At 66.7% G+C, this 57,671-nt stretch carries 49 protein-coding genes (2 of these 49 only partly in view); 13 read left to right on the top strand and 36 right to left on the bottom strand.

What is annotated here, in order from left to right:
* The 7 genes in view from ISN75_RS11040 to ISN75_RS11010 are tightly spaced (at most 59 nt apart) and all read right to left on the bottom strand, a layout consistent with a single transcriptional unit that may run on beyond the window.
* Positions 1-629 carry the 5' portion of an inositol monophosphatase family protein gene (locus ISN75_RS11040; RefSeq protein WP_343821499.1) on the bottom strand. It extends 193 nt beyond the left edge of the window, so 629 of the gene's 822 nt are visible here — the first part of the coding sequence; it begins with the start codon at positions 627-629; its stop codon lies off the left edge, out of view.
* Entirely contained in the window at positions 626-1,708 is a 1,083-nt protein-coding gene (locus ISN75_RS11035; protein WP_343821500.1) for an ABC transporter ATP-binding protein, read from the bottom strand. Before ISN75_RS11035 ends, ISN75_RS11040 begins: the two co-directional genes overlap by 4 nt.
* A complete protein-coding gene (locus ISN75_RS11030) occupies positions 1,705-2,595 on the bottom strand; it encodes an ABC transporter permease subunit (protein ID WP_167257331.1) in 891 nt (296 codons plus the stop codon). The genes ISN75_RS11035 and ISN75_RS11030 overlap by 4 nt, the downstream gene beginning before the upstream one ends.
* A complete protein-coding gene (locus ISN75_RS11025; RefSeq protein ID WP_343821501.1) occupies positions 2,592-3,485 on the bottom strand; it encodes an ABC transporter permease subunit in 894 nt (297 codons plus the stop codon). The genes ISN75_RS11030 and ISN75_RS11025 overlap by 4 nt, the downstream gene beginning before the upstream one ends.
* Positions 3,482-4,810, bottom strand: a complete 1,329-nt coding sequence (locus ISN75_RS11020; protein ID WP_343821502.1) for an extracellular solute-binding protein — start codon at positions 4,808-4,810, stop codon at positions 3,482-3,484. The genes ISN75_RS11025 and ISN75_RS11020 overlap by 4 nt, the downstream gene beginning before the upstream one ends.
* The gene (locus tag ISN75_RS11015; RefSeq protein ID WP_343821503.1) at positions 4,807-5,517 is read right to left on the bottom strand and encodes a DUF1868 domain-containing protein; all 711 of its coding nucleotides are present in this window, start codon (positions 5,515-5,517) and stop codon (positions 4,807-4,809) included. Before ISN75_RS11015 ends, ISN75_RS11020 begins: the two co-directional genes overlap by 4 nt.
* 59 nt (positions 5,518-5,576) lie before the next feature.
* Positions 5,577-8,342: a TonB-dependent receptor gene (locus ISN75_RS11010; RefSeq protein WP_343821505.1), complete on the bottom strand. Its 2,766-nt coding sequence runs from the start codon at positions 8,340-8,342 to the stop codon at positions 5,577-5,579.
* Between the two features lie 299 nt (positions 8,343-8,641).
* Here ISN75_RS11010 and ISN75_RS11005 point away from each other — a divergent pair, with 299 nt between their 5' ends.
* Together ISN75_RS11005 and ISN75_RS11000 are read left to right on the top strand one after the other, a co-directional pair.
* Complete coding sequence (locus ISN75_RS11005; protein WP_343821507.1) at positions 8,642-9,664, top strand: hypothetical protein; 1,023 nt, start codon at positions 8,642-8,644, stop codon at positions 9,662-9,664.
* 51 nt (positions 9,665-9,715) lie between these two features.
* Positions 9,716-10,936: an SGNH/GDSL hydrolase family protein gene (locus ISN75_RS11000; protein WP_343821509.1), complete on the top strand. Its 1,221-nt coding sequence runs from the start codon at positions 9,716-9,718 to the stop codon at positions 10,934-10,936.
* Between the two features lie 22 nt (positions 10,937-10,958).
* Here ISN75_RS11000 and ISN75_RS10995 read toward each other — a convergent pair whose 3' ends face one another.
* The 5 genes from ISN75_RS10995 to ISN75_RS10975 form a co-directional block, all read right to left on the bottom strand.
* On the bottom strand, positions 10,959-11,453 hold the full coding sequence (locus ISN75_RS10995) for a RidA family protein (protein ID WP_167257324.1): 495 nt from the start codon (positions 11,451-11,453) through the stop codon (positions 10,959-10,961).
* Positions 11,454-11,476: 23 nt separating this feature from the next.
* On the bottom strand, positions 11,477-11,923 hold the full coding sequence (locus tag ISN75_RS10990) for a cytochrome c (protein ID WP_343821511.1): 447 nt from the start codon (positions 11,921-11,923) through the stop codon (positions 11,477-11,479).
* Positions 11,920-13,497, bottom strand: a complete 1,578-nt coding sequence (locus ISN75_RS10985; protein ID WP_343821612.1) for a flavin monoamine oxidase family protein — start codon at positions 13,495-13,497, stop codon at positions 11,920-11,922. The genes ISN75_RS10990 and ISN75_RS10985 overlap by 4 nt, the downstream gene beginning before the upstream one ends.
* Before the next feature lie 129 nt (positions 13,498-13,626).
* Positions 13,627-16,002, bottom strand: a complete 2,376-nt coding sequence (locus tag ISN75_RS10980; RefSeq protein WP_423385170.1) for a TonB-dependent receptor plug domain-containing protein — start codon at positions 16,000-16,002, stop codon at positions 13,627-13,629.
* Between the two features lie 318 nt (positions 16,003-16,320).
* A complete protein-coding gene (locus ISN75_RS10975; RefSeq protein WP_343821515.1) occupies positions 16,321-17,190 on the bottom strand; it encodes an NmrA/HSCARG family protein in 870 nt (289 codons plus the stop codon).
* A 104-nt stretch (positions 17,191-17,294) separates the two neighbouring features.
* On the opposite strand from ISN75_RS10975, the gene ISN75_RS10970 reads away from it, so the two are divergent.
* From ISN75_RS10970 to ISN75_RS10950, 5 genes are all read left to right on the top strand, one after another.
* Complete coding sequence (locus ISN75_RS10970) at positions 17,295-18,188, top strand: LysR family transcriptional regulator (protein ID WP_343821517.1); 894 nt, start codon at positions 17,295-17,297, stop codon at positions 18,186-18,188.
* A 194-nt stretch (positions 18,189-18,382) separates the two neighbouring features.
* A complete protein-coding gene (locus ISN75_RS10965) occupies positions 18,383-18,850 on the top strand; it encodes an Hsp20 family protein (protein ID WP_168647386.1) in 468 nt (155 codons plus the stop codon).
* A gap of 497 nt (positions 18,851-19,347) precedes the next feature.
* Positions 19,348-22,749, top strand: a complete 3,402-nt coding sequence (locus tag ISN75_RS10960; protein WP_343821520.1) for an autotransporter outer membrane beta-barrel domain-containing protein — start codon at positions 19,348-19,350, stop codon at positions 22,747-22,749.
* Between the two features lie 168 nt (positions 22,750-22,917).
* Entirely contained in the window at positions 22,918-25,260 is a 2,343-nt protein-coding gene (locus tag ISN75_RS10955) for a glycoside hydrolase family 31 protein (RefSeq protein ID WP_343821522.1), read from the top strand.
* A 118-nt stretch (positions 25,261-25,378) separates the two neighbouring features.
* A complete protein-coding gene (locus tag ISN75_RS10950; protein WP_343821523.1) occupies positions 25,379-25,699 on the top strand; it encodes a hypothetical protein in 321 nt (106 codons plus the stop codon).
* Between the two features lie 10 nt (positions 25,700-25,709).
* Here the strand turns inward: ISN75_RS10950 and ISN75_RS10945 are convergent, their stop codons facing one another.
* From ISN75_RS10945 to ISN75_RS10890, 12 genes are all read right to left on the bottom strand, one after another.
* Positions 25,710-26,369: a ChrR family anti-sigma-E factor gene (locus tag ISN75_RS10945; protein WP_168647390.1), complete on the bottom strand. Its 660-nt coding sequence runs from the start codon at positions 26,367-26,369 to the stop codon at positions 25,710-25,712.
* Complete coding sequence (locus tag ISN75_RS10940) at positions 26,366-26,998, bottom strand: sigma-70 family RNA polymerase sigma factor (RefSeq protein WP_167257362.1); 633 nt, start codon at positions 26,996-26,998, stop codon at positions 26,366-26,368. Before ISN75_RS10940 ends, ISN75_RS10945 begins: the two co-directional genes overlap by 4 nt.
* 126 nt (positions 26,999-27,124) lie before the next feature.
* Positions 27,125-27,664, bottom strand: coding sequence for a lipocalin family protein (locus ISN75_RS10935; RefSeq protein WP_168647391.1), 540 nt, complete (start codon positions 27,662-27,664; stop codon positions 27,125-27,127).
* A gap of 17 nt (positions 27,665-27,681) precedes the next feature.
* Positions 27,682-28,767 (bottom strand): SAM-dependent methyltransferase, encoded by a 1,086-nt coding sequence (locus ISN75_RS10930; protein WP_168647392.1) that lies wholly within the window; start codon positions 28,765-28,767, stop codon positions 27,682-27,684.
* On the bottom strand, positions 28,764-29,576 hold the full coding sequence (locus ISN75_RS10925; protein ID WP_343821527.1) for a DUF1295 domain-containing protein: 813 nt from the start codon (positions 29,574-29,576) through the stop codon (positions 28,764-28,766). The genes ISN75_RS10930 and ISN75_RS10925 overlap by 4 nt, the downstream gene beginning before the upstream one ends.
* A complete protein-coding gene (locus tag ISN75_RS10920; protein WP_343821529.1) occupies positions 29,573-30,103 on the bottom strand; it encodes a DUF2878 domain-containing protein in 531 nt (176 codons plus the stop codon). Before ISN75_RS10920 ends, ISN75_RS10925 begins: the two co-directional genes overlap by 4 nt.
* A complete protein-coding gene (locus ISN75_RS10915) occupies positions 30,100-31,395 on the bottom strand; it encodes a cyclopropane-fatty-acyl-phospholipid synthase family protein (RefSeq protein WP_343821530.1) in 1,296 nt (431 codons plus the stop codon). The genes ISN75_RS10920 and ISN75_RS10915 overlap by 4 nt, the downstream gene beginning before the upstream one ends.
* On the bottom strand, positions 31,392-32,192 hold the full coding sequence (locus ISN75_RS10910; protein ID WP_343821531.1) for a DUF1365 domain-containing protein: 801 nt from the start codon (positions 32,190-32,192) through the stop codon (positions 31,392-31,394). Before ISN75_RS10910 ends, ISN75_RS10915 begins: the two co-directional genes overlap by 4 nt.
* Before the next feature lies 1 nt (position 32,193).
* Positions 32,194-33,465 (bottom strand): NAD(P)/FAD-dependent oxidoreductase, encoded by a 1,272-nt coding sequence (locus ISN75_RS10905; protein WP_343821533.1) that lies wholly within the window; start codon positions 33,463-33,465, stop codon positions 32,194-32,196.
* Positions 33,466-33,467: 2 nt separating this feature from the next.
* Positions 33,468-34,478 carry an acyl-CoA desaturase gene (locus tag ISN75_RS10900; protein WP_423385156.1) on the bottom strand — a complete coding sequence of 337 codons (1,011 nt, stop codon included), beginning with the start codon at positions 34,476-34,478 and terminating at the stop codon, positions 33,468-33,470.
* Positions 34,479-34,481: 3 nt separating this feature from the next.
* Positions 34,482-35,297: a hypothetical protein gene (locus ISN75_RS10895; RefSeq protein WP_343821535.1), complete on the bottom strand. Its 816-nt coding sequence runs from the start codon at positions 35,295-35,297 to the stop codon at positions 34,482-34,484.
* Between the two features lie 71 nt (positions 35,298-35,368).
* Complete coding sequence (locus ISN75_RS10890; protein WP_167257308.1) at positions 35,369-37,015, bottom strand: alpha-L-fucosidase; 1,647 nt, start codon at positions 37,013-37,015, stop codon at positions 35,369-35,371.
* A 296-nt stretch (positions 37,016-37,311) separates the two neighbouring features.
* On the opposite strand from ISN75_RS10890, the gene ISN75_RS10885 reads away from it, so the two are divergent.
* Positions 37,312-39,756: a TIM-barrel domain-containing protein gene (locus tag ISN75_RS10885; protein ID WP_343821536.1), complete on the top strand. Its 2,445-nt coding sequence runs from the start codon at positions 37,312-37,314 to the stop codon at positions 39,754-39,756.
* 68 nt (positions 39,757-39,824) lie between these two features.
* Entirely contained in the window at positions 39,825-40,598 is a 774-nt protein-coding gene (locus ISN75_RS10880) for a polysaccharide deacetylase family protein (protein ID WP_343821537.1), read from the top strand.
* A 134-nt stretch (positions 40,599-40,732) separates the two neighbouring features.
* Here the strand turns inward: ISN75_RS10880 and ISN75_RS10875 are convergent, their stop codons facing one another.
* A complete protein-coding gene (locus ISN75_RS10875) occupies positions 40,733-41,326 on the bottom strand; it encodes a hypothetical protein (protein WP_343821539.1) in 594 nt (197 codons plus the stop codon).
* A 476-nt stretch (positions 41,327-41,802) separates the two neighbouring features.
* Positions 41,803-42,483 carry a hypothetical protein gene (locus ISN75_RS10870; protein ID WP_343821541.1) on the bottom strand — a complete coding sequence of 227 codons (681 nt, stop codon included), beginning with the start codon at positions 42,481-42,483 and terminating at the stop codon, positions 41,803-41,805.
* 995 nt (positions 42,484-43,478) lie between these two features.
* Between ISN75_RS10870 and ISN75_RS10865 the strand changes: the two genes are divergently transcribed.
* Complete coding sequence (locus tag ISN75_RS10865; protein WP_343821542.1) at positions 43,479-43,955, top strand: hypothetical protein; 477 nt, start codon at positions 43,479-43,481, stop codon at positions 43,953-43,955.
* A 119-nt stretch (positions 43,956-44,074) separates the two neighbouring features.
* Here ISN75_RS10865 and ISN75_RS10860 read toward each other — a convergent pair whose 3' ends face one another.
* The 6 genes from ISN75_RS10860 to ISN75_RS10835 form a co-directional block, all read right to left on the bottom strand.
* Positions 44,075-44,728: a DUF2238 domain-containing protein gene (locus ISN75_RS10860; RefSeq protein ID WP_343821544.1), complete on the bottom strand. Its 654-nt coding sequence runs from the start codon at positions 44,726-44,728 to the stop codon at positions 44,075-44,077.
* 3 nt (positions 44,729-44,731) lie between these two features.
* Positions 44,732-45,169 (bottom strand): universal stress protein, encoded by a 438-nt coding sequence (locus ISN75_RS10855; RefSeq protein WP_343821545.1) that lies wholly within the window; start codon positions 45,167-45,169, stop codon positions 44,732-44,734.
* 8 nt (positions 45,170-45,177) lie between these two features.
* Positions 45,178-45,591, bottom strand: coding sequence for a universal stress protein (locus tag ISN75_RS10850; protein WP_343821547.1), 414 nt, complete (start codon positions 45,589-45,591; stop codon positions 45,178-45,180).
* 87 nt (positions 45,592-45,678) lie between these two features.
* A complete protein-coding gene (locus tag ISN75_RS10845; RefSeq protein WP_343821549.1) occupies positions 45,679-48,198 on the bottom strand; it encodes a cation-translocating P-type ATPase in 2,520 nt (839 codons plus the stop codon).
* On the bottom strand, positions 48,195-49,001 hold the full coding sequence (locus ISN75_RS10840; RefSeq protein ID WP_343821550.1) for a universal stress protein: 807 nt from the start codon (positions 48,999-49,001) through the stop codon (positions 48,195-48,197). The genes ISN75_RS10845 and ISN75_RS10840 overlap by 4 nt, the downstream gene beginning before the upstream one ends.
* A 16-nt stretch (positions 49,002-49,017) precedes the next feature.
* Positions 49,018-49,659: a cytochrome b/b6 domain-containing protein gene (locus ISN75_RS10835; RefSeq protein WP_343821551.1), complete on the bottom strand. Its 642-nt coding sequence runs from the start codon at positions 49,657-49,659 to the stop codon at positions 49,018-49,020.
* A 168-nt stretch (positions 49,660-49,827) separates the two neighbouring features.
* Between ISN75_RS10835 and ISN75_RS10830 the strand changes: the two genes are divergently transcribed.
* From ISN75_RS10830 to ISN75_RS10820, 3 genes are all read left to right on the top strand, one after another.
* Positions 49,828-50,823, top strand: coding sequence for a zinc-dependent alcohol dehydrogenase family protein (locus tag ISN75_RS10830; protein ID WP_343821553.1), 996 nt, complete (start codon positions 49,828-49,830; stop codon positions 50,821-50,823).
* A complete protein-coding gene (locus ISN75_RS10825; RefSeq protein ID WP_343821554.1) occupies positions 50,820-51,911 on the top strand; it encodes a hypothetical protein in 1,092 nt (363 codons plus the stop codon). The genes ISN75_RS10830 and ISN75_RS10825 overlap by 4 nt, the downstream gene beginning before the upstream one ends.
* 187 nt (positions 51,912-52,098) lie before the next feature.
* Positions 52,099-53,304 (top strand): acetate/propionate family kinase, encoded by a 1,206-nt coding sequence (locus tag ISN75_RS10820; RefSeq protein ID WP_343821555.1) that lies wholly within the window; start codon positions 52,099-52,101, stop codon positions 53,302-53,304.
* 56 nt (positions 53,305-53,360) lie between these two features.
* On the opposite strand, the gene ISN75_RS10815 is transcribed toward ISN75_RS10820, so the two are convergent.
* The 4 genes from ISN75_RS10815 to ISN75_RS10800 form a co-directional block, all read right to left on the bottom strand.
* Complete coding sequence (locus ISN75_RS10815) at positions 53,361-55,724, bottom strand: phosphoketolase family protein (protein ID WP_343821557.1); 2,364 nt, start codon at positions 55,722-55,724, stop codon at positions 53,361-53,363.
* Positions 55,725-55,740: 16 nt separating this feature from the next.
* A complete protein-coding gene (locus ISN75_RS10810; RefSeq protein WP_343821558.1) occupies positions 55,741-56,283 on the bottom strand; it encodes a host attachment protein in 543 nt (180 codons plus the stop codon).
* Between the two features lie 108 nt (positions 56,284-56,391).
* Positions 56,392-57,087, bottom strand: a complete 696-nt coding sequence (locus tag ISN75_RS10805) for a VIT family protein (protein WP_343821560.1) — start codon at positions 57,085-57,087, stop codon at positions 56,392-56,394.
* A 140-nt stretch (positions 57,088-57,227) separates the two neighbouring features.
* Positions 57,228-57,671, bottom strand: the 3' portion of a protein-coding gene (locus ISN75_RS10800) for a hypothetical protein (RefSeq protein ID WP_343821561.1). Its footprint extends 129 nt past the window's final position; the window shows 444 of its 573 coding nt (coding positions 130-573); its start codon lies off the right edge, out of view — the gene reads right to left on this strand; it ends in the stop codon at positions 57,228-57,230.

Raw genomic sequence — 57,671 nt, 5'->3', positions numbered from 1 at the left:
ATGTCCCAGGTGTGGGTGCGATCCTCGAAGTAGCCATCGATATAGCCGAGCGCCGCGAAGCCCAGGCCCACGCTGGCGCAGCGATAGCGGGCGCAGGTCCACTGGTGCTGCCGCAGATGCGCCTCGAGCGCCGCCGTCTGCGCGACATCCCAGCGCGCATTGCCGCCGATCGCCGCCACGCGCACCTCGGGAAACGGCACCGAGCGCCTGGCCGGCTTGCCGCCGACGAACAGGCCCAGGCCCGCGGCGGCGGCCAGGCTCATGCCCAGCGCGGGATAGCAGATGGCGCCGACGACGGGCTCGCCATCGCGCACATATGCCACGGCCACGCCCCACAGCGGCGAGCCGCGCAGGAAATGGCTGGTGCCGTCGATGGGGTCCAGCACCCAGCCGCAGGCAGCCGCCTCGCCGCCAAGCTCCTCGCCGACGATGGCTTCGCCGGGGACGTGCAGGGCCAGCTCGTCGCGCAACCGGCGCTCCACCGCGGTGTCCGCCTCGCTGGCGAAATCCATGCGTCCCTTACTGCTGGCGGCCAGCTGTTCGCGCGCGCCGAAATAGCGGCGGGCGAGCTGGCCGCCGCTTTCGGCCACGCGCATGGCGAGGGTCAGGCGCGCCGGCAGGCCGATCATGCGGCGGTCTCCGCGCCATCGCCGGGTAGGCGTTCGCCGGTAGCCGGATCGAAGCGGCGGATCGCGGCCGGCGGGAAGCCCAGGCACAGCATCTCGCCGGGTCGATACGGGCGCCGGCTGCCGTCGATGGCGAGGGCGCGCTGGCCGCCGATGCGCGCATAGACCACCCGATGGCTGCCGAGATCTTCCACCGCTTCCAGCGTGGCGGCGATGCCGCCCGGCACGTCCAGCACGATCGCCTCCGGGCGGATGCCGAGCACCACCGGCATCGCCTGGCTGGCGTGCTGGCGCATGCGCAGCCGGCCGCCGTGCTCGATGACGGCGTGATCGCCTTCGTGCCACGCGTCCAGCATGTTCATCGGCGGCGTGCCGATAAAGCCGGCGACGTACGCCGTGCGCGGCTGGTGATAGAGCGCCATCGGCGTATCGGCCTGCTCGACGCGCCCCTGGTTCAGCAGTACCACGCGGTCGGCCAGGGTCATCGCTTCCACCTGATCGTGCGTGACGAAGATCGTGGTAGCGCCGATCTCGTCGTGCAGCCGGCGCAGCTCCACGCGCATGTCGTGGCGCAGCTTGGCATCGAGATTGGACAGCGGCTCGTCGAACAGCAGCACGCGCTGGCGGCGCGCGATGGCGCGGCCGATGGCGACGCGCTGGCGCTGGCCGCCGGACAGCTGCGCCGGCTTGCGCTCAAGCAGGTCGCGCAGGCCCAGCAGCTGCGCCGCCTCGCCGATGCGCCGCTCCCGCTCGGCGCGTTCGAGGCCGGCCAGCTTGAGCGCGTAGCCGATGTTGTCGCGCACGCTCATATGCGGATAGAGCGCGTAATTCTGGAAAACCATGGCGCAACCGCGGTCCTGCGGCGCCATCCGCGTCACGTCGGCGCCGCCGATGCTCACCGTGCCGTGCTCGGCTTCTTCCAGGCCGGCAATCACCCGCAGCAGGGTCGACTTGCCGCAGCCGGACGCACCGAGCACCACGGTGAACGCCCCTGCGGCAAATTCGAGATCGAGCCGGTCGATGACCGCGCGCTGGCCGTAGCGCTTGCACAGGCCGCGCACCTGGATGGCCGCGCCGCTCACTTGCCCGCTCCGGTCACGCCGCGCACGAACCAGCGCTGGGTCAGGCCGATCACCAGCAGCGGCGGCGCCAGCGCGATCAGCGCGGCCGCCATCACCAGGTTCCATTCCGGCGGCTGGCCCGTTTCGGTGGGCAGGAAGCTGGCGATGCCAAGCGCGATGGTGCGCATCTCAGGGCGGCTGGTGGCGACGAGAGGCCACATGTAGTCCTTCCAGGTAGTGAGAAACACGATGGTGCCGAGCGCGGCGAAATTCGCCTTCGACAGGGGCAGCAGGATGTCGACGAAGAAGCGCCATGCGCCGGCGCCATCCATGCGCGCCGCCTCGGCGAGCTCCGCCGGCACGGTGAGGTAGAACTGGCGGAACAGAAAGGTGCCGGTGGCCGAGGCCATCAGTGGCAGCGACAGGCCGGCATAGCTGTCGAGCAGGTTCAGCGACACGCGCAGGTGCAGTCCGGTGCAGGCCGCGAGCACCGCGCGCAGCGGTTCGAGCAGATCGGAGGCCACGGCGTAAGTGGGCACGATGCGCACTTCCAGCGGCAGCAGCAGCGTGGCGAAGATGCCCCAGAACACCACGTGGCGCATGCGCGAGCGGAAGTACACCACCGCGAATGCGCTGGTCGAAGCCAGCGCCAGTTTGCCGGCCACCACGATCAGCGCCACCACCAGGCTGTTCAGCAGCATGTGCCCGATATCGGCGCGATGCAGCACCGCGGCGAGGTTCTCCAGCAGATGCCCGCCCGGCGCCAGCGCCAGGCCGTGCAGCAGGATCTGCCGGCTGGTCACCGAGGCCGAGCACAGCGCCAGGTAGAGCGGCCCCAGCGCAAACACCAGACTGAGCATCAGCAGCAGCAAGGTGAGCAGCTTCAGTACGGGATGGCGTTCGATCACCGGAAGCCCTCCTGCCGCGCGCGGCGTTCCATGGCCGCGAACTGCGCCGCGATGGCGGCAAGCAGCAGGAGCATCAACAGCATCGACAGCGCCGAGGAGCCGGACAGGTCCAGCCCGACGAAGCCGTCGCGATAGGCGCGGTAGGCCAGGATGCCGGTGGCGCCGCCCGGGCCGCCCTGCGTCATGGTGTCGACGATGGCGAAACTGTTGGTGATGGAATCGACCAGGTTCATGGTCGCGACGAAGAACAGCTGCGGGCGGATCATCGGGATCTGGATATCGAGCAGCCGGCGCAGCGGCCCGGCGCCGTCGATCGCCGCCGCGGCCAGATAGTCGGCGGGAATCGAACGCAGCGCCGCCACCAGCACGATGAAGTCGAACGGAATCTGCGTCCAGGCAAAGGCGGCCACCACCAGGGCCATGGCCTGCGCGCCATCCAGATGCGGCTGCCAGACATGCGGCCACAGCCGGTTGAGGTAAGCCATCGGCCCGATGCCCGGGCTGGCGGCGGCACGCAGGATCACGCCCAGCACGGAGCCGGCGACGGCGTACGGCCAGATCAGCAGGTAGCGGAACAGCTTGCCGCTGCGGCGATGGAATTCCACCATCCATGCCAGCGCCAGCGCCGCCGCCACCGACAAGGCGACACCGCACAGGGAAAACACGGCGGTGCTGAGCAGCGATGCGTAGAGACTGGCGTCGCCCAGTTCACGCCGGTAGTTGTCCAGGCCGACGAAGCGCGTGCAATGGCCGAACGGGCACTCCAGGTGCAAGGACCACCAAAGCCCCTTCCAGCTCGGCCAATAGAAGAACCACGCGATCAGCACCAGCTGGGGCAGGCCGAGCGCCAAGGGCATCCAGCGGCCGTGAAAGCGCGCGCTGGCCTTCATGGCTGGCTCCGTGCCGTGCCGGCATAGGTGGCCTGGAAGCGCGCGAGCAGCAGATTGCCGCGCGCCTGCGCATGCGCAAGGGCGTCGTCCATGCTTTGCCGCCCGGCCAGGGCGCGCTGCACTTCCTCCTGCCAGATCAGCCGGAACAGCGACATGAAGCCCAGCCGCGCGCTGGCGCTGTAGGCATTGCCGGGCAGGGCCATCGAGGCCAGGCCGACGCGGATGGCGGCCGGCTCGCCCAGCGGCGAGGCTTCCAGCTGCCGCTGCGCCTCGCGCGTGAGCGGCAGATAGCCGGTGCGCGCGGAGAACAGCCGTTGCTGCCGCGGCTCGCGCAGATACGCCAGAAACCGCGCCGCCGCCGGATAGACAGCGGCAGGCTTGCCCTTGAATACCCATAGCGACGAGCCGCCGATGGTATTGCCGTAGCGGGCGGCGCCGGCATACGCCGGCAACGGCCCGACCTCGGCGTCGACGATGCCGGCCTTGAGCACGATGGCATACGAGCCGGTGGAGTCGAGCGACAGCGCGCATTCGCCATCGGCAAAGGCCAGGGGCTGATCGCCGGCATGCGTCAGCACGGCGGGCAGCAGCAGCCCTTGCGCATGCCAGCGCGCCACGTCGCGCATGTAGCGGCGGTGGATGCCGTCGGCAAACGCATAGCGCGCGGCAAGACCGTCGCGCCCATTGCCGGCGCTGGCGATCGGCGCACCGGCCGCGGCGTTGACCTGGTCCAGCATCTTCCATGGCGTGAAGTCGGCGACGGCGGGGCAGCTTTCGCCATGCGCCTTGAGCGCCCGCAGGGCCTGCTCGAACGCTTCCCAGGTCCGCGGCAGCCCGGGAATGCCGGCTGCCGCGAGCTTGCCGCGGTTGCCGTACAGCACCAGGGTGGAGGTGCCGAACGGCTGCGAGAACAGGCGGCCGTCCGCGGCGGCATAGTAGCGGCGGATGCCGTCCAGGTAATCGGCGTCGTCGACGGCCTGGCCGTTGTCCTTCATCAGCGCATCCACCGGGTAGATGGCTTCGCTGTGCAGCATGTCGGCGGTGCCGATGTCGTAGATCTCCACCAGCGCGGGGGGCTGGCCGGCGCGATAGGCCGCCACTGCCTTGCGCAGGGTCTGCTCGTAGGTGCCTTGCGACAGGCAATGCACGTGGTCCTGCGGGTGGGTCGCGTTGAAACCGTCGCAGAGCTCGTCGATGGCCTGCGCGTACAGGCCGCCATGCGCATACCAGAATTCGACCTCCGCGGCCCGGCCGGCCAGCGGCGCCGCGGCGGCGAGCGCCCACAGCGCGCAGGCAAGCCGGCGTGCGGCCGCGCGGCCGATCATGCGCCGTGCTCCTGCCGCCGCAGCAGGAAACGATTGTCGAAAGCCAGCATGTCGTTGAACGTGCAGAACTCCGGGGCGCCAAGCGCGATGACGCCGAGCGGCGCCACCAGCTCGCTGTACAGCTGGCTATGCACGGCCAGGGCCTGCTTCACCGCATCCAGGCTCAGCAGCTTGATGAGATAGGAGTGCGTGATGTGGAACGCATAGCTGTCGTGCCACGGCGTGCGCATGCCCAGGTGCTGCGCCAGGCGATCGCGCAACCCGCGCAGCTTGTGCGCTTCCGCGGCATCGGCCGGCACCAGGCGCATCGCGCCGATCATCAGCTGCTGGCCGGGTTCGTCGAGCTTCATGCGCAGGGGCAGCTCGCAGCCCAGGTCGAACGCGCGCAGCTTGCCGTCCATATGGCGCGTGCATTGGGCCATCGTCGCATTGAGCGGCAGCGCCGCCGGCCAGCGCTCGCGCGTGCGGGCAAGATCGTTGACTCCCTCGAATACCGTCATGTGGTAGCTCTCCGGCGGCAGCATCGCCAGGGCGTCGGCATGGGGAGCGGCGCCGATCCGGTCGCGCACGGCGGTCAGCGCATCCGACAGCGGCGTGAACAGCGGCACGTGGCAGAGCAGCGTGTTGCCCGGAAAGCGCAGCACATGGCCGTGCGCATCGAACTTCTGGTCCAGGTGGGTAAGCGGCTGGTGGTACTTGCTGAGCATGATGAGTGTCTGCAGGGGTGGCTGGAGAAGCCGATGGCTTCAGGCGGCGCGGAGCGCGTTCACAGCGAATGCGGGGTGTACTTCACGCCCACCCAGTAGGTACGGCCGATCGAGAAGCTGTCCTTCAGCAGGTCGTGCGCCGGCCCGGTGACGCTGGTCACCGGCGAGCGGGTGAGGTTGGCGATCTCGAAGAAGGTCTGCACATCGCTGCCGACGTTGCGGTACAGGCGCAGGTCGATCTCCTTGCGCGCCTTCCAGTACACGTCCTGGCTGGGCAGGGCGCTGTCGACCAGGCGCAGGCTGCGCGAGGTCCAGTGATAGCCCAGGTCCACGCCGGTGCCGCCGCGGTGGTAGAACACGCTGAAGTTGCGGATCTGGCCGGGCTGGTTCACCAGGCCGTCGATGACGCGCGTGGCGCCCGACGAGGTGACGGCGTCCAGGCGTCCGCGCAGGAAGGTCGCGTTGCCGCTGTAGCCGGCGCCGGCCAGCCAGGGCGCAAGCCACTCCAGGCTGCCGTTGGCGAAGTTGAGTTCCGCGCCATTGAGCTGCGAGCGCGAGGCATTCATCGGCTGCGCAATGGCGGCGATGCGGTCGGCGCCGCCGAAGAACACGCTGCCGACGCTGTTGAGGGTGTAGATCTCGTCGCTGATCCGCTTGTGGAACAGCGCCGCCGACAACAGGCTGTCGTGCGGCAGGAACCATTCCGCCGAGCTGTCCAGGTTGAGCGACTGGCGCGGCTTGATCGCCGGATTGCCGCGCGTCACGCCGATGCTGCCGTCGGTGTTCTGGCTATAGGTGGTGTTGGGCGCGTAGGCGTCGTAGGTCGGCCGGCCGATGGTCTTGCTGGCGGCAAGCTTCAGGCGCACGGCGTCGGTGGCGTTGAAGACCAGCGAGGCGGCGGGCAGGGTGAAGCGGTACTGCGAGCGCAGGGTCTGCGGCTGCCATTGCGTCGCGCCGCCCACGATCTGCCGCACGTTGCCGGTGGTCGACAGCCAGGTGTCGTCCTGGCGCAGTCCGGCCAGCACGCTCAGGCGTTCGGTCTTGTAGCTGCCCATGAGGTACGCGGCGGCGGTGTCCTCGGCATGGGAGTAATTGCCCTGCAGGCTGTTGGCGGCGTTGCTGGCGTAAGCGGCGGCGTGCGTGCTGGCCGCCAGCTGCGCCCAGGACTGGCGCGGGTCGATCTGCAGGAAGGGCAGGTTGCTGCCGGGCAGCGTCCCGCCGATGCTGCCGGCGCCGGCCAGCGTGTCGCCGGGCGACGTGGCGACGAACTGCTGGTAGAACTCGTTGTAGCGATGTTGCAGCCGGCGCGCATCGACGCCGGCGGCGTAACCGAAGCCGCGGGCGTCGCCGTCCAGGTTCTGGCGGAAATCCAGCTTCAGGTCGCCGACGCTGTCGTCGATGCTGATGGTGTCGTGGCGCCAGTACACCGCATTGAAGTTGTTGAGGTCGGCGAAGCCGGCCGGATTGGCCAGGCTGACGCCGGGCAGGAAACCCGAGGTGTCGTAGCTCATGGCCAGGCCGGGCGTGCCGGTGATCGCCACGCCGCCGGCGCCGTTGTACTTGAATGCGCCGTAGGCGTACTTGCTCAGGGCGACGGGATTGCGGTCGCTCGCGGAGGAATACGAGGCGCGCGCGGACAGCAGCTTGTCTTCGCCGATATGCCAGTCGAAACCGCTCTGGGCGAAGCGGTCCTCGCGCTTGAGCGTGCCCTGCATCCGGCCGACCTCCGCCTCGCCGCGCGCGAAGGCGCCGGTGCTGGCGGTCTGGCCGAGCACGGGATTGGGGCCGGTGGAGCGGCTGTCGTCCAGGAACACTTCGTTGCGAGAGGAATGGACTGCCTCGGCGTTGGCGCCGAACGACAGGAAGCCATACAGGTCCGGCGCGAACTGCGCCTCCAGCTTGCCGTCCAGGCCCTTGCGCTGCAGGTTCTCCGGAAAGCGCCAGTACTTGAACTGCTGCGGCACCGGGATCCCGTTGCCGAAGGCGGGGCCGCCGGTGGCCGGATTGTTGGCGTTGGCGCCGTTGGCGCCGTAGTAGTTGTAGAAGATGTTGTCGCTGGTCATGCGGCCCAGCGAATACAGATTGCGGTTCTCGACGTTGGCCGCGAGCACCAGGCCCAGCCAGTGGTCCGGGCCGAACGTGGCGCTGAATACCGCATCGCCTTTCCGCCCCAGGCCCTGGTTCGCCGACAAGGCCTTGCCGGTGCCGGTCGCGTGGCCGAGTGCCGCCGTCACGCTGGCATAGGTGCGCCCCTGATGGTCGAACGCGCTGCGCGTGACGATATTGATCGAGCCGCCGACGGCGTTCGGGTCCTGGTCCGGCTGCCAGGTCTTGTACACGTCCACTTCCTGCACCAGCGAGGCCGGCAGCAGATCGGTACGCACGCCGCGGCTGACCCGGTCGGTGGTCGCCATGGGCGCGCCATCGAAGCTGATGTTGTTGTAGCTGGCGTCGAGGCCGCGGATGGCGATCTGCTGCGCCTCGTCGCGGCCGTTGACGTTGTCGGAGTTGAAGCTGGCCGATACGCCCGCCACGCGCTGCACGGCCTGCGGGATATTCAGGCTGGGCAGCGCCTGGATCTGTTCGCTGGTGGCCGCGTCCATGACGCGGTCCTGGGTCTGCTTGGCGGCGATGGCGATGCCGATCGGCGCCAGTTCGCCGCTGACCCGCACATCGGCGAGCGTCTTGGCCTTCGACGGTTCGGGCGCGGTGCCGGGTGCGGCGCCGGTTTCGCCCGCCAGGTTCACGCCCGGCAGGGCCGCCAGAATCGCCATGGCCAGCAGGGACAGCCGGCGGCCATGCGGTCGTTCGGTGCGCTTGAGCATAAGGTTCCCGTGCTTCGGATGAGGGGCGCGGCGGTGAGGTCGCCAGCGCGGACCGGGGAACAATATCACTCACCATGTGTCATATTATTTACAATCCTGGCGGACAAGGAAAAGTCCCGCTTCGCCCGCGTCGAGGCCTGAAAAGACCTTGAAAAATAGCCGTGTCGATGGTGTGCGCAGAACCGCCTCAGAGCGGAGTGTCGCCATCGGGCGACCGATCGCATCGCGGCCGGGGTAATTAAGTAACTTTATGAGTAATATTGCGCCGCGCAATGTCGCGCACTTCCGGGCAGGCAAGCATGGCGTTTCGCCTCGACGATCGTTGGGTATGGGATTTCTGGTTTGCGCAGGACGGCGGGCGCACGCACCTGTTCTTCCTGCAGGCGCCCAAGTCGCTTGGCGATGCGAACAAGCGCCACTGGCATGTGTCGATCGGGCACGCCGTCTCGGACGACCTGGTGAACTGGGCGGAGCAGGAAACCGCGCTGCGGCCGGCGGCATCCGCCGCGTGGGACGACTACACCACCTGGACCGGCACCGTGCTGCGGGCGCCGCAAGGGCACTGGCTGATGTTCTACACGGGGACCTCCCGCGCAGAACAAGGCCTGATCCAGCGCATCGGCCTGGCCACCTCGCCGGATCTGCGGCGCTGGGAGCGCTCGCCGCGCAACCCCGTCCTGCAATTGCCCGACAACCGGCTTTACGAAACGCTGGACCGGGACGCCTGGTACGAACAGGCCTGCCGCGACCCGTGGATCTTCCCCGACCCGGACGGCCGCGGCTGGCACATGGTCTTCACCGCGCGCGAGCCGGACGGCCCGAGCATCGGCCGCGGCGTCATCGGCCACGCCACCTCCGACGACCTGGAACAATGGACGCTGCAGCCGCCGCTGTTCCGTTCGCGCGTGTTCGCGCATATGGAAGTGCCGCAGATCTTCTGCTGGCAGGGGCGCTGGTATTGCCTGTTCTGCACGGCCGCGAACCTGATCGACAGCGATTACGCCCGCGGCGCGATGTCCCGGCCGATGACCGGCACGCACTACCTGATGGCGGAGCATCCGCTCGGCGAGTGGCGCCTGGTGCCGGGAGATTTCCTGGTGGGCGATCCGGCCGGCAGCCTGTATGCGGGACGGGTGCTGCCGGCGCCCGATGGCGGCCTGCGTTTCATGGCCTTTCGCAAGAACGGCGCAAACGGTGCGTTCATTGGGGAGCTGTGCGATCCCATGCCGGTGACGGTCCGAGCGGACGGAACCTTGCAGGTGGATACGGCGGCCGTTCCCGCCGCTGATAGATTTTGTAATGCCGATCCGCAAATAAGTTAATCGGCTCCTTTGCTATATATCGCCGCTTTCCGGACTGGCGGGAGAGGCGGCATGCGTCATCGGTTTCTGACATGGGCTTTGGGCGCTTCGCTATGCGCGTGCACGGCCGGTGCGCTGGCCGCGGGTTCGAACCATCGCGGCTGGGTGGACGCCTGGTCCGCCGTCCCCGACACCGCCGGCCCCGCGCTGAACGACCAGACCGTGCGCCAGATCGTGCGGATCAGCGCCGGCGGCTCGGAGTTGCGCATCCGGCTGTCCAATCTGCTCGGCAATGCACCCGTTACGCTGGGCCCGGCGCACGTCGCGCTGCATGCAAGCGGCGCGGATACCGTGCCCGGCAGCGATCGCCCGCTGCTGTTTCAAGGCCAGCCCACGGTGACGATCGCCAAGGGCGAAAGCGTCTTGAGCGATCCGGTCAAGCTGGATATGCGGGCCCTGCAGGAACTGGCGGTAAGCCTCTATGTGCCGGCCGCCGAGCAATATCGCGCCTCGACCGCGCACAATGCCGGCCAGGCCACCGCCTACATCACCGAAAGCGGCGACGCCGGTGCGGCAGCGGCATACCCAAGAGAAGAGGTGAGCGGCATGCGCTTCTTCCTCACCGACGTGGAGGTGTCCGGGCCTGCCGCCAAGTCCACGATCGTCACCTTCGGCGACTCGATCACCGACGGCGCCGGCTCCACCCAGGACGCCAACACGCGCTGGCCGGATGCCCTGGCCGAGCGCCTGCAGGCCGAGCCCAGGCTTGCATCCATCGCCGTGGCGAATGCCGGCATCGGCGGCAACCGCATCCTGCATGACGGCTACGGACCCAGCGCGCCGTCGCGCTTCGATCGCGATGCGCTGGACAAGCCGGGCGTGCGCTGGATCATCCTGCTGGAAGGCATCAACGATATCGGCGGCTCCGGCTATGCATGGGACGCCAAGGACAAGGTTTCGCCGCAGCAGCTGATCGACGGCATGCAAGCCCTGATCGACCGCGCGCACGCCCGGCACGTGAAGATCTATGGCGCCACCCTCACGCCGTATGGCGGCAACGGCTGGCCTTACCACAGCGTTGCCGGCGAGAAGACCCGCCAGGCGGTGAACGAGTGGATCCGCCACGCCGGCGCCTTCGACGGCGTGGTGGATTTCGACCAGGCCATTCGCGATCCGGCGGCTCCGGAAAAAATGCTGCCCGCCTATGACAGCGGCGATCACCTGCATCCCAGCAGCGCGGGCTACAAGGCGATGGCGCAGGCGGTGGACCTGCGCTGGTTCGGCACGCCCTAGAGGCCAGGGCGTTCGCCGCGGCTCAAGGCCGCACGGCAATCACCTCGATCTCGACCCGGTAGCCCGGATTGCCCAGCGCCGCGATCTGGAACGCCGAGCGCGCCGGCAGCTTCGGCTGCTGCGGCGTGCCGAAGAACTGGCGGTAGCCGGCCATGAAGCCGGCGAAATCCATGTGTCCGCCATGGGCTTCGTCGCCCACCAGGAACACCTGCATCTTCACCACGTCGCCCAGCCCCAGGCCCATGCCCTTGAGCTGCTTCTCGATCGCGGTGAGCACGCCCACGGTCTGGGTCTTGGTGTCGCCATAGGCGGCCGCCGCATCCTTGGGCGCTTTCGGATCGACCACCGGCGGCACGTTGCCGCTCACGTACACGGTGGCCTTGCCGGCGGGCACTTCGACCGCGGCCGAAATGGGGAAGTCGCTGTCGGGAATCTTGTAGCGCTTCACTTCCTGCGCGGACGCCGCCGTGGCGGCGAGCAGGAGGAGGGGCAGGGTGCAGCGGATGATCTGACGCATGGGGTGCTCCTTGGGGAATGGGGTCAGCGATGCAGCGCGGCGACATCGTCGGCGCTGATGCTGTCGGTGTACCGGTTGCCGAAATGGGTGCGGATGTAATTGATCACGCCGGCGATCTGCGCATCACTCAAGCCCGCGCCGCGCAGGAAACGCTCCTCGCCTTCCGGCGGCGGCTTGAACGAGGGCATGTCGCGCCGGCCATGCAGGATCACCGCGGCCATGTATTGCGGCGACACCAGCCGCGGATTGCCGGTAAGCGCCGGATAGCTGCCGGCACCCCGCGCGCCCTTGGCGTCGGGCATGTGGCAGCCCTGGCAGATGCCGCGGAACACGGCCTCGCCGTCGGCGGCGGCGAGACGTCCGTCCACATGTCCGGCGTTATCGGAAGACTGTCCGCGCGCCGCGCCCGCGGCGAGCAGCACGGCGGCGCCGGCCAGCGCCATCAATCGATGCCTGGTATGCCGCTTCATGCGCTGGCTCCCGTTGCGCGCGCATGGATGCGTCCGATGGCATCCAGCGCGGAAGTGACCGCCCCCTCCTGCCACGCCGGCAGGTACGAGGCATGTTCGCCGGCCAGCACGATGCGCCCGTCCAGCTGGCACAGGTTGTCGTAGTGGCGTTCGCGCGCCTCGTCGGACCACACGCCGAAGCAGCCCAGGGTGAACGGCGAGCGATGCCAGCCCACGGCGACGCCGTGCTCGAATTCATCGCGGTATTGCGGATGGATCCGGCTGCCGTAATCGACCGCCTTGCGCACCCGTTCTTCGGGCGGCATCGCGGTGAACTGATAGGCGTCCACGCCCCACATGTACGCCCCCAGCAGCACGCCCTTGCCGCCGCTGTGAAAGCCGGTGCTCGGATAGCTGATGTTGGCGATCGGCAGGTCGGTGTAGGTGATGCCGCCGTAAATCTGCTCGTCTTCTTCCCAGAAGCGCCGCTTGAACTGCAGGCCCACTTTCACCGAGGCCGCATAGGGCACCGCGGCGATCGCCTCGGCCATGGCGGCGCCGACCTTGAGCGGCAACTGGCCCAGGATCGACAGCGGGATGGTGCACACGCACCAGTCCGCGCTTGCCGTATGCGTGGCGCCGGGGGCTTCGGCGTCTTCGTAAGCCACGGTGACGCCGCGTTCGTCCTGCTCGATGGCGGTGACCTTGGCGCCGTAGCGGATCACGCTTTTCAGTTCGCGGCCGAACGCCTCGCCGATGCTGCCCATGCCGCCGACCGGCTGGAACAAGGTGGTCTGGAATTCGTAGATCTCGCCGGCCACCAGGTGCTGCCACAGGCGCGAGCCGAGCACGTCCTTCAGTTGCAGTGGCGTGGACGGCTGCGGCCTGGCGGACAGGCCGCCGCCGGCATCGCGGTCGTAGCCGCGCCGGTTGCTGCTGGCTTCGCCGCGAGCGTAGGCGAACTGCTTGTCCAGCGCGCCCCATGCGCGCAGCGATTCCAGCAGGCGTTCCTGGTCTTCCTTGCTCACGCGCTGGTCCAGCTGTCCCTGCTGCGTGCTCTTGGCCAGCAGTTCGGCCACGTGGCCGCGGTAGTCGGCGTTGATCTCGCGATAGCGCCGCGGCTTGCCGCCGAACGCATCCGCGCCGTGCAGATAGGCGTTGTGATTGACCTGGACGAACGGCTCCAATGCCACGCCGAGTTTTTTGCAATACGAGAGGATGCCGTGGTGGTGATAAGGCAGGCGCCATGGCCCGGGATTGATATACAGGCCGTCCTCGAACTGGCAGTGCTGGGTAAAGCCGCCCAGTTCGGTGAAGCGGTCGCCGCCGCGCAGCGACCAGTTGCGGCCACCGGGACGGCGGTTGTACTCCAGCACCTGCACGCGGTAGCCGGCCTGGCGCAGCTCGTAGGCCGCCACCATGCCGGCGATGCCGGCGCCGAGCACCAGCACGGATGCGCCGCGCGGGGCGCCTTCCAACCGCGGCGGGCCGCGGTAGGGCGATTCGGCCGCGAGGCCGAGGCTGCTCATCGCCTGGTACATCGCCGCACCGCCGGCGGCGGCGCCGATCATGCGCAGCAGGTCGCGCCGCCTCATCGAGCGCGGGCGCTCGCCGGCGGCGGAAAGATCATCTTGCATGGATCACCTCTGACGTGGATGGGGGCATGCCGCGCGCACGCGGTGCGTCTCGCCCCTCCGCGCCGGCCGGGCGCGGAGGGGGTGCCGTCAGAAGCGATAGGCGACCTTGCCGTACCAGTAGCGGCCGTTGAAGCCGAACGGCGACAGCGACGAGTACTGCAGGCCGTCGGCGCGGTCCTCGTACACGTTGGCCAGCGAGGCCTTGGTCGGATACTGGTTGGTGAGGTTGTCCACGCCGGCGGTGAAGGTCCACGCGTCCCACGCATAGCTGGCGGAAAGATCCAGCAGCCAGCGCGCGGCGAACTTCTGGTCCTGGCTGCCGTCGTCGGCATCGCCGCGGCGGATCACCGATCCATAGCGCGTGAGGTTGGCATGCAGCCCGAAGCCCTGCAGCTGCCAGTCGCCGCTGAACACGTACTTGGTGCGTGGCGTGGACGCGGTGAGCAGGCCTTCGCTGGCGCGGCCGAACGCGGGCGTGGAGACTTCCAGCACCTTGGTCTTGTTGTAGTTGCCGCTGGCGGTGAGGTTCAGCTTGCCCCAGCCGTCCAGGTCCATGCGGTAGTTGGTGATCAGGTCCGCGCCGCGCGTGCGCGTGGTGGCGCCGTTGACGAAGAACTGCGCGCCGGTGACCTGGCTGTTGGGGATGCTCACCGCGATCTGGTCCGAATACAGGATCGCGTCCGCCACGCGGATCTGATACAGGTCCAGGGTCGCGCTGAAATCGCTCCACGGCTGCCACACCGCGCCAAGGCCGTAGTTGGTGGACTTCTCCGGCTTCAGCGCCTTGGCGCCCAGCGCGATCGCCACCGGGTCCGACGTGCGGTAGGTGCCGATCTGCGCCAGCGTGCCGTTCTGGATCAGCGTCACCACCGACTCGTAGTTCTGCTGCGCCAGCGACGGCGCGCGGAAGCCGTTGGAGGCGGTGCCGCGCAAAGCGAACGTATCGGTGAACTGGTAGCGTGCCGACAGCTTGCCCGAGCGCGTGGAACCGGCGTCGCTGTAATGCTCGTAGCGGCCGGCCAGGCCCATGGAAAGCTTGCTGGTCACGTCCGTCTCCAGATCCACGTACGCCGCCTGGCTATGCCGGCCGAACGTGCCGGCGACCTGCGGCGTCAGGCCCGGAAACACCTGCGAGCCGCCCGCGTATGGCGTGGTGGTGCCGGGAATCAGCGTGTTGGGGTCGAAGAAATAGGAATCCGGATCGCCCGCGTCGATGACATAGGTTTCCTTGCGGTATTCCGCGCCGAACGCCAGCGTGACCGGATTGGGCAGGAAGCCGACATGGATGTCCTTGCTCAGATCCAGATTCGCCACGCTCTGCTTGTTGCGGAAAGTGCCTGCGTTGAAATACGTCGGCGAATAGCCGTTGGTGTAGTACAGGTTGGTATTGACGCTGTTGGCGATGTCGAAGGCCAGGTTGTTCTCGCCGTGATCGGCGGAGAAGTCCCAGTGCCAGCCGCCCGCCGTGGTGCCGCGCAGGCCCAGTACCGCGGCGATGTCGTTGCTGTGGTTGACGATCTGCGGCAGGAAGCCGTTCGGGTAGATCGCCGGCACGTTGCGTGCCGAGTTGTAGGCGCGGTAATAGCCGTTGGAGGTGACGTCGCGCTTGCTGCCGTTGATGTAGCCGTAGAGCTCGACGCCCGAGGTGATGTCGTAGCCGAAGTTCAGCAGCAGCTGATAGGTCTTTACCGCGGGGTCGCCGTAGCGCTCGTACGGAATGCCGCTGGGATTGGCGGCGCCCGCCAGCGTGGTGGTCTTGTCGCGGTTCTCCGCGCGGTTGGTGTTCATGGCGTTCTGGTAATTCCACGCCACGCGCATCCAGCCCGGCGCCTTGCTGTCGGTACCGCCCAGCGGAATGCCCATGCTGCCCTGCACGCCGTTCTGCGCGCCGTCGCCCTTGTCCATCACGCCGCCGCTGGCGGTGACGCTGTTGCCGCCCGCCGCGCCGCCGCGCTTGAGCACCACGTTGATCACGCCGGCGATGGCGTCGGAGCCGTACTGCGCCGCGGCGCCGTCGCGCAGCACTTCGATGTGATCGATGGCGGCGATGGGAATCGAGTTGAGGTCCACCGGCGCCGAGCCGCGCCCGATCGCCGAGTTGTAATTGACCAGGCTGGTGGTGTGGTACCGCTTGCCGTCCACCAGCACGAGCACCTGGTCCGGCGACATGCCGCGCAGGCTGGCCGGCCGGATCGCGTCGTTGCCGTCGTTGATGGCGGGGCGGGGAAAGTCCAGCGAAGGGAGCAGGGTGCTCAGGGCGCTGGCCAGATCGGTACTGCCGGTGGCGTTGAGATCCGCGGGGGTCAGTACGTCGATCGGTGCGAGGGATTCGGAAGCGGTGCGGTCGGTGCTGCGCGTTCCGGTGACTACGACTTGCTGGAGCTGTTTGGCTTTTTCGGGCGATGCCGCGTCGGCGGCGGGCGTTTCGTCGGCCCAGGCCACCGAGGCGGCGAGGGCATTCATACAGCAAAGAGGTAGCAGCGCGGCCGCCGGCAGGCGCCGCTTAAGTCGTTTGGTCATCAGTGGTTTCCCCGGTCAGGCAGTCAGTAGACAGGCTCCTTGCCTGGATCTTGCGTCGCAGCAATCCTCCCCAGGGCTGCGACGATTCGAGGCTAAGCGCGATTGCTGCGGCGCGTCAATATCTGGTCATTCGCGCGTCATTGCGCTGTAATCGTCGGCCCGGTGTGTTTTTGCAACGCGACAAAATCTTGCGGCCACCGGATCGACAGAGGCCACGGGCGAGAGTTCGCCCATGGCCTCGTTGCCGTCAAGAGATCGGCCTCAGCCCGCAGCCGTGATCTCGGCGACGAACTCGCGATAAGAACGCAGCGGGCGCCCCAGCATCCGGGTCAGCCGCTCGGCGTCGCCCGCCTCCGGCAGCATGCCGTCGCTGACGAAGCGTTCGGCCATCAGGCGCATTTCGTAGGCCATCCACTTCGGCAGGAAGCCGGCGGCGTTCTGCTCGAAGCCGGCCGGATCGTCGCCGCCGTACACCACGGGGCGTCCCAGCGCTTCCGACCAGATCGCCGCTGCATCCGCGCCGGTCAGCGCGTCGGGGCCGACCAGGTTGATCGTTTCGGTCGGCAGCGTGGCAGGCGCCTGGTCGCGGCGGATCAGTTCGATCGCGGCGAGCTCGGCGATGTCGCGCGTATCGATCATGGCCAGGCCCTTGCCGCCGATCGGCATCGGATAGACGCCGTGCTGAAGCACCACGTCCTTGATCGTGTGGTCGTTGTCGATGAAGTAGGTCGGACGCAGGACGGTGGCGCTGAAACCCATCTGCTGCAGCATCCGTTCGGCGCCGTACTTCACCGCGAAATGCGGCACGTTGACGAAGCGGTCGGCATGGATCACCGACAGGTACACGACGCGCTCGACGCCCGCCTCGCGGGCCAGGTTGAGGGTAAGGATCGCCTGGGTGAATTCATCGCCGGTGACGGCGTTGAGCAGGAACAGCGTGCGCACGCCGGCGAAGGCGGCGCGCATGGCGTCGAGGTCGAGCAGGTCGCCCTGAACCACCTCCACGCCGGCGGGGAAGCTGGTTTTGGAAGGATCGCGGGTCAACACGCGCACGGCTGCGCCGCGCTGGACGAGCTGGTCGACGACCTGGCGGCCGACGCGGCCGGTGGCACCAGTAACGAGGATAGTCATGGCAGTACTCCGAGTGGGTTGGGAACGTGCCGGCCATGTTATTGATCCAAATTCTGGCGAATAGCCGCTAAAATTAGACGCACTGTCCCACTGACGAGACACTCATGGACCTTCTCGCACTGGCCGATTTCAACCTGGTGGCCCGCCACGGCGGCTTCGGCAAAGCCGCCCGCGAAGCCGGCCGGCCGAAGGCGACCCTGTCGCGGCGCGTGGCCGAGCTGGAGGCCAGCCTGGAGCTGCGCCTGTTCGAGCGCGGGGCGCGATCGCTCAAGCTCACGGAAGAGGGCCGCGCCCTGTTCGAGCGGACCGCGCTGCTGCTGACCGAGCTCGACGAGACGGCGACCGCCATCGCCTCCGGCGGCCATGCCGCGCGCGGCCGCCTGCGCATCAGCGCGCCGCTGCTTTTTTCGCAGACCGCGATGGGCCGGCTCGCCGCGGGCTTCGCGCTGCGCTACCCGCAGGTGCGGCTGGAAGTCACCGCGGAAGACCGCGCCGTGGACATGATCGAAGAGGCTTATGACCTGGTGATCCGGGTCAACCCGGAACCCGACGCCACCCTGGTCGGGCGCATCTTCCTGCGCGACCGCATGGTCGTCGTGGCCAGCCCGGCGTTGCCGCGGCCCGAGGGCGCCGCGCCGGTCCCGGCGGTGACCCGCGGCCCCGTCAAGCAGGCCGAGACCTGGACCATGAAGACAGCGTCCGGGACGTCGGCCATGCTCGCCCATCCCGTGCTCGGCCTGTCATCGCTGGTGATGGTCCGCGACGCGGTGCGCATGGGCGCGGGCGCGGCGCGCCTGCCGTTGTCGCTGGTGAGTCCGGACCTGGCCGACGGAACCTTGGCGCACTGGGGCGACGTGGAAGGACCGGAAACCGCGCTCTGGGCGCTCTATCCGACCCGCCGCCTGCTGAGTGCCCGCGTGTCGGCGTTTCTGGACTATCTCAGGGAAGCTTTTCCACGAGGAACGCCGGACGAACTGGCCGCCTATGTCCACGGCTGAGCTTGCCGCCGGGCAAGCGATTCGCGCACCCGGCGCATGGCCGAACCAAAATTAAATCGCCTCGAAAAACCCCGCTTGCCAAACGCCTTCCGCTGATTATCTTTACGCCCCGCCGATCGCTGCGGGATCGGCCTGACCACACCGCAAAGGTGTGGCGAGTGTTCACTCCCATGTTGCTTAAAGAGGATATGGCTATGCGCACTGTGCTCGATTTTTCTTCTCTTCATCGTTCCAGCATCGGCTTCGACCGGATGTTCGAACTGCTGGAAACGGCGGCCAGCACCACGCCGGCGGATAACTGGCCGCCATTCGATTCGATCAAGGTCGCGGACGATCAGTACCGCATCACCATGGCGGTCGCCGGCTTCGGCCGCGACGACCTGCAGATCACGCTGCAGAACAACGTGCTCACCGTCAGCGGCGAGCGCAAGGCCGACCACGTCGGCGAAATCCTGCATCGCGGCATCGCCAACCGGCCGTTCACCCGCCGCTTCGAGCTGGCCGAGCATATGCAGATCGATGGGGCCAGCCTCAAGGACGGCCTGCTGGTGATCGACTTGAAGCGCGAGCTGCCCGAGGCGCTCAAGCCGCGCCGGATTCCCATCGGAAATCCGGATCAGCCCGCCATCGAACCGCGCCGGCTGCAGAACCAGGCGGCGTGATTCGCCCGCAAGAGGCGATGGCGGTTTGAATCCTGAAGTGGTTACTGGCGGCGGCAGACTTGCCGCCGCTTTTTTTTCATACGTGGGAATGGGCCTGGTAAAAGCGGCATTTTGGCCCCTCAATCCCTTGACTTATCCGTACTGGCGAAAGACGCGCGGGCGACGCGCAAGTCGAGTCCGCTTTTTAAGATTTTCACCAGATGGACTTAATGTTTTTGCGCGAATGTGCCTTTCATCACCATTGCCGGCGCCGCGAAAAAAAGCCAGGAAAATCAGCTGTGATTGCAGTCACGCGATGGCCAAGTCGCCGTCAACTATCGGCGCGCCTTGTGTTACTTAGCATGCACTGAGTGCGCATCAGGAACGCGCACTCGCAACAGGGGCGTCAGTCGTGCTTGCGGCGGCGCGAGTTATCCGCCGGACATCAACACATGCTTTTTGCGTCCGGTCTGCGCGGCCGGCGACGGCGGCGCTTGATCTGCGACAGGGGTACGACAGTGAACAAGCAAGACGAAGCGAGCATCGCGCTCTGGCTGCATTACCGGCGCGAGCCGGAGCTTTTCGCGCAGCTGCCCGAAGCGTGGCGGCACTCCATCGCCGAGCACTACGCGCATGCGCGGCAACGGCAGCAGCTCCGGCAGCGCCGCTCGGTACTGCCGCTCTCCGTGCTGGCGGGGCTGGCCGCGCTGAGCGCCGCGAAGGCGCGCGCGGCCACCAACTACACCACCGTGCTCACCGGCACCAACGCGGACACCGCGTACTCGAGCAGCACCGACGCCAACGGCAACCTGGTCTATCGCCTGGCCGGCGGCGACAGCATCCGTACGAACGCGAGCGGCGCGGAAAGCGTCAACAGCATCTACTTGCAAAGCGGCACGCCCAAGGTGGTCCTGCAAGTGGGCGCCGACGGCAAGGGTGCGTTGACAGTGTCCGCCACCCGTTCGACCACGACCGGTGCGCACGGCCTGGCTCACGCCATCGACATGGGAACAGGCGAATACCTGACGGTGAATGGCAACACGACGCTCACTGCGCAGGCCGCTGAGCCCGGTCGGCAGGTCAACGGACAGTGGGTGGATGGATCCGAAGCGCGCGGCCTGCACCTTGATCATGCAACGGCCATCTTCAACGGGAACCTGGACGTCACCACGCAGAACGTGGACATAAGCCAGGGCCTGTGGATCAACCGCGGCTTCCTGACGGTCAATGGGAACACGAACATCGTCACCCATGGAAAAAGCACCAATACCACGGCCATCTACAACTCCGGCGGAGGCACCGGCAACGTGGTGTTCAATGGCAACCTGGGCATCGTCAGCGTCGGCGACTGGCCCAATGACACCGTCCAAGGCATCTACAACGACAACTCCAATACCCGTCTCACGGTCAACGGCGATCTAAATATCGCTGCCACGTCATACGGCTCGACGGTCATAGGCCTGCGCAACCAGGGCACCGTCTATGTAGCGGGCAATGCCACGGTCACCGCTGACGGCCCGCGTTCGGCCCTCGGCGTCGCGAATATGCACCCGTCGGCGCGCGTCCATATCGGCGGCGACCTGAAAGTGACCGTCAACAGTCAAACAGGCTACACCCCCTACGGCGCGCCGACGGCATTGGGCAACGCGTATGGCCACACCTACGGCTTCATGACCCTGGACGGTGCCGTTGACGGCCGCGTCAGCGGATTAAGCACCAGTTTTGCGGTCAACAACGACAGCGTGATGACCTTCACCAATGCCACAAAGACGGCGTTTTTGCGCACGAGTGTGAATTGCACGGCGTGCGACGCCTACGGCGTGGCAAACAACGGTGGCACGCTGACGCTGGCCGGTGGCTTGGACGTGGCTGTAAGCAACACCGGCAGCGGCGCACGCTATGCGATCTGGAACGTGCCGGACGGCCTGTGGCAGGCCCAGAGCACACTGAACGTCAATCAGGCGGGCGGGCAGTCCGTCAAGGTGGACGGCGACGTGCTGACGCAGAACCTGGTCGATGCCGCCGGCGCCCATTTCACCGCCACCACCCAGGTGAACTTCAACGACGATGCGTCCTTCCTCAAGGGCATGGTGCTGGGCGGCAGCGGCACCTCAGGCACCAATGGGACGTCCACCCGCAGCGCGGGCGTGCCCATCCTCAGCTTCGCCAACGGCGCGCGCTGGCTGCCCACCGGCACCGGCACGCTCGCCAGCGATTTCGGCGCCGGCAGCCTCTCGCTCGGCAACGGTGGCGCGATCGACCTGGCGGCGAGCTGGGGGGCGTTCGCGCCGGGCAGCGTGCCCGCGCACAGCCTGCGCAGCCTTAGCGTCGACAGCTCCACCGGCGGCGCCACGGTGAATCTCGCGGACGGCGCCACCTTCACGCTGCTGAGCGACATCCGCAACGCGCAGGCGGACAAGGTGAGCTTCGGCGCCGGCATCACGACATTCAACGCCACGGGCACCCAGAAGCTGCGCATCGCCTACGACCCGGTGCTGGACGACGCCTCCTGGGTGAGCGCCGCGGCATTGCAGAACGGCACCACCATCGCGGCGGCGCAGCCCATCGTCGTCGTCGACGCCAGCGCCGCGGCCGGCGGCAAGGCGGCGTTCCAATCGGTCGCCGGCGTGGCGGGGCAGTGGAGCGCCACTTACGAGAACGCGCTGGCGCGTTTTACCTACGTGCCGCGCGTACAGCTCAGCGCGGACGGCAAGCAGCTGCTGCTCACCGGTATCGATATCGCGGGCACGGGTGGCTCCACTCCCGGCGGCTCGACTCCGGGTGGATCGACACCGGGTGGATCGACACCGGGCGGATCGACACCGGGCGGATCGACACCAGGCGGATCGACACCAGGCGGATCGACCGGCGGCGGCACCGGTAATTCTGGAACTGGAAGCGGAACCGGCAGCGGCACGCCGCCCGCCTCCGGCAATCCCGCCGGCACACCCGTGCCGCCCACCGGGGCGGGCGCGCCTCCGGCGATCACAGCTTCGACCGGAGTCCTGGTCGCTGCCGACGCCGCACTGGCCATGGCCAATCTGTGGCAGCCCGACGAGCGCGCCATCGCACGCCGCAGCGAGGCCTTGCGCACCGATGGGGCGGCAACGGACGCGACCTTCTGGGCCGATGCCGACGGCGGCGAGCTGAGAGGCGACGACAACCAAGGAAGCACCTATCGGCAGAACGCCAGCAGCGCCTCGGCAGGCGTCGAATGGGGCGTGCCGTTCGACGGCGGGCACGGCGCGGTGGGCCTGCTCTACACGCATGCGCAATCGCGCGCCACCTTCCAGAGCGGCAACGCCGACCTGCGCGGCAACGCCGTGGGCGCCTATGGCACCTGGAACACGCGTGACGGCTGGTTTGCCGATGCGGCGGCGCGCGTCGGCCGGCTGCGCGACAGCTACGTATCGAGAGACAGCTTCGGCACCGCCTCCGGCCGCTACGACACGCACGCCGCGAGCGTCAGCGTCCGCGCGGGCCGCCGTTTTCAGTTGGGCGGCGGCGCCTATATCGAGCCGCAGGTCCAGGCCGCATACGGCACGCTCGGCCCCAGCAGCTATACCGCCAGCGATCGCGTGCGCTTCGAGGTGGGACACAACCGCACCTTCCAGTCGCGCGCCGGCGTGCTGGCCGGACAGGCCTTCACCTGGACGGGCGGCGTCGGCGGCGAGGCCTATGTGCGCCTGGGCGTGGTCCACACCGTCGGCAGCCGGCCCGACTTCACCGCATCGCTGGACGGCGGCTCGCTGCCGGTGGCGCTGCCGACACGGCACGACACGGCCGGCGAAGCCACCGCGGGCGTGCGGCTGGCGTTCGGCCAGGCATGGAGTGCCTTTGCCGAAGCGGGGCGCTCGTCGCGTACCGACGTGGTCGCCGGCGGATGGCGTGCCGCCGCGGGATTGCGCTGGCGGTTCTGATGTCAGCGCCGCCCCCTTCGCGCCTTTGCTAAATCTCGCAACAGGCGTAACGAATTTACCCAGCCGGCCGGGGCGGGGCGGCTGGACCACCGCCCCGGCATGTTAGAAACCCGCATTCGGCCGCACGCCAGGCGATGCGGATGCCGGTGCTGACGCTGAGGGAACTTCGTGCGGAACTGCCAACTTGCCGTGCTCGGCCTGTCCTTGTCTTTCGCCGCGGCGTTCACCGCCGCGCACGCGGCGCCCGTCGCCACGCTCGACCGGCACGGCGCCTGGGTCAGCGTCGAAGCGTATGGCCCCAACGCGGTCCACATCACGATCGCCGCCGACAAGGCGCAGGCGCTGCAGCCCCCGGGCTACGGGATTCTTGCCGGCCATGCCGACGCATCGGCGTTCCGGCACATGCAGGATCGAAGCGGCGATACGTTTGCCTCTTCCGCGCTCAGCCTGCACGTGGATGCGGCGCCGCCGCCGCACACCCCCGGCACCATGGAGCGCTACTTCGCGCCCGAGTTGGCGCCGGTGCGCCTGCAGGTAAGGAACGCCAGCGGCGCCACCGTCGTCGACATGACCGGTTGGGAAATGTCCCCGCACGAAGTGGCAGGCGAGGCGACCTACCAGGTGGGCGCGACCTTCGCGGCGCCGGCCGGCGAACACTATTACGGCATGGGCCAGAACCAGGACAGCCTCGGCCCGCTCGACCTGCGCGGCCGCGTCATCGACTGCCGGCACTGGTACGACGCGCCCGCGGGCGAAACCGTCTGCGTGCCGTTCATGGTGTCGTCGAAGGGCTACGGCATCATCTGGGACAATCCTTCGGATACGCGCTTCGTGGCGGGCATCCGCGGCCGCACCAGTTTCCAGTCGAAGGTGGGCGAGCGCGTCAGCTTCTTCGTGGTGACGGGCGACACGCCCGAGGCCATCTACTCCGCCTACGCCCGGGTCACGGGCAAGACGCCGATTCCGCCGAAGGCGGCCTTCGGCCTGATCCAGTCCAAGGCGCGCTACGACAGCCAGGCCGAGATCCTGCGCGTGGCGCGGACGTATCGCGAAAAGAACTATCCGCTCGACGTGATGGTGCTCGACTGGTTCTACTGGACGCGCATGGGCCAGCTGGACATCAATCCGGCGGAGTTCCCCGACCCGGACGCCATGAACCGGCAGCTGCACGACGCGGGGCTGAAATCGATCATCTCGATCTGGCCGCGCTTCGAGCGCTCCAGCCGCTACTTCGGCGAGCTCGATGCCAAGGGCTACCTGCTGAAGGACCGGAACGGCAGGACGGTCGACGGCCTGGCGTTCCGCTCGGATCGCGCCGGCGCGCTGCTCGATGCCACCCATCCGGCGGCGCGGCAGTGGTTCTGGGAGCATGCGCGCGACAACATCCTCGCGCATGGCTTCGACTATCCATGGCTCGACGAGACCGAGCCGGACCTGGTGCCGGACGGTTACTTCTATTCGATCGGCTCGGGCGATCGCTATCACAACCTGTTCCCGCTGGTGCACGTCGAAGGCGTGGCGCAGGGCATGCGCGCGTGGAAGCCGGACGAGCGCGTGCTGATTCTTTCGCGCGCCGCCTATCTCGGCTCGCAGCGTACCGGCGCGCTGTTCTGGTCGTCGGATATCGATCCCAGCTGGGAAGCCTTGCAGCGCCAGATTCCCACCGGCCTCAACATGACCGCGTCCGGCATCGCCTACTGGGGCAACGATATCGGCGGCTGGCAGTCGCTGCCGCAGACCACCCGCGCCAGCAAGGCGCCGCTGCTCGATCCTTCCGACGCGCGCGACACGGTGGGCCGGAACGACGACTACCCCGAGCTGCTTACGCGCTGGTTCGAGTACGGCACCTTCCTGCCGACGCTGCGCCTGCACGGCGACCGCAAGCACACGGAAATCTGGGCCTTCGGCCGCCAGGCCGAAGCGATCATGGCGAAGTACGACCAGCTCCGTTATCGGCTGATCCCCTACATCTACAGCCAGGCCAGGAATACCTACGACACCGGCGCGCCGTTCATGCGTCCGTTGTGGATGGATTTCCCGCACGATGCGCAAGTCGCCGACCTGGGCACGGAATACATGTTCGGCCCCGCCTTCCTGGTGGCGCCGGTCACCGAGCAGGGCCAGACGGAGAAGGATGTATACCTGCCCGCCGGCAGCGACTGGTACAACTTCTGGACCGGCGAAAAGCTGGCCGGCGGGCGCTGGGTCAAGGTGGCCGCTCCCATCGATCAGATCCCGGTTTTCGTCCGCGCCGGCTCCATCGTGCCGCTGGGTTCGGACATCGCGTCGACCGCGACGAAGCAATCGATTGCCGAGATCCGCATCTATCCGGGCAAGGACGCCGGCTTCGCGCTTTACGACGACGACGGCGGTACGTACGGCTACGAGCGGGGCGCAAGCACCATGACGCAGCTGCATTGGAACCAGGCGTCAGGCACTTTGAGCGCGACCGGCGGCGATGCCGCCTTCAACCGGAAAGTGGCGGGACTGGCCAAGGTCGTCGGGCGGTAAAAGCGCGGCGGCGCGGCATCCGTTTTCCGCCGGGCGCCGTAAGCAAGGGCAGGGCGCGACGGGCCGCGGCGAGCCGGCGCCTTTCCCGCCTGCGCCGCGCTACGCCATGGACCGCGCCATGCCACTCGACGCCGCTCCGACCGGACTGACCCAAGCAGAAGTGGAACTGCTGCTCCAAATCGAGCGCGGCCAAATCGAGCACGGCCAGATCGAGCAGGACTCGCCGCTGATCCTGGCGAGCGCGCCAGCAGCGAGCCTGCTCATGCGCGGCTACCTGATGCCCGTGCCGCCGGGCCATACGAGTTATTTTTCATACCGCATGGTGCTGGCGGGGCGCCCGCTGGCCATCCAGCTGAGCTACCGCGCGCACAAGCTCCTGCAGTCCATTCGCGATGGAGAAACCAGCCGCTGGCCATGCCGGGTTCCGCCGCGCCGCTGAGCGGGCGCCGCTAGAGTTTGAACAAGGGCTGCAGCGTGCGGGCCAGCCAGCCGGAAAAACGCAGCGGAGCATCGGTCGCCGCCACGCAGATGCACGGCACGCCGGGCGAGGTGACGGGCTGGTGCTCGGTGTCGCCATCGAGGTCGGCGGCATCGCCCGGCGCGAAATGCCCAAGCAGGTCGTCGTAGGCGCCGCGCAGCACCACCGTCAGCTCGTTCGCGCCATGGCTGTGCAGCGGCACGCTGCGGCCAGGGGCGATGCGCAACAGCATCAGGTCGCCGCCCTCCATGCGCGGGCCGCGGATGTGGTGCACGCCGGGACCGATGGTGCGCCAGCGCAGCCCGCTGAAGGTTTCGCCGAAATAAGGCCGCAGGGGCAAGGGCAGGCGGTCGTGATCGGACGCAGCGGCAGCCGCGGGCGGGACCGGCGGCTGCGCCGGCGGCAACTGCGCCAGCCGCGCGCGCATGGCCTCGCGCGCACCCGCGGAAAGCGGCGCCGGCTCCTGCTGCTGCATCAGCGCTCCGCCGATGCGGTCGGCCTGGCGCAGGCGCTCGCGGCAGACCTGGCAAAGGCTCAGGTGGGTGGCGGCCACCGCCATGAAAGCCGCCGGCAGGGCGCCGGCCGAATAGCCCAGCAGCGTGGCGGCATCGAGGTGATGATTCGGCCTCACGGCACGCCTCCCAGGCCGGCCTGCAGCTTGGCGAACGCGCGCCGCAGCGAGGACTTTACCGAACCCAGCGGCATGCCAAGCTCGTGCGCGATCTCGCTGTGACTCTTGGCTTCGAAATACGACATGCGGATAAGCCTGGCCTGCACCGGCGGCAGGCTGTCGATGGCACGCTTCAGGCCGGCGTGATCGGCGAATGCCTCGGCGCTGGAGCCGGCATCGGCGGGCGCCTGCTCGTCCAGCCAGTCGAGGCCTTCCTGCATCGGCAGCCAGTGCGGTTCGCCGCGCAGGCTGTCGATGTACAGATTGCGCGCCACGCGGAACAGCCAGGTCGCCAGGCCGGCCCGCGCTGGATCGAACGATTCGGCGCGCCGCCACAGGCGCAGCAGCGCCTCCTGCACCAGTTCCTCGGCGCGCGCCGCGCTCACGCCCATGCCCAGCAGGTAGCGCTGCAGGCGCGGCGCGAAGTGGTCGTAGATACGCATGAAGCAATCCATATCCCGGCGCAGGGCCACTGCCGCCATCTGTTCGGCCCAGTACTGCGCATCGGCATTGGCTTGGCTGGCTGGCGTGGACAAGGATCGTTGCGCCCTGAGAGGCGTCACCTTCGTGGTTGCCGGATCGCTGCTCATCTTAACCATGGGGCTGGCTGCCTGGAGGCGGCCGCGCGGGCCGCCGTCGCTGGTGGCCCGCGCGCAGGCCGCTTTCTCCTTCTACGCCGCCGCGCCGCTTCTGGATGCAGTCCCTGGCCGGCGCGCTCACTGCGCCGGCCAGCGCTGCGGTACGCGGCGCAGCCTGGAAACGTCGTAACCCATGGCAGCCACGCGCCGCACCAGCGCGGCGTAGCGCGCGTCGTCCAGCGCGGGTGTGCGGGCCATGATCCAGACGTAGTCGCGCTTGCTGCGCGCGACGATCACCTCGCGGTAGCCGGGGTCGAGCCAGGCGATCACGTATTGCGCCTTGACCGGCCAGACGAACTGCATGCCCCATTCGGCCCGGCCGGTTCCGGCCCGCACCGTGCCGACCGGATGCATCGCCTTCGCGGCGCCGCCGAAGCCGCCGGCGCGGTAGCGGAAGGTGGTCTGGATGCGGCCGTCCGGCAGGCGGGCGTACGACTCCACCGCGTTGTATGCATCGCGCTCCAGCCAGGTGGGGATCGAGGCGATCACGTACCAGTCGCCCATGAAGCGGTCCAGGTCGACGTCGGCGGCACGCGGCAGCGGTGGCTGCGCCACGCAGCCGGGCAGGGCGACCGCGGCCACGCAGGCGGCGAACAGGGCGGCGATGGGGATGCGCATCGGATGCTCCGGCGGCGTCAGGCGTCGCGCACGAAGCGGTAATGGGCCACCAGCCAGGCCTGGCCTCCCGCGTAGCCGAACAATTCCGCGCAGGCCATCCAGAACATCCGCCAGCGCTGGAACCACAGCGGCGCGGCCGCCTTGCCGTAAGCGCCCTGCAGGATGCGCAGCACCGGTTCGTGATGCCGGTCCTGGTTGGCCAGCCAGTGCTCGGCGGTGCGCTGGTAATGCGTGCCGTCGAGCAGCCAGCGCCGTTCCAGATGCAGCCCGCGCTGATAGTGCAGCAGCGTGTCCACCGCGGGCATCAGTCCGCCGGTGAAGAAGTGGCGCCCCATCCAGTTGTCCTCGCCCTCGGTATCGAACGGATAGGCCGTGTCCCGGTGCGCGAAGATGTGCACGAACAATTTTCCGCCCGGACGCAGCCAGGAGGCGATGCGGCGCATCAGCAGGCCGTGATTGCGCACGTGCTCGAACATTTCCACCGACACGCAGCGGTCGTAGCTGGCCGCTTCCAGCGCAAGGCGGCTCACGTCGCAGGTCAGCACGCGCACATTGCGCAGGCCGCGCGCCGCGCAGCAGGCTTCGATATGGGCGCGCTGCGAGCTGGAATTGGATACGGCGGTGATGCGTGCGCGCGGATAGCGCGCGGCCATCCACAAGGTGAGCGAGCCCCAGCCGCAGCCCAGTTCCAGGATGTCCTGGCCGTCGCGCAGCTCGGCGCACTGGCCGTAGCGCTCCAGCATGCAGGTCTCGGCCTGCGCCAGCGTCTCGCTGCCTTCGGGGTAGTAGCAGCTGGAATATTTCAGCTGGGGCCCCAGGCAGTACTGAAAGAAAGCCGCGGGCAGCTCGTAATGCTGGGCATTGGCGGCGTCGGCGTGGATGGCGATCGGCCCTTCGCGCCAGGTGTCCAGCAGCAGCGTCTGCCGTGCGTGCGCCACTTCCACGCTGCCGGCATGCAGTTCGCGCAGGCGCTGCGCGCACAGGCGGCGGATGCCGGCGCGGATCAGCGCGTCCGGCAGCAGGCCGCGCTCGGCCAGTCCCAGCAGGCCGGGGGCGGGGCGGTCGGCGGCCAGTTCGCGGGTATCGAGCACGGAGGCGCTCATGATTCGCTCCTGCGGTCAGGTGAACGGGGAAACCAGGGAATGAGCATGGGCGTGCGGCGCTGGTAGTCGCGATAGTCCTCGCCGCGCGAGCGCAGCGCCTGCGCCTCGGTGAACGGCACGCCGCTGAACCAGCGCAGGAAGACATACATCACGACCGGCCCCAGCCACGCCGCCCAGGCCCAGGGCGAGCCGGCGGCGAGTGCCGGATAGGCGAACCAGTGCAGCCATTCGAAGAAGTAATTCGGATGCCGCGAATATCGCCACAACCCATCGCGGCAGGTCTTGCCGCGGTGGCGCGGATCGGCGCGGAAGCGGGCCAGCTGGCGGTCGGCCACGCTTTCGCCGAGCACGCCGGCCACCCATAGGGCGACGCCGCCGGCGAACCATGGCGAGAGTCCGTCCGCGGGCGCCGCGGCGACCGCCACGAACGGCAGCGCGAACAGCAGCACCAGCAGCGCCTGCGCCTGGAAGAACAGAAAGAACTTGCCCTGGTGCCCCTGCCAGTGCGCGCGCAGATGGCGGTAGCGGCCGTCCTCCGGCTCCTTGCGCACCCGGCGCCACAGATGCCACGCCAGCCGGCAGCCCCAGCTGCCGCCGAGCACGGCCGCGGCCAGGCGCGCGGTCGGCGAGCCGCTGCCGGTCGCTCCGGCCAGCAGCGCCGCGAACGCAAGGCCGCCGGCCCACAGCACGTCGACGATGCCGGCGTTGCGATGGCGCCGCTGCCAGCGCCAGCCCGCGGTCATCAGCAGCAGCATCGCCGCCGCCAGCACGCCCAGCTGCAGCCACGGCGACCACGCCGGCGCGCTCATGGCGCCCCCGCCGCGGCGCGCAGCGACCATTGCCTGGCGCGGCCGGCCAGCAAGGGCAGGGCGATGGCCCAGCCCGCGGCGAGCCAGAGCCAGGCGCGCCAGGACGGCTCCACTACCGTCAACGCCCGCCCCGACGCGGCGTAATAGGCGGCGGGCGCGCCCAGGCCGCCCAGCACGGCCGCGAGCCAGGCGTGCCGCTTGGCGATGGCCAGCGAGCCGTTGAGGGTCATCGCGAAAGCAGCCCACAAGGCTTCGATCCACAGCGGCGCTCCGGGCGGAAACGCCGGCGAGGCCGCGGCATAACGCACCCAGCCGCAGTACGCCATGACACCGTCCACGGCCAGCCCGCAGGCCATGGCCAGCGCGGCAAGCCGCCATTCGACCAGCGGCTGCGCGGAACCCAGCGCCTGCCACGCCACGAACGCGCACGCGCCGGCCACGCCGGGCCAGGCCCGCCCATGCGCCGCGCCACCCACCGCGAGCAGCCACACCAGCTGGTAGCCGAGCAGATTGCCCCAGAAGCTCATGCCAGCCCGTCCTCCGCGCGCGCGCCCCAGCGCGGCGCCAGCGGCCGCGCGCCGGGCTTGGCCAGCAGCAGGTGGGAGACGCCGATCGAACGCTCCAGGAAACCGCCTTCGCAATAGGCCAGGTAAAACTCCCACAGGCGCAGGAAGCGCTCGTCGAGGCCCAGCGCGCGCGCGTCGGCCAGGCGCGCCATGAAGCGCTCGCGCCATGCGTGCAGGGTCATGGCATACGACAGGCCGAAGTCCTCCTGGTGCACCAGCGCCAGGTCGGCCGCGCGGCTCTTGGCCTGCAGCATGGCGGCCAGCGAGGGAATGAAGCTGCCGGGGAAAATATGCCGCTTGATGAAATCCACCGAGGCCAGCGCCTGTTCGTAGCGGTGGTCTTCGATGGTGATGGCCTGGATCAGCGCCATGCCGTGCGGTTCGAGCAGCGCGCCGAGCCTGGCGAAATAGGTATCCAGATACTCCGCGCCGATCGCCTCGATCATCTCGATCGAAACCAGCTTGTCGTAGCGCCCGGCCAGGTCGCGGTAGTCGTCCAGCCGCAGCGTCACGCGATCCTGCAGGCCGGCCTCGGCGATGCGGGCGGCCGCCAGCGCATGCTGCTCGCGCGAGATCGTGGTGGTGGTGACGTGGCAGCCGTAGTGGCGCGCCGCGTGCAGCGCGAAACCGCCCCAGCCGGTGCCGATCTCGATCACGCGGTCGCCCGGGCGCAGGTCCAGCTTGCGGCAGATCACCTCCAGCTTGCAGGTGGACGCCTGCTCGAGCGTGTCGTCCGGCTGCGTCCACAGCGCCGACGAGTACATCAGGTCCGCCGACAGGAACAGGCCGAAGAAATCGTTGCCCAGGTCGTAATGCGCGGCGATGTTGCGCCGGCTGCCGGCCCGGCTGTTGGCGCGCAGGGCATGCCATGCGCGCAGCAGCAGGCCGCCCAGGCGGGCGGTACCGGTCTCCATGCCGTCGAGCAGGTCGCGGTTGCGCACCAGCAGCCGCACCAGCGCGACCAGATCGTCGCAATGCCATTGCCCGTCACCGTACGCTTCGCCGGCGCCGACGCTGCCTTGGAAGGCCAGGGCGCGGTAGAAACCCAGGTCGCGCACTTCCACCTGCACGCTGAGCGCGGGACGCTCCGCCACCGGGTCGCCGCACTCGGTGCTGCCCAGCGCGTCGTGCACCACCAGCCGCCCATGCCTCAGCCCGCGCAGCGCATCGAGCAGGCGGCGGCGCAGGAAGCGGTCCGTGGCGGTGGCGCCGTCGGCCGTGGCTACCGGCGCGGTCCTGGCAAGTTCGTTCATGGCGAGTCTCCGTGGACAGGCGTAGCGATGCGCTCGCGCAGGCGCGGGTGGTCGTGCACGGGCATGCGCTTCAGCCACAGGCGCAGCGCCTGCCAATGGATCGCCCCGATCACCTGGGCCGTCATCAGCGGGTAGCGCCACAGCACGCGCGCCAGCGCGCCGCCGTCCAGCGCGCGGCGGCGCAGATCCAGCGTGGCGTCGAACTCGCATGCGGGTCCGCGCCGCACCTTCATGTGCACGCGCAGGTCGTCGGCCGGCGCGGTGAAGCGCCAGTCGTACTCGCGCTCCATCGCCATGAAGGGCGACACGTGAAAACGCTTGTCGAAGGACCAGCCCAGGCTGCGGCCGCGCCGTTCGGCGAGGCGCGCGTCCAGCACGTAGGCATGGCGTTCGCCCCAGGGCGTGTTGGTGATCTCCGCGACGATGCCATCCAGCGTGGCGCCGTCCTCGGCATAGCAGTAGTAGAAGGCGACCGGATTGAACACGTAGCCGGCATAGCGCGGATGAGCCAGCATGCGCACCGGCCCGCGGACCTCGCGCCCGCTGGCGCGGCTGAGCCGCCCGCGCACGGCCTGGGCGAGCGAGGGAACGTCCGGATCGAGGTAATCCTCGCGCCGCCACTCGGCCAGGTTGCGGCGCCCAACGGACCACAGCCAGCGGCCGCGGAAAGCGGCGTCGATCTCGTCCAGGTCCAGGTAAAGCTGGGCCATGCGGTAGCGGAACATATGGCGCCGCGGCAACAGGCGCCGATGCGTCACCGCACCCTCGTAGACCGCACTGGCAAGCGTGCCGGCCATGTCAGGCGGGCACCGCGGCGGCGGGCGCCGGAACAGTCCGGCCGCCAAGCGCGCGCGCCACGTCCACCGCGCTGCGCATGCCGTCCTCATGGAAGCCCCAGCCCCAGTACGCGCCGGCGAACCAGGTGCGCCGCTGGCCCTGGATTTCCGGCTTGCGCCGCTGCGCCGCGACCGATGCCGCGGTGTACACCGGATGGTGGTAGCTCATCCGGCGCAGGATCTTCGACGGGTCGATGGCGCCGGTGCGATTGAGCGTCACCACGAACGGCTCGCGCGAGCGGATGCCCTGCAGCAGGTTCATGCAATAGCTCACCGTGCATGCCTCGCCGGCCGCGGCCGGCACGTGGGCATTCCATGCGGCCCAGGCCTTCCTGCGGCGGGGCAGCAGCCGCGCATCGGTATGCAGCACGGTGTCATTGGCCTGGTAGGCGATGGCGCCCAGCACCTCGCGCTCGCGTTCGCTGGAATCTTCCAGCAGCCGCAAGGCCTGGTCGCTGTGGCAGGCCATCACCAGCTGGTCGTAGAGCTCCACGCCATGGCGATGGCGCAGCTGCACGCCTTGCTCGAGGCGCTGCACGGCAAGGACCGGGCAGGCGAGGCGCTCGCGCACCGTCCAGCGCCGGCGCAAGGCGTGGACATAGCTGGCGGACCCTCCTTCCACGACGCTCCATGCCGGCCGTCCGCTGGCCTGGAGCATCTGGTGGTTGGCCATGAACTGCACCAGGTAGCGCGCCGGAAAACGCAGGATGTCCTGCGCGGGGGAAGACCACAGCGCGGACGCCATCGGCACCAGGTGATCGTCGCGGAAGGCCGCGCCGTAGCCTTGCCGTGCCAGATAGTCGCCCAGCGCCAAGGCGGCGTCGCCGCCGTCCAGCAGGGCCGGCGCCTCGCGATAGAACCGCAGCAGGTCGCGCAGCATGCCCAGGAAGCGCGGCGACAACAGGTTGCTGCGCTGGCAGAACAATCCGTCGAGGCTGCCCGCGTTGTACTCCAGGCCCGTGCCGGCGTGCTGCACGGAAAAACTCATGGTGGTGGGACGCACGGCCACTCCCAGTTCGTCGAACAAGCCGTGCAGCAGCGGGTAATGCGCGCGATTGAAGACGATGAAGCCGCTGTCCACCCGGTAGCGCTCGCCGTCCTGCTCGACCTCGTGCGTATGCGTGTGGCCGCCGAAGCGGTCGCCGGCCTCGAACAGCGTGACGTCGTGCGCGCGCGACAGCAGCCACGCGCTGGCCAGCCCGCTGATGCCCGAACCGATCACCGCGATGCGCACGCTCAGTACCTCGCCTTGCGGGCTACCCAGGCGGGCACCGGCTTGAGGTCCCGCACCAGGCCCAGCCGCGCCAGCAGGCACAGGCCGTACCAGGTCAGGTCGATCTCCCACCAGCGGAAACCCTGGCGGGCGGAGCCCGGAAAGTAGTGATGGTTGTTGTGCCACCCTTCGCCGAACGTGAGCAGGGCCAGCCACACGTTGTTGCGGCTGTCGTCGCGCGTGTCGAAACGGCGGCGGCCGAAGCGATGGGCCAGCGAATTGATGGTGACCGTGGCATGGAACAGCACCACGGTGGACACGAAGAAGCCCCACACCAGCATCTGCCCGCCGCTGGTGCCGAGTCCTGGCGCCACGGCGTGCAACAGGGCGCCCAGGCCATACAGGCCGGCCGCCAGCAGCACCGGCACGACGGTGTCGTAGCGGTCGAGCCAACGCAGCTCCGGGTAGGCGGCCAGGTCCGGCACGCGCTCCAGCTCCGTGCGGAACGCGCCGCGCGTGAGGAACCAGCCCACGTGGCTCCAGACGAAACCGAACACGCCCGGAGAGTGCGGATCCAGCGCGGTGTCCGCATGGGCGTGATGGCGCCGGTGGTGGGCCGCCCACCACAGCGGCCCGCGCTGTGCGCAGGAGGCGCCAATCAGGGCGAACGCGAACTGCACGGCGCGCGAGGCGCGGAACGTGCGGTGCGAGAAATAGCGGTGATAGAAACCGGTCAGCGCGAACATGCGCACGGCGTACAGCAGCGCGGCGGTGCACAGCGCCACCGGGGATACACCGACCCAGAACACGGCCGCGCAGGCCAGATGCATCGCGATGAAGGGGGCCGCCCGCAGCCAGTCGATACGCGCGGCTTCCTCGTCCGTCACCTGCGCCGAGGTATCGACCCAGCGCCGCAAGGCGGTCGCCCATCGGCCGGCGCGGGCAGGGGCGGCTGCGGAAGATGGCGCGATCGGATGCATGGTCGATCCCTGGTTGGTGACTTCTATACGCCGCGGCGAGGCGTTCGGATGCATGGCTCAGGCGCCGCAGCGCGTCACCAGGGACACCGTCCGCGCCGCCGCCACCTCGCCCGGCTGCGGCGCGGCGCGTTCGAGCGAACGGGGAAAATCGATGCGCACCCACGCATGGCGCCCCCGCTCGTCGCGGATCGTGCCGATGCCCTCGAAGCGCAGCAGGTGGCCATCCATGGTGTAGGTAAGATCGATCGCCGGGGCGAGCGCGCCGAGCAGGCCGCCAAGGCCCAGCCGGAACCGGCGCACGGCGACGCCGTCCAGCCACGCATCGCGCGCATCGCCCAGGCGCAGGCGCAGGTAGTCCTGCCGGCTGGGCATCACGAAGGCGATGTCGCGCCGCGCGGCGCCGGCAAGGCTCGCCCAGTGTTCCCGCACATAGGCATCGAAGCCGGCGTCGACCACCATGTCCGGCACGGCCTGCAGCAGGCGGGTCTGCATGGGGGCGTCGCCGCGCTCGCGGGCATAGACCAGCCAGCGCTCGCCTTCGCGCCGCACGCCTTCCCGGTAGCCGTCGCGTCCGTCCTCGAAATCGAAATCCGGCGCGGCCGGATCGCCGCGCTCGTAGACCAGCTTGCGCGCGAAGGGCTCGCCCGAAGGGCAGCGATACAACACCAGCCGGGTAGCCACGCCGTCGGCGCGGAACAGCCAGTGCTCTTCGCGGTAGCGAACGGCCGAGCCGTTTTCCGCGCTGGCGACGCCAAGGTAGTGCCGGTCCTGCGCATGCGCGCGGAGCGGGCAGGCGCCAAGCACGGCGAGAAGCAGGGCGGCCTCGGCGAAGCGGCATCGCCGATGGGGATTGCGCCAGCTGATCGATGCCATGGACGCCCCGGCGTTCACTGATGGCTATCGATACGCGAACCGGTGGCGATTGGATCCGCGCCGCGGGATCTTCAGCCTGCGACGCCCAAGCCGCGCCCCATGATCCTGAACGCCACGGAAGAAGCGCCGGGCAGGCGCTCCGGAAGTTCGAGCTGCAGGCCCTGTGTGTCGCGCTTGAACTGCAATGGCGCTTGCATGCCAAGCAGCTCTACCCGCTCTACGCTGCCCGGCATGGCCGACCCCAGCGACTTCAGTACCAGCTGCGGCGAAGACGGGCGCCCGAGCGTGATGGCGAACAGCACGTCGCCCTTCACCGTGTAGCGGATGTCGTCGCCGGTGAAGGCGCCCGCCTTGTCCTCCGCGAACATACCCGCGGCCACCTTGGTGGGCCCTTCGCCGAACGTTCGCCATGGGCGCGTGCCGAAGATGGCTTCGCCATTGACCTTCATCCAGGCCGCCAGCTGCTCGAGCACGTTGCGCTCGTCCGCATCGATGGTGCCGTCGCCGCGCAGGGGGATGCTGAGCAGCAGATTGCCGTTCTTCGAGACGATGTCGCACAGGCGCGCGATGACGGTGGCGGCGCTTTTGTAACCGTGCTGCTCGAACAGCCGCCGCGAATAATGCCAGTCGCCGATGCAGGTGTCGGTCTGCCAGGGCAGGGGGCGGATCGCATCGCTGACGCCGCGCTCGATGTCTTCCACCATGGCGGGCACCTGTCCGGGCGTCAGCCCCTTGGCGTTGAGCACGGCCTCGAGCCTGCCGTCGTGCCATTGCCGGTTCGCGTTGTAGTAGTAAGCGGCGATGTCCAGGCCCGCCTGCCCGAGCGGCAGTCCGGTGTCGTCGAAATACAGCAGGTCGGGGCGGTACTTGTCGAGCAGCTCCTTGCAGCGCAGGAACCATTGCCGCACGAACCGCGGGTTCTGCGGCGGCGGGTTTTCGTTCCAGGGGCGGTCGTGCTGCTCATGCCATTGCCTGACGGCCGCGGCGCCGCGAATGCCATCGGGGATGACGATGTTGGGGCCGGTATACAGCTCCTGCGGATCCAGGCCCTCCCACCAGGTGCCGCGTCCATCCGCCTTGGCCAGGCGTGCGGCATCGTAGCGCTGTCCCGCGCGCGGGCCTTCGCCGTCGTAGCCATACGCCGTCTGGAACCAGTGCCAGGCATGCGCGGAGTGATTGCTGACGCCGAACCTCAGCCCATGCTCGCGCGCCGCGCGGGCCCAGCCGCCGACGATGTCCTTGCGCGGCCCGACCTTGACCGAGTTCCAGGCGTGATGGCTGGAATCGTAATTGTCGAAATTGTCGTGGTGATTGGCCAATGCGACGAAATACTTCGCGCCGGCCGCCTTGTACAGGCGCATCAGCGCATCCGGATCCCAGTGCTCGGCTTTCCATCGATGGTCCAGTTCCATGAAACCGAATTGGGATGGATGGCCATAAGTGCGGCAGTGGTATTCGTATTGCGGCTCACCCTGCAGATACATGTTGCGCGCATACCAGTCGCCTTGTTCGGGCACGCATTGCGCGGTCCAGTGCGCCCAGATGCCGAACTTGGCGTCGCGGAACCAGGCGGGCGCGGCATAGCCGCGCAGGGAGTCCCAGGTAGGTTGGAATGGCGCTGGACCATCGGCTGCGGCACGGGCGAGGCGGGGAGTCCAGCAGGGCGCGGACAATCCGAGCGTCATTCCCAGCAGAAAAGAGCGGCGAGACAGCGGCATGGCGATTCCCTATGGCATGTACACATCTGCCTGCCGACCGATATCGCCGTGCAGGCTGGTCCGGGCCCTGCAATGAGCGCTCGCGGGGCGGTGGCCGAGTCTAGGGTGGTGCCGATGGCCGTCCAATAAGCAATCGTGACGTTTCGATATGCGCTCGAATATCGCAGCGGAACATCTCCCGCCGCGTCAGCAAGATGCGCGGCGGGATGCGGCAAGCGCAAACGAAGAATCGTTCAATGGATTATCTGATTTCGTAAAAAACAGGCATCGCCTTGTGCCGGACACTGGGTGCTTCGATGAATTCAGTGGATAAGGATGTTGTCTCCGTGACGCGAAAGCCATTTCTCTGCGCCTGCATCGCATTGCTGCTGGTCTGGCGAATCGATACCGCGATCGCCGGTGACGCGCCTTTCGTGCTGGAGCGCCACGGCCGGACGATCGCCATCGAGCCTTATGCGCCGAATATCCTGCGGGTGACGCTGAGCGTCGACCGCGCCGCCGCGACGGCATCGCCCGGCTATGGGTTCGAAGCCAGGCCTTCGGCCCCGGGATGGACTCATGCACGCGATGAGGCCGGCGGCGATGTCTTCCGCTCCTCGAGGATGGTGGTTCGCATTGCGCCGGAACACCCGGCCACGCAGGGACTCTCCCTGGGCCTGCCCCTGGACGCCCTGAACCATGCATTGCGCGAGCAATACTTCGGAGGATGGAAAGACCCGAACAAGTTCGACGACGCACTGAGCATCACCACCGCCGACGGCAAGCCGCTATTGCGCATGCGCACCTGGAGCATGCTGCCGGGGCAGCCGCCGGCGGACGCGGGAGCAAAGAGCTTCCGCAGCGCCGCCACCTTCGACTCGCCCGGCAACGAGCACTACTACGGACTGGGACAGCAGCAGCAAGGATGGATGGACCTGCGCGATCACGAGGTTCGCTGCTGGCACGACTATGGCGCACTGGGCGGAGAGAATGTCTGCGTGCCCTTCATGGTGTCCAATCTCGGTTACGGCCTGGTCTGGGACAACCCGTCCAAGACCACCGTGCAGCTGGGCTTCAATGGCCAGAACGTGTGGTCATCGGAAGTGGGCGACCGGGTCTCTTATTTCGTCATCGCGGGAAACAGCACCGACGAGATCTACCAGGGCTACCGCCTGTTGACCGGCGTCACGCAGATGCTGCCCCGCACGGCCTACGGCTATATCCAGAGCAAGGCGATCTATGCAACGCAGGAGGAGATCCTCGCAGTCGCCGAGGAATACCGCCGGAAGAACCTGCCGCTGGGCGTGATGGTGGTCGATTTCCTCAATATGACCAGGCAGGGCAATCTGGATCTCGATCCCGCGCGCTGGCCGGACCCGGCCGCGATGAATCGCCGGCTGCACGCCATGAGCGTGGACTCGCTGCTGAGCGTGTGGCCGCACTTCTCCGAAGGCTCGCTGTTCTACGACATGCTCGACAGCAAGGGCTGGCTGGTGCGCGGAAGAGACGGCAAGCCCGACAAGGGTTGGTACAAGACGATCATCGGCCCGAACATCGACACCACGAATCCCGAAGCGGCGAAGTGGTTCTGGCAGCAGATTCGCGACCGCTACATCAAGCCGCAGGGATTCGATTACCTATGGCTGGACGAGACCGAACCGGATGTCGATCCCGCCAATGACGTCTTCTGGATCGGCCCGGGCTCGCGCTACTACAACGTCTACCCGTTGTTCCATACCGCCGCAGCCTATGAAGGATTCCGGCGCGACTTCGGCGATGCGCGCAGGGTCATGATCCTGGCGCGGGCCGCTTACCTGGGCGCCCAGCGCAACGGCACCGTGTTCTGGTCGAGCGACATCGCCGCGAGCTGGGACATGCTCAAGCGATCCGTTCCGGCGGGACTCAATTTCACCGCGACCGGGCTGCCGTATTGGGACACCGACATCGCGGGCTTCATGTCGCCGGCCATCCCAGCCGATTACAAGGCAACGCGGCAACCGCTGATCGATGGTTCCGATGCGCGCGACACGATCGGCAACTATGAGGATTATCCTGAGCTGTTCGTGCGCTGGTTCGAATGGGGGACCTTTCAACCGGTCATGCGCGCACATGGAGAAAGGAAACACAACGAAGTGTGGTCGTACGGCAAACAGGCCGAGCCGATTCTGGCGAAATACCTGAAGCTGCGCTACCGGCTGCTGCCGTATACGTATTCGGCGGCCTATCGCAGCTACCAGACCGGCGCGCCCTACATGCGCGCGCTGTTCATGGATTTCCCCAACGACCCCAAGGTCGCGGACATTCCCGACGAATATATGTATGGCCCCGCCTTCCTGGTGGCGCCCGTGACCGAGCAGGGCGCGACCCACCGGACGGTGTATTTGCCGGCAGGCTGCGACTGGTACAACTACTGGACGAACGAGCGCCTGCGTGGCGGCCAGACGATCGAGGTGGATGCGCCCATCGATATCCTGCCGCTGTTCGTCAGGGCGGGCAGCATCGTGCCGCTGGGTCCGGACGGGGCAGGGGCGCAGCAAACGCAGAAGGTCGTTGCGGTGCACGTGTATCCGGGGGCGGATGCGAAGTTCACGCTCTTCCAGGATGACGGCACTTCCTATGGCTACGAGCGCGGCAAATACGCCGTTACCACGCTGACATGGGATGAGGCCGGGCATCGATTCGGGCACGATGGCGGAAAGACCTGGCATGGCGCGGATGCCCCGGTCGTGTCCGTGATCGGGGATAAGAGCGCCGGCCGATAAGCTGACATCAGCACCATCGCGATCGAATCGGAAACTTGCAGGGGCGCCGCGCCATCGTGAGGACAGTCATGCGAATCAGGCCGATTTTCCTGGCCATCACTCTGGTGGCCACGCAGGCCGTGGCCGGGTCCTGGCCCGACGGCAAGCGGGCGGCGGTGGTGCTGACCTATGACGATACGCTCGTCTCGCAGCTCGACACCGCGATTCCGGCGCTCGACGCCGCCGGCTTCAAAGGAACATTTTTCCTTATCGGCAGCAGGGTCACCCCTGAGCAGATAGCGCGCTGGCGGTCCGCCGCGGCCGAAGGCCACGAACTCGGCAACCACACCATTCGCCATGCCTGCCCACAGGCCAATTATCCGCCCGCGAAGAAAATCGACACCAGCGAAACCTATGACGTCGACACCATGCTGGCGGAAATCCGCACGATGAACACGATGCTGACGGCGATCGACGGCAAGCCGCAGCACAGCTATGCCACACCATGTGGCCAGCACCTGGCCGGAGGCGTCGATTATCTTCCGGCACTGCGCACCAGCGGACTGGCGCCTTATACCCGTGCCGCGGACCCGGCAGAGCGCCCCTTCGATCCGATGGATGTGCCGGCCCATTTCTTCCCCTCGAACGCAACCGGCGCCGATCTGATCGCCGCGGTGCGGGAAGCCGAGCGCAAGGGCGGGATGATCGTGCTCGGCTTCCACGGCGTGGGCGGCGACTACCTCGCCGTGTCCGCGCAAGCCCACGCCCAGCTGCTCGCCTATCTCAAGGCGCATGCCGGCACCCTCTGGGTGGCGCCGTTCTCGACGGTGATGGGTTATGCCACCAGCCATCAGGCTCATTGACGGCCAGCCTCGAGCGCTTCTACTGCGAGCAGGGGCAACTCAATGAAAATGAAGGGGCCGGTCACTCATCGGCCGTCACCCTAAATTGCGCATTCTTGGTATATGGGGGCAGGCGTTGCGCCCCTAAGAACCACCTACCACTGATGCAAAGGCTCATCGCCTACGTGCGGTGGTCCGTAATTGATTACGCCATGGTGAACACGGAGCCAAGAGTCCACCGGCAATTTGGACTTGTGGGCCTTAGCGTTATCCATAGCGGTGAGGAGCCCGATAGAGACGGGGTCGAAAGGGGCGATGTTCGATGGCATCATCGAACCGGGGGCGTACTGCATGTCAGGTACTACTAGTGCGCGGGGTTCCCATCGCCTCATCGAAGAGGCAAAGCACTGGGCAACGTCTAGTGCGCTATAGGCTTGCCCAATGACCAGCTTCCATGCGAGGCAGGCAGTTGATGCCACTTCAATGAGGGCGAGAATCCAAATGGCACTGATCGGAACAACGATCATTTCGCCGCGCGCATCGGGAATCCGCATTGTTGCTTTTACATCAAGCCTGTGCGCATCAAACTCGACCCGGTCGAACGGCCGCAAAGTGAAGAGCTGATGCAGCCGTGTTATGGATCGCATTTCGACGGTGGAGTTCGACGGCGCGCCATCGACGATAGCTTTGCGACGTATCCTCCTTACGAAACGAGAAAACGCTCGACGTCCTTTGTCCTTGGTGTTCATGGGCCAGAACGATTGGAACCCGCGCTGGACAAGCAATCCGCGAATCTCAGTTAGAACCCGCTTGAAACCCGGCGGAAGTCTTCCTGGTGGAAGGGCTCCTTTGTAGTCCTCAAGTTTTTGCTTGATATCGGGTTGTGAGACAAGTAGCTGATCCATCGAATGAGCAGTGCCCGAACTAGGCATGGCCCGCTTCAAATCTTTTTTAGCTGCTCTTACGCTATAAGGGATGCAGGCCAAATATCAGACATGGCGTCCATCGGATCCAAGCTGAAAGGCCTTGTCGACAATTGCTGCTAGCGTGGTTCGATTTACACGATGATATGACGATGCGGATCTGAGACTGGCGCCTTCGATTACGGACCCTAGGGCCGCCATTCGGCGTTCGGCGTCGTCCCGATACTTAGCTGAAATTGTGCTCAGATCGGGTTTGAGCCAATGTTGCGCCAGAAGTGCCATGGCTGTCGTGAGTTCGCGCCTCATGCCAAGGCCCTCCACGTCAGGAGAGTTCGCCGCGACAGCGGGAGGTCTTCTTCGAAGGTGAGAAGTCCTTCATAAATCATGCTACATACGACAGATCGTACGGAGGGCCGTGCCAGGTCGTGAAGGCTGAGTTCCAGTTGCTCAAAGGTCATCGGTACTGGAGTGTGGCCAAAGGCATCAGTCACGCGACCTCGCAAGCGCAGCATATCTGGAAGGTGATAAGCAGCCTGGACGTTCGGGAGAAGTCGAAAGTAGTTGGCGATGCGCTGCCATCGTTGCAAGAGCTCCTTCTCGTAGACAAAGATAAGAGAAATTCCGGCATTTTGTACTGCACGTGACCACAGCGTGGCATCACGGCGCACGCGACCAGTTGGACCGTTGGTTGTTTCGCTTTCGGCGACCATGACCCAGAACACCTCAGAGTCGTCACGTCGGCGCGTCCAGAAGTCCAGCTCGATGCAGATGCTTCCTCCCAGTGACAGCTGGCGAGGTCGTTCGACGCAATCAGCACAATCTCGATCAAAAGTAAGCAAGAGCCACTGTGCCAACCGAAGGGGGCCAATGAGCGACACAACGCGTCCCGTTCTGGGTTCGGCAGTCATGTAGATGTCGTTGCGATCGAGCTCGGACTTAGTAAGCCGGCGAGGAGAAAACGGCATTTCATCGGTTCTAGACATCGTTGGTCTCCACAGTGTCATTAGGACAAAAGCCGCCCGTCGCACCTCTAGAACGGAGGCGCGAAATGGACTTGACCTGGAACAAAGAAAATGGGACCCTGCGACGGCAAAGTTCTGTAAGTCCCAATCCCCGCCGGCAAGCGGGGATTTCTTTTTTCAGGATCAAGGATTGCGCAGCGACGCGGGCGGTTCAGTGCGAGCCGTCAGCGGAGTTGCAATGTCGTGCGCGCGGATGCACACCTTTGGGAAGCTACAACTCCCTTGCGCAAGCGGTCAACGAAAAATTCGGCGAGAAATTATGCTATTGCACGGAGTTGACTCAAAATGTCGAGATGCTTTTTGTCCAGACTTTGATCCCCTTCGATGTATCACCATGCCGTGTTGTCGTGTGCCAAAGAGCGGCACGAACTATTTGATTGCATAAGCGGTACAGTCGAGCACCCGGGGCTTCGCATGCGGTCAATTACGCAATAACTTTTGAAGTTTGGCCATACCACTGAGCCTCGCCCTGTGTCCTGCAACAACAGCGGATTGCAACAACCATTTGGTTGGCTCGCTAACGAGTAATGCGGCGCGCGGTGACAGGCCTCCGCCCTCATGGGCGCGCTCAACATCTCATTGACCTCGACAAGGCTTTACATGTGACGCCGTGCAAGCAGTGCTGACACATTGCATTTGGAGCTAGGCGTTCCGGCGGCCATCTACGCCCCATGCCCCATACGGCGCCTCACGAAGAAACGCTAATTATCATTGTAAATCAATGGATTAAGTTGTTTCTGGTTGAGCATCTTTTAGCGCATCGTGGCCGCCAGGGCGTTTTTTGACGGGTGGATGATTTGGGACTTCCTTGATCGTCGCGCCGAGTGAAGCAATATGCCCTCCCTCAATATGACCGGGCACGCAATGCCGGTGGCTGAGGTGATGTGCCAGGTACGTTTGGCGCAGCTCTGTGAGATGACACGGAGGGAAGGGCTTGGCATGAGTGAGGACTGAAGGTGGATCTATTTTTAGATTGTGAGTGGGCGGACGTTCTCGCCTCTGAGCTGGTTTCAATTGCCCTGGTGTCCGGTGATCTCCAAAGTATTTTCTATGCGGAGCGTGATCCTTTGCCTGTCGATCCCACGCCTTGGGTCCGCTCGGTTGTATATCCGCTGTTAGATCGCGGAGCATCGGCTATGACCGATACGAGCATGACCGTTGCAATACGGCAGTTCTTAGCGTCGTTCGAAGTATCGAAAATCCACTATGACTTCGGCCCAGACCGAAGCCTCTGCCAATTCGTGATCGATGGCTTCGATGTACTCGATCCGCCGGGTCCAGCCCCAGGAAATGTCGAATGGTATCGATGCGATGGTCTTAGCAAGGCTATCGAGGCTTGGTGGTCAGCGCATCCAGTCAGGAAGTTGAAGCGCCATCACGCCCTGATGGATGCGATGGCATTGCGTGCTGCCTACTTGGACGATCTTGGGTAAGAAGGCTGAGGGGCCGGGTTGTTATTCGCGGCACAGAAGGAGCTTCAGGAGGCAGGGTATGACCGCTATCGGCACGAGAGAAGGGTCGTGCGGTGCGCGATTAGGGTGCGTTATCGCGACTAGACATCGTCTGCGTCCTGCGCCACGAGATTTTCTCGGCCGGCAATCAACCATGCCGTCATTGCCACCATGCTTCCCAACGTGGCGGCCAGCATGTCCCGTTGCGCGTCCCAAGGGTCGCCTTGCGTGCCGAGGTACGCCGCGCCCAGGTCGCCACCGAATGCCATGGCGGCGGCCCATTCGATCAATTCGTACAGCAGCGAATGGGACATGATGAAGCTCACCGGCAGGATCCAGCGCCAGATCCCGCGGGATGGCGCTACCGCGGCAAGCCATTCGGCGGCGGCCGGAGTGACCAGGAGCCCGTACAGGAAGTGCACCAGACGGTCGTAGCTGTTGCGGCCCAGCCAGGTAAGCGACACGTTTACGTGCGACAGCCATTGCTCGTAGGGCACTTCGGAATAGGTATAGTGCGCGCCTATTTCGTGGCAGGTAAAGAACACGAACAGCGCCAGACAGGCAGCATTCGACAGGCGCAAGCGCCGATAGCCGTAAACCAGCAAGGGGATGGCGGCCACGACCAGAATGTTCTCCAGCAACCAGTCCTGCCGATACCGCGGCGCGATGGCCAGCGCACCCCAGATCGCCGCGAATGCCACGAGCAGGAGCAGCGGAAAGCGAGTGCTTCGATGCCATCCTCTTGACTCATGCATAGGTCAGCGCCAGGCGAGTACCGGAATGGCGGAAGCCTGCATCACGGCCTGCGCCTCTCGCGTGAAATGGCCCGACACCATACTTGGCTGCAGGGGTGCGGCCATCACGATCAGATCGCAGCCGTAGTTCCTGGCTACATCCACGATGGCTTCGTGGATGCGCGCGGCGAACGTGTAATCGCCTTCGCAGGCTACGCCCGCGCCAAGTGCATGCTCGCGCGCCTCACCGAGCCATGCCAGGGCTCGCGCCCCGGCCTCCCGTTCGTAGAGTTCGCGCGTGGCGTGGACGCGCTCGGCCAGATATGCCACGGCCGGAAACGACGCAATCACATGGAGCAGATGGATGTCCGCCTTGCCAATACGTGCAATGGCGATGGCGGCATCCACCGCCTCCAGGGCCTCGGGCGTACCGTCAACGGGAACCAGCAAGCGGCGGAACACGGTGCGTCTCAGCGCACGACCAGCACGGGCACGCTCGAACCGGCCAGCACCTTTACCACGACCGAACCGAGGAACAGGCTCTTCAGCGCGCCACGCCCATGCGAACCCATCACCACCAAGTCGTAACGGCCGCGCCTGGCCAGGCGCAGGATCTCGGTGGCCGGGTCGCCGGTCAGCAGGCATTCGTCGAACAGGTGGCCTGCCTTGGCCAGCAGGCGGCGCGCCGGACGCAACGCGGCTGAGCCGTTGTCGAGATGGAAGCGCGCCACGCTGTCCGCGTCCAGATATCCGGCGATCGATTCGCGCAGCGGCGCATCCACATTGAGCAGGGTTACCGCGGCATCGGCCGGCCAATGCCTGGCCAGGTAGCGAGCGGCGCGCGTGCTGTAGATGCTTCCATCCACTGGCAGCAGGATTTTCATGCAGCCTCCTTGCCGGCCGGGCCGGCGTGACGGCATTCATCAGAATGCGGCTGGCACGTGGCCATATTGACCCGCATCAATGCCGGCTCAGTTCCCGACGAGTGAAGGCTTCCAGCGGCACAGGACGCGCCGGATGCCCTCAAGCCAAACCGCACAAAGCGATGCAAGCGCGGCGATCAGCAAGAGCGCTTCGCCGCCCACGCCATGGAGGCCGATCGCCGCTCGCAGCGGGGTCACGCCGGCCAGCAGCGCCAGCATGAACGCTCCCGCGCCCAATAGGCCCGGCAGCCAGGGATTCTCTCTCCAGGTGATGCGCCACAGCGGCTGCGCCGGCTGGCCATTGGCCAGCACCAGCAACAGCACCGCCAGCACCAAGCCAAGAAAAACCGCGCCACGGGCCAGTTCCTGCGACCCGCGCAGGAGCAATGTCGCGCCGTAGCACGCCGCCAGGATCGCGGCCAGGCCGGCACCCTGGATGGCGCCACAACCCAGATTGGCCAGGCGAAACGGCGATTCGCCTGGCGCTCGCGGCGGACGCCGCATGATGCGCGCAGACGCCGGTGCGGCCTCGAACACGATCGAACACGCCGGATCGATCAGCAGTTCCAGCAGCACGATCTGCAATGGCATCAACAGAATCGGCCAATGCAGCAGGCTGGGCAGCAGGGCCAGGACCACTACCGGCAGGTGCACCGCCACCACGAAGCGGACGGCCTTGCCGATGTTGTCGTAGATCCGCCGCCCCTGGCGGATCGCCGCTACCAGGCTGGCGAAATCGTCATCCAGCACCACCAGCGCCGCCGCCTCGCGGGCGACGTCGGTGCCGCGGCCGCCCATCGCCACGCCGGCGTCCGCGGCTTTCAATGCGGGAGCGTCGTTCACGCCGTCGCCGGTCATGCCGACCACCTCGCCGCATTGTTGCAGCGCGCGCACCAGGCGCAGCTTTTGGGTGGGCTTCACTCGCGCGCAGACTTCCACCTCGGCCAGGCGAATGGCCAGCTGTGCGTCATCGAGCGCGTCTATGTCGGCACCGGAGATCGAACGCGGCGCATCACTGAGACCGACCTGGGCAGCGATGGCCCGCGCGGTGACCTCGTGATCGCCAGTCATCATCAGCACGCGGATGCCCGCTGCATGGCATTCGTCGACGGCAGCCCGCGCACCATCGCGCGGCGGATCGATCAAACCCAACAATCCCACGAAGCGGAAAGGGAGTTCGCGTTGCGTGTCCGGCCATGCCTGTCCGGGCCAGTCCGCCGCTGCCACGGCCAGTACGCGCAGACCGCGCACGGCCATGGCATGCACCTGTCGGTTCCACGCCTCCTCCTGGGCCGCGTCGAGCCGGCACATGATCATCACCGCCTCGGGCGCGCCCTTGGCGCCAATCGCAAAACCGCCTTCGGCCAGCGGCGCCGCGCGGCTCATGGCCAGCAGATCCGGCGACAGTGCGTACTCCTTGATCGCACTGTCGGCAAAAGCACGGTCGCCCTCGCTCAGATGCTGGGCGCCGAAAGCACGGATCGCGTGCTCCATGGGGTCGGCCGAATCGACCGGGGTGGCCAGCAACGCCAGCCTGGCCAGTTCATGAAAGGCGGACGGTGCGGCCTTGCCGTCCACGCGGAACAGGTCGTGGCCAAGCGCCAACTCGGCCACGACCATACGGTTCTGCGTGAGCGTGCCGGTCTTGTCCGCGGCAAGCACGGTGATCGCGCCCAGTGTTTCCACCGCGGAGAGGCGGCGGGTCAGCACCTTGTGCCGGGCAATGCGCCAAGCCCCCAAGGCAAGGAAGACGGTTAGGATCACCGGGAATTCCTCGGGCAGAATGGCGATCGCCAGCGCGACGCCCGACAGCAGGCTGTCGAGCAGACCATGCCCGTCCCACAGCCAGTTGAGCAGAGCCAGGCCGACAGCGCAGGCCAGCGCCGCCAGGCCGAAGCGGCGGACCAGGGTGCGCGATGCCCGTTGCAAGGGCGAGGCTGTTTCCACCGTGGCCGCCAGCGCCTCGCCGATACGGCCGGCCGCGGTATTCGCGGCAATGCCGATGACCCGTGCCATGCCGCGGCCGCGGGTGACTAAGGTGCCCGCGAAGACTTCGACGGCATCGCCTGCCGCCGACTTGCTTGCCGGCACGGACTCGCCGGTGAGTAGGGACTCGTCCGCTTCCAGCAGGCCTTCCAGCATGACGGCGTCCGCGGCGACGCGTTCGCCTTCGCCCAATGCCAGCACGTCGCCCAATACCACGTCCGTCGCTGCGACGCGCTGCTCCCGCCCGTCCCGGATCACGCGCGCCAATGGCGCCGACAGATCACGCAGGGCTTCCAGAGCACGCTGGGTCTTGCGCTCCTGCACCAGCGTGATGCCGATGATCACCAGCACCGACAGCAGCAGGAAGATCGCATCGGTGCGCTCGCCCAGTGCCAGGTAGATAGCGCCGGCGCACAGCAGCATCAGGAACATGGGTTCCATCACCACGGCTCCAGCGATCGCCCACAACGGGCGTGTCCGGTTGCCGGGCAGGGCATTGGGGCCATCCCGCCGCAAGCGTTCGCGCGCCTCGGCCTCGCTCAGGCCCAGGCCGGGCGCCGCCGCGGGCCCGGCGCGGTTCACGCCTCGACCACCAGCAGGGGCAACTCGCCGTGCTTGAACATGTGGCGCGTGACGCCACCAAGCAGCCATTCGCTGGCGCGCGAATGGCCCCATGCTCCCATCACCAGCAGGTCAGCTCCGCATCCGCGCGCATGCGCCTGAATCGACGGGCCGTTGTCATCCGCCTCGTCAAGGATGTCCCAGCGCGCGCGCAGCGCGTGCCGTTTCAGCCATGCGTCCAACGCCAGCGGCACATGCCTTGCATTGGCCCTGATGCGCGACACGCCATCCAGTACCACGATTTCGTCGGCGCGAAGCAAGAGCGGGGTCGCCGCGCGAATCGCGCGCGCTGCTTCGGCCGAGCCATTCCAGGCAAGCGCCACCTTGCGCACGCCCTCCGTGCCAGCCCAGTGCTCCGGCACCAGCAGCATGGGAGCGGCATCGGAGGTGAGGATGCGGCCGAGCGGATGGAGGCCAGAGGCGAGGCGTGCGGCTTCGCGTGAAAGCTGCCCCAGCACCAGATCGGCGAGGCTGGCACGGCGGGACAGCACCGATTCGTGCAAGCCGCGATAGGCTTCCCAACTTCCCTCGACACCGTGGCCGCGGCATAGCTGGCGCCACCAGTCATGGCGTTCTTGTGCGGCCAATTCTTGTTCCTCCAATACCAGCATGGCATCCGGCATCGCCAGCATGGCGGCCGGACTGAGCATCACCGCCTGCAGGCCAGTCAGGTGCGCGCCGTGCTGGCGGGCGAGGCCGAAGGCGAAACGCAGCAAGGCAGTGTCATCGCGCCCTGGTTCGATGTCGACAAGGAATTCCAGCATGGGGCATCTCCCGGCGCTATGTGGTCCATTCCAGCCACCAGAACGCCAGCAGGCAGACGAGCACGATCAGCGCGATCGGCAACATCGGGCGTTCGGCTGCCTCATCCGGATATCCCTGCTTGCGACCGGTGATCATCGCCCCGACCAGATTCTCGCGATGCAGCCAGCTACCCGCCAAAGCACCGGCCACGTGGATGGCGACGAGGGCGAGCATCGAGTTGGCAAGCAACTCGTGGGTTTCACCCAGCCATTCGATGTGCGTGGTGTAGGCCAGCCAGCCGAAGCAGGTCACCGCCAGGATCATTGCCAGCAGGGCGAGGATCGCCAGGGCACCGGCGGGGTTGTGTCCGGTGTAGTGCGGCGGATGTCCGTGCAGCATCTGGCGCACATAGCGGAAAGTCTCGTGCGGTCCGCGCACGAAACTGCCGAACTTGGCGTGCCGAGTGCCGATGACTCCCCAATAGATGCGGAAGCCGGCGAGCAGGGCCAGGCTGTAGCCGAGCACGGCATGCACGCGCCGCCACTGATCTTCTTCAGCCGTGATCCATGCTCCGGCGAAGCAGGCCACCATCAGCCAGTGCGACAGCCGCACGGGGAGATCCCAGACCAGGATGCGGCCGAGTGGCCGATCCTGCTGCGTGGAAGCCTCGTCTGTCATGGCTGGCATTCCCAATACGGTTCTGCGTATCGGCATTGAAGAACAGCTTCCCGCGCAGTGGATTGACATGTATCAATCGGACGTCACCTGGGAGCTCCTACGCTGGCTTCGGCGACGTGGCCTGTTGGTCCGGCACGCCATCATTGCCATCGCGAAAGGTGATGTCGGATGCATGCCATGGTGCTCCACCGTCTGGCGACACCATTGATCGCGCAGGAGCGGCCGACGCCAGCTCCCGGTCGTGGCGAGGTGCGCCTTCGCGTCGAAGCATGCGGCGTGTGCCGCACCGACCTGCACTTGATCGATGGCGAGTTGCCTCAGGCTCGCCTGCCGATCGTGCCCGGGCATGAGGTGGTTGGCACGATCGACGCCGTCGGCCCGGACGTCATCACGTGGAAGCTGGGCGACCGCGTGGGTGTGCCTTGGCTGGGTGAGACGTGCGGCACCTGCAGCTACTGCGCGCAGGGACGGGAAAATCTCTGCGACATCCCAGTCTTCACCGGCTGCACGCGTGATGGTGGCTATGCCACGCACGTGCTGGCCAGCGCAGCCTTCTGTCTGCCGCTGCCCCCGTGCGACTATCCCGACGCCGCCCTCGCCGCACCATTGCTGTGCGCGGGCCTGATCGGCGGCCGCGCCCTGCGCCTGGCGGGCGAGGGCGCCGCCCTGGGCTTGTATGGCTTCGGTGCGGCGGCGCACATCTTGTTGCAGGTGGCGCGCGCAGAAGGTCGCCGGGTATACGCCTTCACCCGAGCAGGTGACGTGGAAGCACAAACGCTCGCCCGCTCACTGGGCGCCACCTGGGCGGGCTCTTCCGATGAGGCACCACCTGAACCACTGGATGCCGCCATCATTTTTGCGCCTGCCGGCGAACTGGTGCCGGTTGCCTTGGCCGCGGTGCGGAAGGGCGGGGCGGTGGTCTGTGGCGGCATTCACATGAGCGATATCCCCAGCTTTCCCTATCGCCTGCTGTGGGAAGAACGCCGCCTGCTCTCGGTCGCCAACCTGACCAGGGCGGATGGCCATGCCTTTCTGGCCGCCGCTGCGCGCGCCAGGGTGCGGGTGCATGTGCATCGCTATGCATTGACTGCTGCCAATGAAGCCTTGGCCGATTTGCGCGCTGGCCGCATTCACGGCGCAGCGGTACTGGTGCCGCCGGCATGAGCCTCGCACCGGTGGTGCGCCAGGGGCGCGTCATCGCGCAGCGCCTATTCGACCTGGCCTACGCGATCGACTTGAGCCAGGCACGAGTCCTGTGTGCGGACCTGCCGGCCGCTCACACATCGTCCGGGCCATTGACCTTCGGCGCACCGCCTTTGCGCGTGCAGCTGCCGCCGGTCGCGCTTTGCGTCGGTGACCACACACTGATCGGCGAGGCTTCCGTACATGTATACGACTTCGGCGCTATCACGCTGGCGATCGCAGTTCCAGCCGAAGACCTGCCATGGCCCGTCTTTGCCGAATTGGCGCGACAAGTGGAAGAGGCGGTCGCGACTGGCCAGTCATCGGCGCCGTGGACATCCTTGCTCGAAAGCGTCAGATCGCGCATCGCCACTGCACTCGAGCGGCCAAGCCATGCCGTGATCCAGGAAGACTATCTACTGATGGTGGTCGACACGTTTGTCGAGTCGCCGGGCGAAGCGTTGTGCCGCGTGGTAGATCTGGTGCCGCTACTGGCCGCCGACGCTCGCCCGCTATCCGCCGATGCGCGTGAGGCATTGCTGAGCCATCGTTTCGCATATCTCGCTGACGATTGCGTGGTGATCGCACGCGATCGCGCCTTTCTGTACCAACCGCAGGGCGATGCTGGCGTGGCGGCGGTATTGGAGGTGGCTAATGCGCAGCTACTGGAGTTGCGCTACTACGCATCCCTGTTGGATGCCGAGTTGCCGCGCATGTATGACCTGGTAGCGCGCACCCGCAGCGCTCTGCCGATCTCCGCCCCCGGTCGGTTATCGCGTCTGGCGCGCCACCTTTACACCCTGGTGGCGGAGGTCACCGAGCTGACAGAGAAGGTGGATAATGCGTTGCAGGTGACCGGACACCCCTATCTGGCGCGCATCTACACCACCACCCTGGAGCTATTCGGCGTGCCCGCCCTCGGCGCGGCAGTGGACAACAAGCTGGCGATCATCCGCGATACGTATGCCGCGCTTTACGACGAGGCATCGGTAAGCCGCGCGGGATTGCTGGAACTGACCATCATCGCGCTGATTACGGTCGAGCTCGTGCTTGCTTTGTTTCGAATCTGATCCGGGCAGGCTGACGGATCTGCGGCGCTCGTTCGAGTTGATTTCCATCAAGGCGCCCGACGGGCAGGGACGTAACCTGAGGCTCCATCGTACTGAAGTACCGTCACCCACATGGCGACGAGCCGCGCCGAAAGGTCGGTCATTCGCGCTTGAAGCTGTCGCTCAGCACCCTCACTCGAAGGCAGCCATGAACCGGGCCATCCTTGCGCTCAATGCCGGCTCTTCAAGCATCAAGTTCGCACTCTACGAGCACGGGCTGACCGCACAACGCCTGATCTCGCGCGGCATCATCGAAGGAATCGGCGAAGACCCGCACCTCACCGCCCGGGCTCCCGACAGCACCGTCGTCGATCGGCAGGCATGGGGAGCATCCGCGGCGGCATCGCACGAGGAAGTGCTGCAGCCGCTGCTCGCGTGGATGACCTCGCATCTGGGTCACACCGAGCTTGCCGCCGTGGGGCATCGCGTCGTGCATGGCGGGCTCTCGTTCCGGCAACCCGTGCGTATCGATGCACACACGCTGTCGGCATTGGAGCAACTCGTGCCTTTGGCGCCACTGCATCAGCCACATCATCTCGCCGCGGTGAAAGCCATCAAGCACCTGCATCCCGAACTGAAGCAGGTCGCATGTTTCGATACCGCCTTTCATGGCGACATGCCGGCTGTCGCCACCAGCCTGGGGCTGCCGCATGCTTATGCCAGCGCCGGCATGCGCCGCTACGGCTTCCACGGATTGTCCTATGAATATCTGGCCGGCCAGCTGCGCGATTTCGCTCCAGCACTGGCTGATGGGCGCGTGATTCTGGCGCACCTAGGTAACGGCGCCAGTCTGTGCGCCATGCGGCATGGCCGCAGCGTCGACACCACGATGGGCTTCAGCGCCCTCGACGGACTACTCATGGGGACGCGCTGCGGCAGCCTCGATCCAGGCGCGATCTTGCACCTCCTCCAGGCGCGCGGCCTGACGGTATCGGCGGTGGAGCGCCTGCTCTATCAGGAGAGTGGGCTACTGGGTGTGTCGGGAATCAGTGCGGATATGCGCACGCTGCTGGCCAGCAGCGATCGCTACGCCAGGGACGCGATTGACCTGTTCACCTATCGCATCGTCAAGGAAATCGGCGGGCTGGCTTCAGCACTGCATGGTCTGGATGCGCTGGTATTTTCCGCCGGCATCGGCGAGCACGCGGCCAGCATTCGCGCTGGAGTATGCGAGGCCCTTTCCTGGCTCGGCATCGAGTGCGACGAGCTGGCCAACCAACAACACCAGACCTTGATCAGTACGATCCACAGTGCTGTCCGCGTGTTCGTCATCCGGACCGACGAGGAAGCCATCATCGCCAGGCACACCGCGGAAGTCCTGCGAGACCTCGCCCGGAAGGACGCCACGGCCTGACCCTGCTCCGATAACCATGTGGCCTGCGCCATGGGCACGGCCTCGCGAGGCCGGATTTACGCTACGCGCGCATGCCATTGCCATGCACCGACTTCGGGCAGGTCCTCGCCATGCTCGCCGATGTACAGCTGGTGTCTCTCCATGATGGACCAGTAACGCTGCGTCGCGTCGTCGATGTGATCGGCGAAGCGGCTGGCGTGCCGAATGGCATTCCATGCCAGCCGATAACGGTCGAGATGGTTGAGCACCGCCATGTCAAAGGGCGTGGTGGTGGTGCCTTCTTCCCGATAACCATGCACATGGAACCGTTCTGCGCGGCTGCGCCGATAGATCATCTTGTGAATGAGCGACGGATAACCATGGAAGGCAAAAATTACCGGCTTGTCCCCGGTGAAAAGCAGGTTGAAATCGCGATCTGACAAGCCATGCGGATGCTCTGATGACGGCTCGAGCACCATCAGGTCGACCACATTGACCACCCGGATGCGCATATCAGGCACGTAGTCGCGCAGCAGGGTGACGGCGGCGAGGCACTCCAGGGTGGGTACGTCGCCGGCGCAGGCCATCACCACGTCCGGATCGCCCGCATCGTTGCTGGCCCAGTCCCAGATGCCGGCACCCGCTTCGCAATGCCTGGTGGCCGCGTCCATGTCGAGCCATTGCCAGGCGGACTGCTTGCCGGCCACGATCAGATTGACGTAGCCACGGCTGCGCAGGCAATGGTTGGCCACGGAAAGCAGGCAGTTGGCGTCGGGTGGCAGATAGATGCGCACCACCTCGGCTTTCTTGTTGGCCACGACATCCAGGAAACCCGGATCCTGGTGCGAAAGGCCGTTGTGATCCTGGCGCCACACATGCGACGTCAGCAGATAATTGAGCGAAGCCACCGGCGCGCGCCATGGCACGCGCCGGCTCGTCCTGAGCCACTTGGCGTGCTGGTTGAACATCGAATCCACGATATGGATGAAGGCTTCGTAGCAGGAGAAGAAGCCGTGTCGTCCGCTGAGCAGATAACCCTCCAGCCAGCCTTCGCACAGGTGCTCGCTCAGCACCTCCATGACGCGGCCATCGGCGCTGAGGTGATTGTCAGAGGCCTCGATGCGATCCAGCCACATCTTGCCGGAGATGTCATAGACGGCATCCAGGCGATTGGAGGCCGTCTCGTCTGGGCCGAACAGGCGAAAATTGCGTTGCTCCAGGTTGAGCCTCATGACATCGCGCAGGAAGCTGCCGAGCACACGGGTCGACTCGGCCTCGACCGCGCCCGGCCTCGGCACCGCAACTGCATGGTCGCGGAAGGAGGGCATCTCCAGGGGCGTGAGCAGTTCGCCCCCATTGGCGTGCGGATTGGCGCCCATGCGACGGTTTCCGGTCGGGGCGAGCGCGGCGATGGACGCGTCGAGCTTGCCGTCAGTATCGAACAATTCCTCGGGCCGGTAACTCTTCAGCCAAGCTTCGAGTTGGGCAACGTGCGCCGGATTGTCGAAGTGCGCCAGCGGAACCTGATGGGCGCGCCAGGTACCCTCAACCTGTTCACCATCGACGATGCCCGGCCCGGTCCATCCCTTGGGCGTCCGGAAGACCAGCATCGGCCAGCGTGGCCGATACGCGATGCCCTTGGTACGCGCGGCCAGTTGCTCAGCACGAATGCGGACGACCATCTCGTCCGGCGCGCCGGCCAGTTGTTGATGGACGATCGGAGGCTCGCCGCCTTCGACAAACCAGGGCTCGTAGCCGTAGCCATGAAGCAGTGCCACCAGCTCTTCGTGATCGAGGCGCGACAAAATGGTCGGGTTGGCGATCTTGTAGCCATTCAAATGCAGAATCGGCAGCACGGCGCCGTCGCGGACAGGGTTGAGAAATTTATTGGAATGCCAACTGGTGGCGAGCGCGCCGGTCTCCGCTTCGCCGTCGCCGACCACGCATGCCACGATCAGATCGGGATTGTCGAACGCCGCGCCGTAGGCATGGGCCAGCGAGTAGCCGAGCTCGCCGCCCTCATGGATGGATCCAGGGGTGTCGGGCGATACATGGCTTGGCACCCCATGCGGCCAGGAGAACTGGCGAAACAGTCGGGCCATGCCGTCGCGGCTGCGTTCGATCGCCGGATAGCGCTCGGTGTAGGAGCCCTCAAGATAGGTCTGCGCCACCAGTGCAGGGCCCCCGTGCCCCGGGCCGGTGACGAAGATCATGTTGAGATCATGCTGTTTGATCAGCCGGTTTAGATGCACATACAGCATGTTCAACCCAGGCGTCGTACCCCAGTGGCCGAGCAGGCGCGGCTTGATGTGCTCGCGCCGCAACGGCTGCTCCAGGAGGGGATTGTCTCGGAGGTAGATCTGCCCGACGGCGAGGTAGTTGGCGGCGCGCCAGTAGGCGTCCATGCGCTTCAGCAGCTGGTGCGACAGTGGGCTGTGCATGAGAGGTCTCGGACGGTCAGGTCGGGAGGCGGGTACGCAACTGCGCAGGAGTGAGCGTCAACAGATCGTTGGGCACCTCTCCCAAGACACGCGCCGCCGTCTGCTCGTCGAGGCTGTCATGCAGCACGCCGAGGAAGCGCGGCGGCCCCATCAGGATCAGCTTGTCGTAGCGGCCTTCCTGCCGGCCTTGCCGAACGACTGCGCTCAGGGTGTCAGCGAACCGTTGCGCATGCTTGTCGCGCAGCGAGGTTCTCGGCTCGATGGCATGGCGGCTTGGGCCGTTGCTTTCCTGTACGCGAGGCAGCCGTCCGTGGTCGTGTTCGCGACCGGGCGAGCGCCCCTCCGAATATGAATAACAGGCCAGCTCGACCGGATCGGTTCCCTTGCGGGTCCATTCGAACAGGCGCGCTCTGGCAGCGTCCGCGACGAGAATCCACGTATTGGACATGGCGACCTCCGGACCCACCTTTGCATGAAGTAGTAGCTTCAGCTTAGGTGCTGCACGGCGCGGCGCATTGACGATGATCAACAAGCCGCGCTGCCAGCCAGGAATGGCCATCTCTTCCTGCGACGCGTGCGCGTCAGCTCAGGTGGCCCCTCGAATGGCGCGGGCCCAGGAAGCGGCCAGCCGATGAGGATGGCGAGAGCGCCTGCCTTCTCGCACCACCTATCCAGCACCTCCAAAAAGCATCCCCACCGCCGTCGTCACGGCCATGGCCAGCGCGCCCCATAAAGTGATCCGGGCGGCCCCGACGCGAACGTTTGCACCTCCGATGCGGGCGGCCATGCCACCAAGCGCAGCGAGAAAGAACAACGCCGTAATGAAAACCCACCCCAAGAGGCCGGCGGCCGGAGCCAGCGCGACAACGAGAATCGGCAATGCGGCGCCGGCAGCGAAGCTGATTGCAGAAGCCGTTGCCGCCTGCAGGGGGCGTGCCTTGAGTGTCTCGGTAATGCCCAACTCATCGCGACCATGCGCATCCAGCGCGTCGTGCGCCATCAGCTGATCAGCGACCTGACGCGCCAACTGAGGGTCGAGTCCACGTCCGACATAGATGGCGGCCAGCTCCCTGTGCTCGCCCTCCGTGTCGTTCGCCAGCTCCTCCACCTCGCGCGCCCGATCCGCTTTTTCGCTATCCGCCTGTGAGTGGACCGATACGTATTCGCCTGCCGCCATCGACATGGCACCAGCCACCAGTCCCGCCGTACCGGCGACCAAGATGGCAGGCGGCGAGGCGTGAGCTGCCGCGACACCCATGACGAGACTGGCCGTGGACACGATGCCGTCGTTGGCGCCAAGTACGGCGGCCCGCAGCCAGCTCATGTGCTCGATAACGTGACGCTCACGGTGGCGATAAGACATGGGTCGATTCCTGAGCCTTGGTAAATCAGATCATGCGCCGTGGGCCAGCGTCTTTGCGATCGAGGTTGGCGCCACTTTGCCAGCGTTCGAGATGGGTACAGACAGCCTGCCGTGCCTCGACGAGAAGCGATCGATGTAGCCTAATCCAGTGGCTCAACCGCCTTGGCGGCATGCGACCGGCGGGGGCTGTCGACCGGCAGGCTGATGTTGAAGTCACGAATAGCGATACCCGCACTGAAGCCTTGCCCCTTGCCGGACAACCGCAATGACACCCCTCCTTTGGTCAATGCCTGGACGGTGCCCGCTGCGGATACGCCGATGTCGCCATCGATCGCAGCGTAGCTGCCCGGGATGTCTTCGATCCTGGCGACGTGGCCGAAAGCCCCCCTGCCATCGGTGATGTCCCATCTGCCGGCGGCGATGCCTGGTCCGCGGGCGCTGACAATCACCAGCATCGCCGAGCCATTCGTGCACGTCACCATGCCTGCGCCGGTGGCGGCGGCCTGCTGTGGCGACCATTGCCTGACAGTGAAACTGAGACGGCATTCCAGGCGATGGTCCGCCGCCGAAAGTGGCGTCGAAGC

The sequence above is a fragment of the Dyella marensis genome (genome assembly GCF_049532885.1).
Classification (GTDB): domain Bacteria; phylum Pseudomonadota; class Gammaproteobacteria; order Xanthomonadales; family Rhodanobacteraceae; genus Dyella_D; species Dyella_D marensis.
This window is presented reverse-complemented; position numbering and strand designations above follow the sequence as displayed.

Coding starts and splice junctions, on each gene's coding strand:
- ISN75_RS10885 (WP_343821536.1), top strand. CDS start 37,312: ATGAATTCAGTGGATAAGGATGTTGTCTCCGTGACGCGAAAGCCATTT.
- ISN75_RS11025 (WP_343821501.1), bottom strand. CDS start 3,485: ATGAAGGCCAGCGCGCGCTTTCACGGCCGCTGGATGCCCTTGGCGCTC.
- ISN75_RS10840 (WP_343821550.1), bottom strand. CDS start 49,001: ATGCTGGAATTCCTTGTCGACATCGAACCAGGGCGCGATGACACTGCC.
- ISN75_RS10950 (WP_343821523.1), top strand. CDS start 25,379: ATGCCACTCGACGCCGCTCCGACCGGACTGACCCAAGCAGAAGTGGAA.
- ISN75_RS10870 (WP_343821541.1), bottom strand. CDS start 42,483: ATGTCTAGAACCGATGAAATGCCGTTTTCTCCTCGCCGGCTTACTAAG.
- ISN75_RS10880 (WP_343821537.1), top strand. CDS start 39,825: ATGCGAATCAGGCCGATTTTCCTGGCCATCACTCTGGTGGCCACGCAG.
- ISN75_RS10815 (WP_343821557.1), bottom strand. CDS start 55,724: ATGCACAGCCCACTGTCGCACCAGCTGCTGAAGCGCATGGACGCCTAC.
- ISN75_RS10900 (WP_423385156.1), bottom strand. CDS start 34,478: ATGCATCCGAACGCCTCGCCGCGGCGTATAGAAGTCACCAACCAGGGA.
- ISN75_RS10890 (WP_167257308.1), bottom strand. CDS start 37,015: ATGCCGCTGTCTCGCCGCTCTTTTCTGCTGGGAATGACGCTCGGATTG.
- ISN75_RS10850 (WP_343821547.1), bottom strand. CDS start 45,591: ATGAAAATCCTGCTGCCAGTGGATGGAAGCATCTACAGCACGCGCGCC.
- ISN75_RS10925 (WP_343821527.1), bottom strand. CDS start 29,576: ATGAGCGCGCCGGCGTGGTCGCCGTGGCTGCAGCTGGGCGTGCTGGCG.
- ISN75_RS10995 (WP_167257324.1), bottom strand. CDS start 11,453: ATGCGTCAGATCATCCGCTGCACCCTGCCCCTCCTCCTGCTCGCCGCC.
- ISN75_RS10910 (WP_343821531.1), bottom strand. CDS start 32,192: ATGGCCGGCACGCTTGCCAGTGCGGTCTACGAGGGTGCGGTGACGCAT.
- ISN75_RS10915 (WP_343821530.1), bottom strand. CDS start 31,395: ATGAACGAACTTGCCAGGACCGCGCCGGTAGCCACGGCCGACGGCGCC.
- ISN75_RS10970 (WP_343821517.1), top strand. CDS start 17,295: ATGGACCTTCTCGCACTGGCCGATTTCAACCTGGTGGCCCGCCACGGC.
- ISN75_RS10935 (WP_168647391.1), bottom strand. CDS start 27,664: ATGCGCATCCCCATCGCCGCCCTGTTCGCCGCCTGCGTGGCCGCGGTC.
- ISN75_RS10805 (WP_343821560.1), bottom strand. CDS start 57,087: ATGTCTTATCGCCACCGTGAGCGTCACGTTATCGAGCACATGAGCTGG.
- ISN75_RS10895 (WP_343821535.1), bottom strand. CDS start 35,297: ATGGCATCGATCAGCTGGCGCAATCCCCATCGGCGATGCCGCTTCGCC.
- ISN75_RS10930 (WP_168647392.1), bottom strand. CDS start 28,767: ATGAGCGCCTCCGTGCTCGATACCCGCGAACTGGCCGCCGACCGCCCC.
- ISN75_RS10830 (WP_343821553.1), top strand. CDS start 49,828: ATGCATGCCATGGTGCTCCACCGTCTGGCGACACCATTGATCGCGCAG.
- ISN75_RS10980 (WP_423385170.1), bottom strand. CDS start 16,002: ATGAATGCCCTCGCCGCCTCGGTGGCCTGGGCCGACGAAACGCCCGCC.
- ISN75_RS11005 (WP_343821507.1), top strand. CDS start 8,642: ATGGCGTTTCGCCTCGACGATCGTTGGGTATGGGATTTCTGGTTTGCG.
- ISN75_RS10985 (WP_343821612.1), bottom strand. CDS start 13,497: ATGAGGCGGCGCGACCTGCTGCGCATGATCGGCGCCGCCGCCGGCGGT.
- ISN75_RS11000 (WP_343821509.1), top strand. CDS start 9,716: ATGCGTCATCGGTTTCTGACATGGGCTTTGGGCGCTTCGCTATGCGCG.
- ISN75_RS11020 (WP_343821502.1), bottom strand. CDS start 4,810: ATGATCGGCCGCGCGGCCGCACGCCGGCTTGCCTGCGCGCTGTGGGCG.
- ISN75_RS10835 (WP_343821551.1), bottom strand. CDS start 49,659: ATGACAGACGAGGCTTCCACGCAGCAGGATCGGCCACTCGGCCGCATC.
- ISN75_RS10825 (WP_343821554.1), top strand. CDS start 50,820: ATGAGCCTCGCACCGGTGGTGCGCCAGGGGCGCGTCATCGCGCAGCGC.
- ISN75_RS10875 (WP_343821539.1), bottom strand. CDS start 41,326: ATGAACACCAAGGACAAAGGACGTCGAGCGTTTTCTCGTTTCGTAAGG.
- ISN75_RS10990 (WP_343821511.1), bottom strand. CDS start 11,923: ATGAAGCGGCATACCAGGCATCGATTGATGGCGCTGGCCGGCGCCGCC.
- ISN75_RS10810 (WP_343821558.1), bottom strand. CDS start 56,283: ATGGCCATTCCTGGCTGGCAGCGCGGCTTGTTGATCATCGTCAATGCG.
- ISN75_RS11015 (WP_343821503.1), bottom strand. CDS start 5,517: ATGCTCAGCAAGTACCACCAGCCGCTTACCCACCTGGACCAGAAGTTC.
- ISN75_RS10975 (WP_343821515.1), bottom strand. CDS start 17,190: ATGACTATCCTCGTTACTGGTGCCACCGGCCGCGTCGGCCGCCAGGTC.
- ISN75_RS10820 (WP_343821555.1), top strand. CDS start 52,099: ATGAACCGGGCCATCCTTGCGCTCAATGCCGGCTCTTCAAGCATCAAG.
- ISN75_RS10860 (WP_343821544.1), bottom strand. CDS start 44,728: ATGCATGAGTCAAGAGGATGGCATCGAAGCACTCGCTTTCCGCTGCTC.
- ISN75_RS10920 (WP_343821529.1), bottom strand. CDS start 30,103: ATGAGCTTCTGGGGCAATCTGCTCGGCTACCAGCTGGTGTGGCTGCTC.
- ISN75_RS10965 (WP_168647386.1), top strand. CDS start 18,383: ATGCGCACTGTGCTCGATTTTTCTTCTCTTCATCGTTCCAGCATCGGC.
- ISN75_RS10940 (WP_167257362.1), bottom strand. CDS start 26,998: ATGAGCAGCGATCCGGCAACCACGAAGGTGACGCCTCTCAGGGCGCAA.
- ISN75_RS11010 (WP_343821505.1), bottom strand. CDS start 8,342: ATGCTCAAGCGCACCGAACGACCGCATGGCCGCCGGCTGTCCCTGCTG.